Origin of the sequence: Bradyrhizobium agreste, from assembly GCF_016031625.1 — a bacterium.
Classification (GTDB): domain Bacteria; phylum Pseudomonadota; class Alphaproteobacteria; order Rhizobiales; family Xanthobacteraceae; genus Bradyrhizobium; species Bradyrhizobium agreste.
In genome coordinates, this window is record NZ_JACCHP010000025.1 from 110207 (window position 1) to 165019 (window position 54813).

General features: G+C 65.1%; 57 protein-coding genes and 1 pseudogene (2 of these 58 only partly in view). 26 read left to right on the forward strand and 32 right to left on the reverse strand.

Annotation, left to right across the window (positions count from 1 at the left end; translation table 11 throughout):
* Both HZZ13_RS30045 and HZZ13_RS30050 read right to left on the reverse strand, forming a co-directional pair.
* A protein-coding gene (locus tag HZZ13_RS30045; RefSeq protein ID WP_197963118.1) for a CPBP family intramembrane glutamic endopeptidase crosses the window boundary here: on the reverse strand, positions 1–44 show its start. The gene continues 625 nt to the left of window position 1, outside the view; only the first 44 of its 669 coding nucleotides appear in the window; the start codon lies at positions 42–44; its stop codon lies beyond the left edge, outside the window.
* A gap of 97 nt (positions 45–141) precedes the next feature.
* Positions 142–621 (reverse strand): PaaI family thioesterase, encoded by a 480-nt coding sequence (locus HZZ13_RS30050; protein WP_025037294.1) that lies wholly within the window; start codon positions 619–621, stop codon positions 142–144.
* 185 nt (positions 622–806) lie between these two features.
* Here HZZ13_RS30050 and purL point away from each other — a divergent pair, with 185 nt between their 5' ends.
* A complete protein-coding gene (gene purL / locus HZZ13_RS30055) occupies positions 807–3017 on the forward strand; it encodes a phosphoribosylformylglycinamidine synthase subunit PurL (protein ID WP_197963119.1) in 2211 nt (736 codons plus the stop codon).
* Between the two features lie 121 nt (positions 3018–3138).
* Here purL and HZZ13_RS30060 read toward each other — a convergent pair whose 3' ends face one another.
* Positions 3139–4326, reverse strand: a complete 1188-nt coding sequence (locus HZZ13_RS30060) for an acyltransferase family protein (protein ID WP_197963120.1) — start codon at positions 4324–4326, stop codon at positions 3139–3141.
* Positions 4327–4500: 174 nt separating this feature from the next.
* On the opposite strand from HZZ13_RS30060, the gene HZZ13_RS30065 reads away from it, so the two are divergent.
* Positions 4501–4674 carry a DUF1328 domain-containing protein gene (locus HZZ13_RS30065; RefSeq protein ID WP_197951474.1) on the forward strand — a complete coding sequence of 58 codons (174 nt, stop codon included), beginning with the start codon at positions 4501–4503 and terminating at the stop codon, positions 4672–4674.
* A 126-nt stretch (positions 4675–4800) separates the two neighbouring features.
* On the opposite strand, the gene HZZ13_RS30070 is transcribed toward HZZ13_RS30065, so the two are convergent.
* Entirely contained in the window at positions 4801–5160 is a 360-nt protein-coding gene (locus HZZ13_RS30070; RefSeq protein ID WP_197963121.1) for a DUF427 domain-containing protein, read from the reverse strand.
* A 196-nt stretch (positions 5161–5356) separates the two neighbouring features.
* Here HZZ13_RS30070 and HZZ13_RS30075 point away from each other — a divergent pair, with 196 nt between their 5' ends.
* Both HZZ13_RS30075 and HZZ13_RS30080 read left to right on the forward strand, forming a co-directional pair.
* Positions 5357–5611, forward strand: coding sequence for a BolA/IbaG family iron-sulfur metabolism protein (locus tag HZZ13_RS30075; RefSeq protein WP_197963122.1), 255 nt, complete (start codon positions 5357–5359; stop codon positions 5609–5611).
* Positions 5612–5637: 26 nt separating this feature from the next.
* Positions 5638–6831, forward strand: coding sequence for a low temperature requirement protein A (locus HZZ13_RS30080; protein ID WP_197963123.1), 1194 nt, complete (start codon positions 5638–5640; stop codon positions 6829–6831).
* Positions 6832–6842: 11 nt separating this feature from the next.
* Here HZZ13_RS30080 and egtD read toward each other — a convergent pair whose 3' ends face one another.
* Positions 6843–7814, reverse strand: a complete 972-nt coding sequence (gene egtD / locus HZZ13_RS30085; protein ID WP_197963124.1) for an L-histidine N(alpha)-methyltransferase — start codon at positions 7812–7814, stop codon at positions 6843–6845.
* 48 nt (positions 7815–7862) lie between these two features.
* Positions 7863–9161, reverse strand: a complete 1299-nt coding sequence (egtB, locus tag HZZ13_RS30090) for an ergothioneine biosynthesis protein EgtB (RefSeq protein WP_197963125.1) — start codon at positions 9159–9161, stop codon at positions 7863–7865.
* 239 nt (positions 9162–9400) lie between these two features.
* Here egtB and grxD point away from each other — a divergent pair, with 239 nt between their 5' ends.
* The 4 genes from grxD to HZZ13_RS30110 are packed head-to-tail and all read left to right on the forward strand — an operon-like array spanning position 9401 to position 12875.
* On the forward strand, positions 9401–9727 hold the full coding sequence (grxD, locus tag HZZ13_RS30095) for a Grx4 family monothiol glutaredoxin (RefSeq protein ID WP_080140390.1): 327 nt from the start codon (positions 9401–9403) through the stop codon (positions 9725–9727).
* A 3-nt stretch (positions 9728–9730) separates the two neighbouring features.
* Positions 9731–10285 (forward strand): O-acetyl-ADP-ribose deacetylase, encoded by a 555-nt coding sequence (locus tag HZZ13_RS30100; protein ID WP_197963126.1) that lies wholly within the window; start codon positions 9731–9733, stop codon positions 10283–10285.
* Between the two features lie 42 nt (positions 10286–10327).
* Positions 10328–11614: a serine hydrolase domain-containing protein gene (locus HZZ13_RS30105; RefSeq protein WP_197963127.1), complete on the forward strand. Its 1287-nt coding sequence runs from the start codon at positions 10328–10330 to the stop codon at positions 11612–11614.
* Position 11615: 1 nt separating this feature from the next.
* Positions 11616–12875 (forward strand): serine hydrolase domain-containing protein, encoded by a 1260-nt coding sequence (locus tag HZZ13_RS30110; RefSeq protein WP_197963128.1) that lies wholly within the window; start codon positions 11616–11618, stop codon positions 12873–12875.
* A 63-nt stretch (positions 12876–12938) separates the two neighbouring features.
* On the opposite strand, the gene HZZ13_RS30115 is transcribed toward HZZ13_RS30110, so the two are convergent.
* The 5 genes from HZZ13_RS30115 to murI all read right to left on the reverse strand — a co-directional run bounded on the left by HZZ13_RS30115 (position 12939) and on the right by murI (position 17550).
* Positions 12939–14006, reverse strand: a complete 1068-nt coding sequence (locus HZZ13_RS30115; protein WP_197963129.1) for a threonine aldolase family protein — start codon at positions 14004–14006, stop codon at positions 12939–12941.
* Between the two features lie 87 nt (positions 14007–14093).
* Complete coding sequence (gene rpsD, locus HZZ13_RS30120; RefSeq protein ID WP_027576344.1) at positions 14094–14711, reverse strand: 30S ribosomal protein S4; 618 nt, start codon at positions 14709–14711, stop codon at positions 14094–14096.
* 222 nt (positions 14712–14933) lie between these two features.
* Complete coding sequence (locus tag HZZ13_RS30125; RefSeq protein WP_197963130.1) at positions 14934–15701, reverse strand: acyltransferase; 768 nt, start codon at positions 15699–15701, stop codon at positions 14934–14936.
* 218 nt (positions 15702–15919) lie between these two features.
* Positions 15920–16693 (reverse strand): HpcH/HpaI aldolase family protein, encoded by a 774-nt coding sequence (locus HZZ13_RS30130; RefSeq protein ID WP_197963131.1) that lies wholly within the window; start codon positions 16691–16693, stop codon positions 15920–15922.
* A 59-nt stretch (positions 16694–16752) separates the two neighbouring features.
* Positions 16753–17550: a glutamate racemase gene (gene murI / locus HZZ13_RS30135; RefSeq protein ID WP_197963132.1), complete on the reverse strand. Its 798-nt coding sequence runs from the start codon at positions 17548–17550 to the stop codon at positions 16753–16755.
* A 221-nt stretch (positions 17551–17771) separates the two neighbouring features.
* On the opposite strand from murI, the pseudogene HZZ13_RS30140 reads away from it, so the two are divergent.
* Positions 17772–18414: pseudogene (locus HZZ13_RS30140) on the forward strand (glutathione S-transferase family protein).
* Positions 18415–18424: 10 nt separating this feature from the next.
* Here HZZ13_RS30140 and HZZ13_RS30145 read toward each other — a convergent pair.
* Together HZZ13_RS30145 and HZZ13_RS30150 are read right to left on the reverse strand one after the other, a co-directional pair.
* Positions 18425–19231: a Crp/Fnr family transcriptional regulator gene (locus HZZ13_RS30145; protein WP_197963133.1), complete on the reverse strand. Its 807-nt coding sequence runs from the start codon at positions 19229–19231 to the stop codon at positions 18425–18427.
* Positions 19232–19471: 240 nt separating this feature from the next.
* Positions 19472–20551: a SecDF P1 head subdomain-containing protein gene (locus tag HZZ13_RS30150; RefSeq protein WP_197963134.1), complete on the reverse strand. Its 1080-nt coding sequence runs from the start codon at positions 20549–20551 to the stop codon at positions 19472–19474.
* Positions 20552–20777: 226 nt separating this feature from the next.
* Between HZZ13_RS30150 and HZZ13_RS30155 the strand changes: the two genes are divergently transcribed.
* Positions 20778–22685, forward strand: a complete 1908-nt coding sequence (locus HZZ13_RS30155; protein WP_197963135.1) for an acyl-CoA synthetase — start codon at positions 20778–20780, stop codon at positions 22683–22685.
* Between the two features lie 21 nt (positions 22686–22706).
* Here the strand turns inward: HZZ13_RS30155 and HZZ13_RS30160 are convergent, their stop codons facing one another.
* Both HZZ13_RS30160 and purB read right to left on the reverse strand, forming a co-directional pair.
* Positions 22707–23876, reverse strand: coding sequence for a M20 aminoacylase family protein (locus tag HZZ13_RS30160; protein ID WP_197963136.1), 1170 nt, complete (start codon positions 23874–23876; stop codon positions 22707–22709).
* Positions 23877–24043: 167 nt separating this feature from the next.
* The gene (gene purB / locus HZZ13_RS30165; RefSeq protein WP_197963137.1) at positions 24044–25351 is read right to left on the reverse strand and encodes an adenylosuccinate lyase; all 1308 of its coding nucleotides are present in this window, start codon (positions 25349–25351) and stop codon (positions 24044–24046) included.
* Positions 25352–25910: 559 nt separating this feature from the next.
* On the opposite strand from purB, the gene HZZ13_RS30170 reads away from it, so the two are divergent.
* Entirely contained in the window at positions 25911–26495 is a 585-nt protein-coding gene (locus HZZ13_RS30170; RefSeq protein WP_197963138.1) for a TetR/AcrR family transcriptional regulator, read from the forward strand.
* A 287-nt stretch (positions 26496–26782) separates the two neighbouring features.
* Here HZZ13_RS30170 and HZZ13_RS30175 read toward each other — a convergent pair whose 3' ends face one another.
* The 3 genes from HZZ13_RS30175 to HZZ13_RS30185 form a co-directional block, all read right to left on the reverse strand.
* Entirely contained in the window at positions 26783–27088 is a 306-nt protein-coding gene (locus HZZ13_RS30175) for a hypothetical protein (RefSeq protein ID WP_197963139.1), read from the reverse strand.
* 112 nt (positions 27089–27200) lie between these two features.
* Positions 27201–27854 (reverse strand): response regulator, encoded by a 654-nt coding sequence (locus tag HZZ13_RS30180; RefSeq protein ID WP_197963140.1) that lies wholly within the window; start codon positions 27852–27854, stop codon positions 27201–27203.
* A gap of 7 nt (positions 27855–27861) precedes the next feature.
* Positions 27862–29232 carry a sensor histidine kinase gene (locus HZZ13_RS30185; RefSeq protein ID WP_197963141.1) on the reverse strand — a complete coding sequence of 457 codons (1371 nt, stop codon included), beginning with the start codon at positions 29230–29232 and terminating at the stop codon, positions 27862–27864.
* Positions 29233–29430: 198 nt separating this feature from the next.
* On the opposite strand from HZZ13_RS30185, the gene HZZ13_RS30190 reads away from it, so the two are divergent.
* The 5 genes from HZZ13_RS30190 (at position 29431) to HZZ13_RS30210 (ending at position 33796) form a co-directional block, all read left to right on the forward strand.
* Positions 29431–30216 carry a MotA/TolQ/ExbB proton channel family protein gene (locus HZZ13_RS30190; protein ID WP_197963142.1) on the forward strand — a complete coding sequence of 262 codons (786 nt, stop codon included), beginning with the start codon at positions 29431–29433 and terminating at the stop codon, positions 30214–30216.
* Positions 30213–30899 (forward strand): DUF2135 domain-containing protein, encoded by a 687-nt coding sequence (locus HZZ13_RS30195; RefSeq protein ID WP_197963143.1) that lies wholly within the window; start codon positions 30213–30215, stop codon positions 30897–30899. Before HZZ13_RS30190 ends, HZZ13_RS30195 begins: the two co-directional genes overlap by 4 nt.
* Complete coding sequence (locus HZZ13_RS30200) at positions 30892–31497, forward strand: hypothetical protein (RefSeq protein WP_197963144.1); 606 nt, start codon at positions 30892–30894, stop codon at positions 31495–31497. Before HZZ13_RS30195 ends, HZZ13_RS30200 begins: the two co-directional genes overlap by 8 nt.
* Positions 31498–31615: 118 nt before the next feature.
* The gene (locus tag HZZ13_RS30205) at positions 31616–32356 is read left to right on the forward strand and encodes a metallophosphoesterase family protein (RefSeq protein ID WP_197963145.1); all 741 of its coding nucleotides are present in this window, start codon (positions 31616–31618) and stop codon (positions 32354–32356) included.
* 6 nt (positions 32357–32362) lie between these two features.
* On the forward strand, positions 32363–33796 hold the full coding sequence (locus HZZ13_RS30210; protein ID WP_197963146.1) for a serine/threonine protein kinase: 1434 nt from the start codon (positions 32363–32365) through the stop codon (positions 33794–33796).
* Here the strand turns inward: HZZ13_RS30210 and HZZ13_RS30215 are convergent.
* From HZZ13_RS30215 to rpe, 3 genes are all read right to left on the reverse strand, one after another.
* Entirely contained in the window at positions 33793–33981 is a 189-nt protein-coding gene (locus HZZ13_RS30215) for a hypothetical protein (RefSeq protein ID WP_197963147.1), read from the reverse strand. The two genes, HZZ13_RS30210 and HZZ13_RS30215, sit on opposite strands and share 4 nt — an antisense overlap.
* A gap of 208 nt (positions 33982–34189) precedes the next feature.
* Complete coding sequence (locus HZZ13_RS30220; RefSeq protein ID WP_197963148.1) at positions 34190–34330, reverse strand: hypothetical protein; 141 nt, start codon at positions 34328–34330, stop codon at positions 34190–34192.
* Between the two features lie 152 nt (positions 34331–34482).
* Positions 34483–35184: a ribulose-phosphate 3-epimerase gene (rpe, locus tag HZZ13_RS30225; protein ID WP_197963149.1), complete on the reverse strand. Its 702-nt coding sequence runs from the start codon at positions 35182–35184 to the stop codon at positions 34483–34485.
* Between the two features lie 254 nt (positions 35185–35438).
* Between rpe and HZZ13_RS30230 the strand changes: the two genes are divergently transcribed.
* Complete coding sequence (locus tag HZZ13_RS30230) at positions 35439–36176, forward strand: EF-hand domain-containing protein (protein ID WP_197963150.1); 738 nt, start codon at positions 35439–35441, stop codon at positions 36174–36176.
* Between the two features lie 13 nt (positions 36177–36189).
* Here the strand turns inward: HZZ13_RS30230 and HZZ13_RS30235 are convergent, their stop codons facing one another.
* Genes HZZ13_RS30235 through HZZ13_RS30245 form a run of 3 tightly spaced genes read right to left on the reverse strand, consistent with a single transcriptional unit; the run spans position 36190 to position 40326 of the window.
* Positions 36190–36402 carry a KTSC domain-containing protein gene (locus tag HZZ13_RS30235; RefSeq protein ID WP_197963151.1) on the reverse strand — a complete coding sequence of 71 codons (213 nt, stop codon included), beginning with the start codon at positions 36400–36402 and terminating at the stop codon, positions 36190–36192.
* A 53-nt stretch (positions 36403–36455) separates the two neighbouring features.
* Complete coding sequence (locus HZZ13_RS30240; RefSeq protein WP_197963152.1) at positions 36456–37454, reverse strand: P1 family peptidase; 999 nt, start codon at positions 37452–37454, stop codon at positions 36456–36458.
* Between the two features lie 58 nt (positions 37455–37512).
* Positions 37513–40326 carry a PAS domain S-box protein gene (locus HZZ13_RS30245; RefSeq protein ID WP_197963153.1) on the reverse strand — a complete coding sequence of 938 codons (2814 nt, stop codon included), beginning with the start codon at positions 40324–40326 and terminating at the stop codon, positions 37513–37515.
* Positions 40327–40560: 234 nt separating this feature from the next.
* Here HZZ13_RS30245 and HZZ13_RS30250 point away from each other — a divergent pair, with 234 nt between their 5' ends.
* Entirely contained in the window at positions 40561–40947 is a 387-nt protein-coding gene (locus tag HZZ13_RS30250; protein ID WP_197963154.1) for a response regulator, read from the forward strand.
* Positions 40948–41068: 121 nt separating this feature from the next.
* Here the strand turns inward: HZZ13_RS30250 and HZZ13_RS30255 are convergent, their stop codons facing one another.
* From HZZ13_RS30255 to HZZ13_RS30275, 5 genes are all read right to left on the reverse strand, one after another.
* Positions 41069–42187 carry a branched-chain amino acid ABC transporter substrate-binding protein gene (locus HZZ13_RS30255; protein WP_197963155.1) on the reverse strand — a complete coding sequence of 373 codons (1119 nt, stop codon included), beginning with the start codon at positions 42185–42187 and terminating at the stop codon, positions 41069–41071.
* Between the two features lie 151 nt (positions 42188–42338).
* Positions 42339–43076: an ABC transporter ATP-binding protein gene (locus HZZ13_RS30260; protein ID WP_197963156.1), complete on the reverse strand. Its 738-nt coding sequence runs from the start codon at positions 43074–43076 to the stop codon at positions 42339–42341.
* Complete coding sequence (locus HZZ13_RS30265; RefSeq protein ID WP_197963157.1) at positions 43073–43906, reverse strand: ABC transporter ATP-binding protein; 834 nt, start codon at positions 43904–43906, stop codon at positions 43073–43075. The genes HZZ13_RS30260 and HZZ13_RS30265 overlap by 4 nt, the downstream gene beginning before the upstream one ends.
* Positions 43903–45222, reverse strand: a complete 1320-nt coding sequence (livM, locus tag HZZ13_RS30270) for a high-affinity branched-chain amino acid ABC transporter permease LivM (RefSeq protein WP_197963158.1) — start codon at positions 45220–45222, stop codon at positions 43903–43905. The genes HZZ13_RS30265 and livM overlap by 4 nt, the downstream gene beginning before the upstream one ends.
* A gap of 11 nt (positions 45223–45233) precedes the next feature.
* Positions 45234–46151: an ABC transporter permease subunit gene (locus tag HZZ13_RS30275; protein ID WP_197963159.1), complete on the reverse strand. Its 918-nt coding sequence runs from the start codon at positions 46149–46151 to the stop codon at positions 45234–45236.
* A 261-nt stretch (positions 46152–46412) separates the two neighbouring features.
* Between HZZ13_RS30275 and HZZ13_RS30280 the strand changes: the two genes are divergently transcribed.
* Together HZZ13_RS30280 and HZZ13_RS30285 are read left to right on the forward strand one after the other, a co-directional pair.
* Entirely contained in the window at positions 46413–46583 is a 171-nt protein-coding gene (locus HZZ13_RS30280; protein ID WP_197963160.1) for a hypothetical protein, read from the forward strand.
* 272 nt (positions 46584–46855) lie between these two features.
* Complete coding sequence (locus HZZ13_RS30285) at positions 46856–47395, forward strand: hypothetical protein (RefSeq protein WP_197963161.1); 540 nt, start codon at positions 46856–46858, stop codon at positions 47393–47395.
* Here HZZ13_RS30285 and HZZ13_RS30290 read toward each other — a convergent pair.
* From HZZ13_RS30290 to HZZ13_RS30300, 3 genes are all read right to left on the reverse strand, one after another.
* The gene (locus HZZ13_RS30290; protein WP_024340834.1) at positions 47357–47749 is read right to left on the reverse strand and encodes a carboxymuconolactone decarboxylase family protein; all 393 of its coding nucleotides are present in this window, start codon (positions 47747–47749) and stop codon (positions 47357–47359) included. The genes HZZ13_RS30285 and HZZ13_RS30290 overlap by 39 nt on opposite strands.
* Before the next feature lie 108 nt (positions 47750–47857).
* Positions 47858–48640 carry a 3-oxoadipate enol-lactonase gene (gene pcaD / locus HZZ13_RS30295; protein ID WP_197963162.1) on the reverse strand — a complete coding sequence of 261 codons (783 nt, stop codon included), beginning with the start codon at positions 48638–48640 and terminating at the stop codon, positions 47858–47860.
* Between the two features lie 98 nt (positions 48641–48738).
* Complete coding sequence (locus HZZ13_RS30300; protein ID WP_197963163.1) at positions 48739–50094, reverse strand: 3-carboxy-cis,cis-muconate cycloisomerase; 1356 nt, start codon at positions 50092–50094, stop codon at positions 48739–48741.
* Between the two features lie 169 nt (positions 50095–50263).
* On the opposite strand from HZZ13_RS30300, the gene HZZ13_RS30305 reads away from it, so the two are divergent.
* From HZZ13_RS30305 to HZZ13_RS30330, 6 genes are all read left to right on the forward strand, one after another.
* A complete protein-coding gene (locus tag HZZ13_RS30305; protein WP_197963164.1) occupies positions 50264–50710 on the forward strand; it encodes an SRPBCC family protein in 447 nt (148 codons plus the stop codon).
* A gap of 149 nt (positions 50711–50859) precedes the next feature.
* Positions 50860–51345, forward strand: coding sequence for a (2Fe-2S)-binding protein (locus HZZ13_RS30310; RefSeq protein WP_027560187.1), 486 nt, complete (start codon positions 50860–50862; stop codon positions 51343–51345).
* A gap of 27 nt (positions 51346–51372) precedes the next feature.
* Positions 51373–52179: an FAD binding domain-containing protein gene (locus HZZ13_RS30315; RefSeq protein WP_197963165.1), complete on the forward strand. Its 807-nt coding sequence runs from the start codon at positions 51373–51375 to the stop codon at positions 52177–52179.
* 61 nt (positions 52180–52240) lie between these two features.
* A complete protein-coding gene (locus tag HZZ13_RS30320) occupies positions 52241–53182 on the forward strand; it encodes an AAA family ATPase (RefSeq protein ID WP_197963166.1) in 942 nt (313 codons plus the stop codon).
* Between the two features lie 150 nt (positions 53183–53332).
* Positions 53333–54535 carry a vWA domain-containing protein gene (locus tag HZZ13_RS30325; RefSeq protein ID WP_197963167.1) on the forward strand — a complete coding sequence of 401 codons (1203 nt, stop codon included), beginning with the start codon at positions 53333–53335 and terminating at the stop codon, positions 54533–54535.
* A 10-nt stretch (positions 54536–54545) separates the two neighbouring features.
* On the forward strand, positions 54546–54813 hold the 5' portion of the coding sequence (locus tag HZZ13_RS30330) for an XdhC family protein (RefSeq protein ID WP_025037240.1). 56 nt of this gene lie beyond the right edge of the window; the window shows 268 of its 324 coding nt (coding positions 1–268); it begins with the start codon at positions 54546–54548; its stop codon lies off the right edge, out of view.

Consider the following 54813-nt stretch of genomic DNA (forward strand, 5'->3'; position numbering starts at 1 on the left):
TCGGCTTTTGAATCGCCAATGGCGTGCGGTGAACGACTTTCCATGCTGGGCCTTGAGGGAGGGATGTGTCGCGACAGGCTTGCGCGCGACTACCTCATATTGGTCCAACGGGCGAGGTGCGCGAAAAGGGAAGGCGTCGAGCTATGCGTTTGGCTGCGGGAGCGCCTTCCGCTTCATCCGCTTGATCGTGCCGGAAAAGGTCAGCAGCAGCCGCTCGCCGGACATCATCTTGCCGCGCAGGAAGATCAGCGAGCCGCCGGCGCGGGTGACCTCGCCGGTGCATTCGATCAGCTCGCCCTCGCGTGCCGCGTCGAGGAATTCACAGGCGAAATTGGTCGTCACCGCCCGGCTGTCCAGGACATGGGTGGCGATCGCAAACAGCGAATAGTCGGCGAAGGCCATGTAGCAGCCGCCATGGACGTTGCCGGAGCCGTTGAGGTGCTTCTTCTCGACCCGGAAGGCGCTACGGACGCTGCCGTCCGCCTCGATCCGGTGCCAGAACGGGCCGACATGGGATTCAAAACTGTCGCGGATCCAGGTCCGCCAGCCGACAAATTCACCCTCTGTCGCGACATGGAGGTCGGGGCGGCGCGGCGGGGGCGCTTTGGTCAATTCGTGCAAGGAAATAGGCCTTCAATTGCGGGTCTTCAGCCCTTAAATCCGATCCGACCGCGCCGTGCAATTCCCGTTCCCGCCGGGCCCCGGGCGCAAAACGTGGGACAGCGGGAAAATGCGCCATAAAGGGCTTTTCGAAGCCGTCCGATGTTCCTAAGAACGGCCAAACCGCCGCCGAAAGCCTCGAATCCATGAAGAATGAACCCAAGATCACCCCCGAACTGGTTGCCGCCCACGGGCTCAAGCCCGACGAGTATGAGCGCATCCTGAAGCTGATCGGGCGGGAGCCGACCTTCACCGAGCTCGGCATCTTCTCGGCGATGTGGAACGAGCATTGCTCGTACAAATCCTCGCGCATCCATCTGCGCGGCCTGCCGACCAAGGCGCCCTGGGTGATCCAGGGCCCCGGCGAGAATGCCGGCGTGATCGACATCGGCGACGGCCAAGCCGTGGTCTTCAAGATGGAGAGCCACAACCACCCGAGCTACATCGAGCCCTACCAGGGCGCGACCACCGGCGTCGGCGGCATCCTGCGCGACGTCTTCACCATGGGCGCGCGCCCGATCGCCTGCCTGAATGCGCTGAGCTTCGGCGCGCCCGAGCACCCGAAGACGCGGCATCTCGTCTCCGGCGTGGTGGCGGGCGTCGGCGGCTACGGCAATTCCTTCGGCGTGCCGACGGTGGGCGGCCAGGTGAGATTCCACACCCGCTACGACGGCAACATCCTCGTCAATGCCATGGCGGTGGGCCTCGCCGATGCCGACAAGATCTTCTATGCGGCGGCCTCCGGCGTGAACATGCCGATCGTCTATCTCGGCTCCAAGACCGGCCGCGACGGCATACACGGCGCCTCGATGGCCTCGGCCGAGTTCGACGACAAGTCCGAGGAGAAGCGCCCGACCGTGCAGGTCGGCGATCCCTTCGCCGAGAAGCTGCTGCTCGAAGCCTGCCTCGAGATCATGGAGAAGGGCTGCGTCATCGCGATCCAGGATATGGGCGCGGCGGGCCTGACCTGCTCGGCGGTGGAGATGGGCGCCAAGGGCGACCTCGGCGTCGACCTCGACCTCGACGCGGTGCCGACCCGCGAGACCGGCATGAGCGCCTACGAGATGATGCTCTCGGAGAGCCAGGAGCGCATGCTCATGGTGCTCAAGCCCGAGAAGGAGAAGGAAGCCGAGACGATCTTCAAGAAGTGGGGCCTCGATTTCGCGGTGGTCGGCTATACCACGCCGAGCAAGCGCTTCGTGGTCAAGCATGGCGGCGACGTCATGGCCGATTTGCCGATCAAGGAGCTCGGCGACGAGGCGCCGGTCTATGATCGCCCGCATGTCGCCTCCACCCCGCTGCCGATCGTGCATGCGCGCGACGTGCCGGCGCCGATGGGCCTCGGCGCTGCCTTGGAGAAGCTGGTCGGCACGCCGGACATGTGCTCGAAGCGCTGGGTCTGGGAGCAGTACGATCACCTCATTCTCGGCAACACCATGCAGCGTCCGGGCGGCGACGCCGCCGTCGTGCGCGTGCAGGACGGGCCGAAGGGCCTGGCGCTGACCGTCGACGTCACGCCGCGCTATTGCGAGGCCGATCCGTTTGAGGGTGGCAAGCAGGCGGTCGCCGAAGCCTGGCGCAACATCACCGCGGTCGGCGGCAAGCCGCTCGCGATCACCGACAATCTCAACTTCGGCAACCCTGAACGGCCGGAGATCATGGGCCAGTTCGTCGGCTGCCTGAAGGGCATTTCGGAAGCCTGCCGCACGCTCGACTTCCCGGTCGTGTCCGGCAACGTCTCGCTCTACAACGAGACCAACGGCCGCGCGATCCTCCCGACGCCCTCGATCGGCGGTGTCGGCCTGCTCGACGATTTCACCAAGTCGGCGTCGCTCGCCTTCAAGGCCGAGGGCGAGGCGATCCTCTTGATCGGCGAGACCCATGGCTGGCTCGGCCAGTCCGTCTATCTGCGCGACATCTGCGGCCGCGAGGAGGGGGCGCCGCCGCCGGTCGATCTTGCCGCCGAGAAGCGCAACGGCGATTGCGTGCGCGGCATGATCCATGCGGGCACCGCCACTGCCGTGCACGACCTCTCCGACGGCGGACTCCTGATCGCGCTCGCCGAGATGGCGATGGCGGGTGGCATCGGCGCCAAGCTGCTGGCCGCGCCGACCGCGCTGGTGCCGCAGGGCTATTGGTTCGGCGAGGACCAGGCGCGCTATCTCGTCACCGTGCCGGAAACCGAAGCCGGCCGCGTGCTCGCCAAGATGCGCGGCTGCGAGGTGCCCTGCGTGCGGATCGGCACCACCGGCGGCGACGCCATCGCGATCGCGGGCGAGGCGCCGGTGACGATCGACAGCTTGCGGGCCTCGTTCGAGCGCTGGCTGCCGGACTATATGAGCGGCAAGGCGGCGTAAGGCGCTGCGACACACGCTGTCATTGCGAGCGCAGCGAAGCAATCCAGACTATCGCCGCTGAAGGATTCTGGATTGCTTCGTCGCAAGGGCTCCTCGCAATGACGAGTGAGGAGGTCTGGCCTCAAAGCACCTTCGACGCACCCGGGATCTGCCGCAACGCGCGCGTCAGCGCCCAGCTCGCCGCGACAGTCAGTACAAACCCGATCGTGGCCTTGACGATCGCCGGCAGGTCATAGTCGAACAGCCAGTATTGCAGCCACAATGCGATCGGATAGTGCACCAGGAACATGCCGAACGCGTCGCCCTGCATTGGATCGAGCAGCCTGGCTGAGCCTGATTGCTTGAATCTCTGGAAAATGGCCAGGATCAGAAACATGATGGCCACGCTGAAGACAGTGAAGCAGATGGCATAGAGCGCTTCATACCAGTCCGGCAAAGGCGACGGGTTGCCCAGTATTTCGCGCTTGATGAAGATCAGCGCCCACAACAGGCAGTACGGAACGATCGCCAGGACCATCCAGTCCCAGCTCACCTTTGCCATGCGGCCGTCGACAGCGAGCAGCCCGCGATCCATTTGCGCAACGCCGACGCCGGCACCGAAAAAGAAGTAGGTCGCGTACAGCATCACGCGCCCGTGCTGGACCGAGAACGGCCCGAACTCGAACCAATTGCTCGCTCCGAAGTGAATCCGCCCGGGAATGTAGAACGCCGCGGTGACGGCCAGCATGACCGCGAAGAACACCGCGGGCCGACGCCGACCGTGCAGCGAGAGGCGATTGATCGGATCGAGCAGATTGGGTGACAGCCGGTACAGCAGGCAGGCAACCAGGTCGAAGGCGAACAAAACCCAAAGGAACCAGATCGGCCCGCTCGGCCACGGCCCCTTCGTGACCATATTCCACCAGAATTCCGAAAAGCCGATCTCCGGATGCTCCCGCAGCGAGATCGCGTAATAGGCGAGCGGAATGACTGTCAGGGCGCAGATCGCGAAGGGTAGGCCAAGCCGAAGCAGGCGATCTGCCACATAGCTCCGGACTCCCTTCCGGGCGATGCCAGACCAGGCGAACAGCCCCGACAGGAAGAAGAACATCGCCATGAAGAAACTGTCGGTGGCGAGCACGATCATGTCGAAGCCGAAGAAATAACTCGGATCGGTATGACCGAAATAAGTGTAGGGGATCACCGCGTGATGCAGCAGCACCACCAAAGTGAGGAAGGTGCGGGCGCGATCAATCGCCAAATTGCGCACCTTGCTCTGCGGCGCGGCATGCACCTCTGCGCCGATCGTCGCTGAATGTGACATCGTCATCGTGGCCGCCCCGGTCCTGGTCCCGGCCGGACTGTGCCGCCGGGAACTCGATTCAGCAAGGGCCGTTTGTCTCGGAGGTCGCCCCCGACCACCTCTAGGAACTAGTTCCTCGCAGCGATGTTAGCGTTCGTCGAAACAGCGTAGGCCGTGAGACGCGGCAGTTCGGAGCTGGCGATGACGATCCTGAAATGGGCGCTGATCTTCCTCCTGGTCTCGATCGTCGCCGGCGTGCTCGGCTTCACCGGCATCTCGGCCGCCTCCGCCGACATCGCGCGCTTCCTGTTCTACGTCTTCGTCGTGATCTTCCTGGTGCTGCTGATATTGGGACTTACGATCTTCAGGACGTAGTCGTTACCCTTTGGTCATTCCGGGATGGTGCGCAGCACCAGACCCGGAATCTCGAGATTCCCCGGTGCGCAATTGCGCACCTGAGGTTCGGTCCTGCGGACCGCCCCGGAATGACAGCATCAAGAACTACCCCACTTCCTCGATCTTCACCCTGTCCGGATAGAACGCCAGATGACCCGAGATCTCCGCCATGGCGGGGAAGGGTGTCTCGTAGGTCCAGATCGCGTTGTCGAGCGTCTTGCCGTCGGCCTTCACGCTGTAATAGTTCGCGTCCCCCTTGTAAGGGCAATGGGTGACACGGTCGGTACGCTCCAACAGGGCCATGTTGGTGTCCTCCCGCGGCACATATTGCACTGCCGGATATCTGGCCTCCTTCAAAGTCAGCGCCTTGCTGGTCTCGGCGATCACGATGTCGCCCGCCGTGACGCGGACGCGCCTCGGGTTTGGGGTGATGGTGATCGGGTGGTCGGGCCCTGGAAGCTTCATGATTTCACGCCTTTTCGATCAATCTGCCGCGCGCGGCACTTTGTCGTGCCTTTGCGCTGATGGGATCAGGGATATAGTGCCGGAAAGCGTGACGTAGAAGGCCGTTCACGCTAAGTTTGGCCTTGCCGGCGAGGGGACCCCGGCAGCGATTCGATGATGAGGCTGCTTTGCAGCCGAGATAAGGAGCAAGACCCGAATGCCCATGGACGCCCACGAGATCGAGGCGATGATCAAGGCAGCGATCCCCGATGCCGAGGTGACCATCCGTGACCTCGCCGGCGACGGCGATCACTATGCCGCGACCGTGATCTCGGAATCCTTCCGCGGCAAGTCGCGCGTCCAGCAGCACCAGATCGTCTACCAGTCCCTGCGCGGCCAGATGGGCGGCGTGCTGCATGCGCTGGCGCTGCAAACCGGCGTACCCGGCGGCCCCGGAGTGCCCGGCACCTGACCTGACCAGCGCCACGGGGGACGATGATGGCCGCGGACAATCCGCGCGGCGCGATGTTTCGCGTCATCAGGCCGAACCAGCACAGCCGCGTCACCAATGCCGAGCTGTTCTTTGACCTCGTCTTCGTCTTTGCGGTCACCCAGGTCTCGCACACGCTGCTGCACCATTTCACGCCGCTCGGCGCGGTGCACGTGGCGGTGCTGTTTTTGGCGGTGTGGTGGGTGTGGGTCTTCACGGCCTGGGTCACCAACTGGCTCAATCCCGAGCTGACGCCGGTCCGCCTGCTGCTGTTTGCGATGATGCTGGGCGGCCTCGTGCTGTCGACCTCGATCCCGACCGCGTTCGAGGGGCGTGGCCTGTGGTTTGCCATTGCCTACGCGGCCATGCAGGTCGGACGCACCGCGTTCTGGCTGTTCGCAACGCCGGCGCACCGGACGGCGGTGCAACATAACGCGATCCGCATCCTGGTCTGGCTCTCCGTCTCCGCGGCCTTCTGGATCCTCGGCGGCCTCGCCGATGACGAGGCGCGGCTGTGGTTCTGGATCGCTGCGCTCGCGATCGAATACATCGCACCCGCGGTCCGCTTCTGGGTGCCGAAGCTCGGCTTCTCGTCGGTCGAGGCCTGGGCCGTCGAGGGCGGCCACATGGCCGAGCGCTGCTCCCTCTTCGTCATCATTGCGCTCGGCGAAGCCGTCATCGTCAACGGCGCGACCTTCGCCGAGCTGGAATGGACCGCGGCCAACATCACGGCCTTCGTCTCGGCACTGGTCGGCGCCATCGCGATGTGGTGGGTCTATTTCCACAAGGGCGCGGAAGCCGGCTCAGAGTGGATCTCGAAGTCCTCCGAATCCGGCCGTCTGGCGCGGCTCGCCTACACCTATCTGCACCTGCCGATCGTTGCCGGCATCATCCTGACGGCGGTGTCCGACGAATTGGTGCTGAAGCATCCGACCGGCCATTCCGACATCCGGACCGTTCTGAGCACGATCGGCGGGCCGCTGGTGTTTCTGGTCGGCACCATCCTGTTCAAGCACGCGGTCCGCGGCTTCCTCCAGCTCTCGCACGGCGTCGGCATCATCCTGCTATTGGTGCTGTGGTGGCTCGCGTCGGAACTGTCGCCGCTGTGGCTGTCAATGGCAACGAGCGCCATTTTGATCGTGGTGGCGGTGTGGGAGTCGGTGTCGCTGGGCTCGAATGTGGAGGAGGCCGGGGAGCATTGAAGCTGCGGCTCTTACTCCGCGACCTCCAGCGCGTGTACCGAGAACATCTTCGCCGCATCCGTCCAGCTCTCGCGCACGCGCCAGCCCGCGCCCTGGGCCAGCGCGGCAAAGCGCGCGAGGCTGTATTTGTAGCTGTTCTCGGTGTGGATGCTCTCGCCCGGGCGGAACGAGAAGCTGGTGCCGAGCAGGCGCACGGTCTGGCTCTTCCTGCTGATCAGGTGCATCTCGATGCGGTGCCGCTCGCGGTTGTAGATCGCGCGATGAGTGAAGGCGGAGAGATCGAAATTGCCGCCGAGCTCGCGGTTGATGCGCACCAGCACATTGAGGTTGAAGCGCGCGGTGACGCCGGCCGCATCGTTATAGGCGTCGAACAGGATCCGCTCGTCCTTCTCGAGGTCGGCGCCGATGATCATCTGCGCGCCTTTGCCGAGGATCTTGCGTGCGCTCTTCAGGAAGGCCTGCGCTTCGTCCGGCTCGAAATTGCCGATGGTCGAACCGGGGAAGAAGCCGACCTTCGGCATGGATGCCACCGCCGTCGGCAGCTCGAACGGCGTGGTGAAATCGGCGGCCACGGGATAGATGCCGAGCGCCGGGAAATCCCGCTTCAGGCCGCTTGCCTGTGCCTTCAGGAAGTCGCCGGAGATGTCGACGGGCACATAGGCTGCGAATTTGCAATGATCGAGCAGCAGGCGCACCTTCGTGGTCGCGCCGGCGCCGAACTCGACCAGCGCGGCGTGCTCCGGGATGATCTTTGCGATCTCGCTGCTGCGCTCCTTCAGGATCGAGAGCTCGGTGCGCGTCGGATAATATTCCGGCAGCTTCGTGATCGCCTCAAACAGCTCCGAGCCGGTCGCGTCATAGAAATATTTCGGCGACAGCTTTTTCGGCTGCCGCGAGAGGTCCTCAATGGCCTCGCGGGCAAAGGCGGTGGTCTGCTCGTCGGGAAGATGGGCTTCGGCCAAGGCGCTGGCGTGCACATTCATGATACTCTCCTGAACGCGCTGTCCGGCGCGCATCTGTCGTCGGAATGTCTAGTTGTAATCGGCAAGCCGCAGGCCGGTGAACTGCCAGCGGTGGTGCGGATAGAAGAAGTTGCGATACGTGATACGGCTGTGGCCTTGCGGAGTTGCAAGCGAGGACCCGCGCAGCACCAGCTGGTTGACCATGAACTTGCCGTTGTACTCGCCGAGCGCGCCCTCGACGGCGCGATAGCCGGGGTAGGGCGCGTAGGAGCTGCGGGTCCATTGCCAGACGAGGCCGAAGGCGTCGTTGAGCTGGCCGGTGCGGGCCGCGACCTCCCATTCCATCTCGGCCGGCAAGTGCTTGCCGGCCCAGCGCGCGAACGCATCCGCCTCGTAATAGCTGACGTGGCAGACCGGCGCGTCCGGATCGACCGGCTTGAGGCCGGCCAACGTCATGACCTGCCATGCGCCATCGACCTCGTGCCAGTAGCCGGGGGCTTGCCAGTCTTCCTTGCTGGCCGCGGCAAAGCCGTCCATCAGCCACAGGGTTGCGGTCCGGTAGCCGCCATCCTGCATGAAGGCGAGCCACTCGGCATTGGTGACCAGATTGCGGGCGATCCTGACCGGACCCACGAGTGCACGGTGCGCCGGCTTCTCGTTGTCGAAATGGAAGCCGTCGTCGACATGGCCGACGGTGTGGATGCCTTCGTTCAGCGTCAGCCAGTCATCGCCGCCGCGCGCTGCGGCCGGGAAGCGCCAGTCCGGGTCATACGCCGGATAGATCGGGTTCTGCGCAAAGGCATGCAGAATGTCGGTGAACATCAGCTCCTGATGCTGCTGCTCGTGATTGAGCCCGACCTCGACCAGCGGCACCAGGGCCCGGAGCTTGTCCGCGTCGGTCCCGCGGAAGAACTGGACGACGGCCGCATCGACGTATTTGCGATAGGCGCCGACCTCGTCGGCGCTGGGTCGGGTGATGTCGCCGCGATGATTGCGGGCATGTCGCGGGCCGGCGCTGACGTAGTAGGAATTGAACAGGAACGCGAAATCGGGGTGGAAGGGCCGGTAGCCAGGGGCGTGCTCGCCGAGCAGGAATTGCTCCCAGAACCAGGTCGTATGGGCCCGGTGCCATTTGGTCGGGCTGGCATCGGGCATCGACTGGATCTGCTGGTCCTCGGGAGACAGCGGCGCGGCCCGACGTTCGGTCTCGTTGCGGACGCTGAGAAACGCCACTTCCAGCCGGCGGGCGAGGTCGTCCTGGTGGGAGGACGGTGACGAAAGCTGGGAGGCGGCCGTGGCTGAGGCTTGTTTCGTCACGTTTTTCTCCAGACAGGCCAAGAGAACGTTGTTCGCACGACCCGGTTCCATGAACAGGGTTCGTCCTAGATAGGGGCTCCGTTACGGTATGAAAGTCCTCTGCGGCGATGATATTGATGTCATCAGCCTATGGACCCGTTGGGCTCGGCACGGCCGCCAAGGGGCCCGCCGCCGCCATTTTACTTTGGATGCACAACGGTTTGCGCTACATATATGGGCAGGTATCGGGTTAAATCGGCTGAGCCGGCCCGAAGCAATTGGTGAGGGCTCTGCCCCAGAAGGACACGGATATGAGCATCGCGGAATTCATCGACAATGAAGTGAAGTCGAACGACGTGGTTCTGTTTATGAAGGGGACGCCGCAATTTCCGCAGTGCGGTTTCTCCGGCCAGGTGGTCCAGATCCTCGACCATATCGGTGTCGGCTATAAGGGCCTCAACGTTCTCGAATCCGCCGAGCTGCGCAACGGCATCAAGGAATATTCGAACTGGCCGACCATCCCGCAGCTCTACGTGAAGGGCGAGTTCGTCGGCGGCTGCGACATCGTCCGCGAGATGTTCCAGGCGGGCGAATTGCAGCAGCTCTTCTCCGAGAAGGGCGTCGTCGTCGCGGCCTGACACGTGACCGTGCTGACGCGCCGGATTGGCGGCGCGGAGCTCGAGGTCATCGTCGCCGATATCACCACACTGGGCGTTGACGCCATCGTCAACGCCGCGAACACGTCGCTCCTTGGCGGGGGCGGCGTGGATGGCGCGATCCACCGGGCAGCCGGGCCCGAGCTCGTCGCCGAATGCAGCATGCTCCACGGTTGCAAGACGGGTGATGCGAAGATCACCAGGGGCTATCGGCTCAAGGCCGCGCATGTGATCCACACCGTCGGTCCGGTGTGGAATGGCGGCACGCGCGGCGAGGACGATCTGCTCGCCTCCTGCTATCGGCGGTCCCTGGAGCTTTGCGGGAAGCACAAGCTGATCTCGGTGGCATTTCCCGCGATTTCGACCGGCATTTATCGCTTTCCTGCCGCCCGGGCGGCCGATATCGCCGTGCGCACGACGATCGAAGGACTGGCCTTGGCGCCGACCCTCGCTCGCGTCGTGTTCTGCTGCTTCTCCGAGCCGAGTGCCAGGCTCCATGCCGAGGCGCTTTCGCGACACGGCGGCCCTTGTGCCGATTGAGCTGGTCGGTACACTCCGACGCGCCATGTTGGGGGAGGGGATATGATTTCACGATTTGGGCTGCGTGTGCTCGCCTGCGGCGCACTTGTGTCGCTTGCCGCGATGTCGCTGGCGCGCGCGGGGGGCACCTACGAGATTCCGGCCGGCGCGCATTTCAATCAGGACAAGCTCGGCAGGATCACCGAGTTCTTCAAGAACGAGGTCGCGACCGGCAAGATCGCCGGTGCAAACGTGCTGATCCAGCAGCATGGCAAGCCGGTCTATCACGAAGTCTTCGGCGTTCAGGACGTGGTCAGCAAGGCCCCGATCACGGACAAGACCATCTTCCGCCTGTTCTCGATGACCAAGGCGATCACTGCGGTGGTCGCGATGCAATTGGTCGAGGAGGGCAAGATCAAGCTGGACGATCCCGTCTCGAAATACATTCCGTCCTTCGCCAATGTGAAGGTCGGCGTCGAGAAGAAGGCCGAGGACGGTACGAAGTCGCTCGAGTTGGTGCCGCCGAAGCGGGCGATGACCGTGCACGATCTGATGACGCACACCTCGGGCATCACCTACGGCTTCTACGGCGACAGCCTGGTCCGCAAGGCCTATCGCGAGGCCAACATCTATGCCGGCGACTTCGATCTGGCCGAGTTCGCCGAACGCATCGCCAAGCTGCCGTTGCACAACCAGCCGGGCGCGCTCTGGCAATACGGCCATTCGACCGACGTGCTGGCGCGTGTGATGGAGGTCGCCGCTGGCAAGCCGCTGATCGACATCATGCGCGAGAAGCTGCTCGATCCTCTCGGCATGGTCGATACCGGCTTTTTCGTTGCGGACCCCGAGAAGCAGAAGCTTCTGGCCCAGCCGGTGCCGAACGATTCCGATTTCCGCGTCGGCCGCATCAACGATCCGACGGTGAAGAAGAAGATCCAGTTCGCCAGCGGCGGCATGGTCACGACCATGGCGGATTACAAGAGCTTTTCGCAGATGCTGCTCAATGGCGGCAGTCTCGATGGCAAGACCATCCTCAAGCCGGAGACGTTCAAGCTGATGACGACCGATCAGGTCGGCCCGGGCTCCGGCGTCGAGCGCGACTTTTTCTATTTCCCCGGCGACGGTTTCGGCTTCGGCCTCGGGCTTGCGGTCCGTACCGATCCCGGCAACGCCAAGCCGCCGCCGCCCGGCAACCTCGGCGAACTCAAATGGGACGGCGCCTCCGGCTGCTATTTCGTGATCGATCCCAAGCAGGACATGTTCTTCGTGCTGCTGGAGCAGACCCCGAGCGAGCGCCAGCGCGTGCAGCGAACATTGAAGCAGCTGGTTTATGAAGCCATGGAGAAGTGACATGAACGGGCGCCGCGCGCTCTTCGCGGCGCTCGTCCTTTTGTTCGGCACCGTAGGTGCGCGGGCGGGGTCAGAAGGCCGCGCGCACAGCTTCACGCCCGAAGGCCTGGCAAAAGTCTCCGACTACATCAGGAACGAGATCGCGACCGGCAAATTTCCGGGGGCGATATTGCTGCTCCAGCAACACGGCAAGCCGGTCTACTACGAGAATTTTGGCGTCCGCGATGTCGCGACCGAACTTTCGATGAGCGCGGATACGATCTTCCGACTCTATTCGATGTCCAAGCCGATCACCTCGGTCCTGGCGATGATGCTGGTCGAGGAGGATAAGCTTGCGATCGGCGATCCCGTCTCGAAATACATTCCGGCCTTTGCCGCCATGAAGGTCGGCGTCGAGAAGAGGGCCGAGGACAACAAGGTCTCGCTGGAGCTGGAGCCGCTCAAACGCCCGGTGACGATCGAGGATTTGATGCGGCATACCGCCGGGATCCCTTACGGCTATTATGGCGGGGACCTGGTGAACAAGCTTTATGCCGACGCCGGAATGTTCGACAAGAATTCGACCAATGCCGAACTCGTCGCGAAGATTACCGCGCTGCCGCTCGCCGAACAGCCCGGCACGATCTGGGACTACGGCCACTCCACCGACGTGCTCGGGCGCGTCATCGAGGTGATCTCGGGGACATCGTTGTTCGAGTTCGCGAAGAAGCGGCTGCTCGATCCACTCGGGATGAAGGATACGGCGTTTTACGTCGCCGATCCCGCCAAATGGTCGCGCGTCGCCGAACCGATGCCGCAGGATCGGGCGATCAGCCCGATCACGCAGGTTCGCGATATCAGGAAGCCGCTGCGGTGGGAGTCGGGCGGCGGCGGCCTCGTCGGCACAGTCGGCGATTATGCGCGCTTCTCGCAAATGCTGCTCAACGGCGGCACGCTTGAAGGTCGACGCTACCTGAAGCCGGAAACCATCGCCTTGATGGCGTCGGATCATATCGGTCCCGAAACCCACGTCGAGCACGACAAGCACTACTATCCGGGTGAGACCAGCGGCTACGGCCTCGGCTTCGCCGTGCGTATCTCGGTGCCGCCGGGCACGAAATGGCCGCTTGGCGAATATCGCTGGGACGGCGTCGGCGGCACCTTCTTCTTCATCGATCCCGAAGATGACCTGTTTGGAATCTTCATGGTGCAGACCCCGTCGCAGCGCGGCCGGATCCAGCTCGCGCTGAAGACGCTGATCTATCAGGCGATGGGGCGGTAGACTCTCGTTTTGACGCGTTTGCTTTACGCGAACCGGTATCCACTTCGCTCGAAAACGCTCTGATTACGCCCCGCGCACGATCTCGCGCACGTATCCGATCGTCTCCTCGATCTGGCTCGCATTGACGTCCAGATGCGTGCAGGCGCGGATGCGGCCGTCCATCATCGCGAGCGTCACGCCGCGCTGGCGGAGGGCTGCGACCATCTTGTCGCCGGGAATGCCGGCGCCGTCGGGCTTGAAAAACACGAGATTGGTCTCGGGCTCCTGCACCTCGATGCCTGAGATCTGCGACAATCCGCGCGCGAGCGCGCGCGCATTGGCGTGGTCGTCAGCCAGGCGCTCGACGTGATGATCGAGCGCGTAGATGCAGGCCGCGGCGCAAATGCCGGCCTGGCGCATCGAGCCGCCGAGCCGCTGCTTCCACTGCCAGACCGCGTCGATGAAGGCGCGCGAGCCCGCAAGCACGCCGCCGATCGGCGCGCCTAGCCCCTTGGAGAAGTCGATCCAGGCCGAGTCCCAGCCCGCGGTCATGTCGCGCGGCGAGATGCCGCTCGCAACGGTGGCGTTGAGCAGGCGCGCGCCGTCCATATGGGTGACGAGGCCGTGCTGCCTGGCGATCGCGACGATCTCGTCGAGCACCGGCTTCTTCCAGATCGTGCCGCCGCCGATATTGGCGGTCTGCTCGACGCTGACGACGGTCTGCGGCGGCTGGTAGCGCGTGCGCGGATGCAGCGCCTTGCGAAGAGTCTCCGGCGTGAACTGGCCATCGGGGCCCTTGAGCTGGGTGACCTGGAAGCCGCCGATCGCCGCATGCGCGCCGCCTTCGCGTGCGATGATATGCGCGGTCTCATGGGCGAGGATTTCGTCACCGGGGCGGCAATGCACCAGCGTGGCGGTGACGTTGCACATCGTGCCCGAGGGCATGTAGACCGCCGCTTCCTTGCCGAGCAGATCGGCCACGCGCTCGCACAGCGCGTTCACGGTCGGATCGTCGCCGACCTGCTCGTCGCCGACCTCCGCCCGCGCCATCGCCTCGCGCATCCCCGCCGTCGGCTTGGTCTGCGTGTCCGAGAGCAGATTGATGCGCACCGGCGGCGCCTTGGGATCGATCGGGGGAGGGGTGTAGAGCATGCGACGGCTCCTAAGTAGTGCGGCCACTGAAGGGTGGCTCTTAAGCAAAAAGGCCCCGGCGAACCGGGGCCTTTCGATATTCAGATCTTAGCGCGAATAGAATTCGACGACCAGATGCGGCTCCATCTGCACCGGGAACGGCACGTCGGAGAGGCCGGGGATGCGGGTGTACTTCGCGGTCATCTTGCCGTGGTCGACTTCGAGATAGTCGGGGACCTCGCGCTCGGGCAGCTGGCTGGCTTCGAGCACGTGGGCGAGCTGCTTGGAGGCTTCCTTGACCTCGACCACGTCGCCGACCTTGAGCTGATAGCTCGAGATGTTGACCTTGCGGCCGTTCACCTTGACGTGGCCGTGGTTGATGAACTGGCGTGCGGCGAAGATCGTGGAGACGAACTTGGCGCGGTACACGACCGCGTCGAGACGACGCTCCAGGAGACCGATCAGGTTCTCGCCGGTGTCACCCTTGAGGCGGCTCGCCTCGACATAGATGCCGTGGAACTGGCGCTCGCTGATGTTGGCGTAGTAGCCCTTCAGCTTCTGCTTGGCGCGCAGCTGCACGCCGAAGTCGGAGAGCTTGCCCTTGCGGCGCTGGCCATGCTGGCCGGGGCCGTACTCCCTACGGTTCACGGGGCTCTTCGGGCGGCCCCAGATGTTCTGGCCCATACGGCGATCGATCTTGTACTTCGCCTCACTGCGCTTAGTCATCGCGTCCTCTTCAGGTCATGGTTTGAGGAAACGCGCCCTCCTGTGTGACGGGATGATCCCGGCACCGACAGGTCCGATCCCCAAAGCTGAAGGGAGAGGACCACGGGTCGCGAAACGCTTCGCGGGCCGAAACCGGCCCGCGAGCAGGCGGCTTTTAGGGGAGTTTAGGGTTGGCTGTCAATTCCTTAGCCTGTCATTCCGGGGCGTGCGGCGACGGTATTCTCATGTCCTGACCGCCCGGACCGGCTTTGACCCCGCCGCCCGCAATTCGGCGGCAATTTCAGTGTTCAGGACCTGTTCCAACCGGGTCAGGACCCGTGCGATCGGTGCGGCGTCGGTGACACGGTGGTCCCAGCGGATTACGACATGAATGGTCTGGTCCGGCTCCACCAGCCCATAGCTCACGACATAGGGGCCCGGCGTGATCGGGTGGAGCTCGCCGCCGCCGTAGGCAGCCACCGAGCTCACCGCGAAGCTGCCGAACCAGTTGCCACGCTGACGGCCGAAATTCAGACCGACGGCCCAGGACAGGCGTCGCAATGGCAGCGGCAGGCGCGTCGCCCGCATGATCTTGCGGAACATCGGGACGTCCGCGATCGGGGCCGTCTTGCCGCGTCGGATCTCCGCATCGACGGCGGCCAGCGAAAGGGCCTCAGGACCGGCAATCCGCTGCGGCAGAACGCATTCCTCGCCATCATCGACCCGCGCGATCGCGACCGTCGCCACGCTCTTCGGCAGCTCATAAAGGGCCGGCCAGGGCCATTTGGTGTAAACCGTGCGCAGGATCGGCTCGTCCTTTGCAACCAGGGCGAAAGCCTTGACGAACATCGCGGCCCAGCCGGCGGGTGCGGCTGCGTCCGCGCGGGCCTCCAGCAGGGGGCGGATATTGAGCGAACGGGCCAGCGAAACGAAAGGTACGCCCATCGAGGCGTGCATGAGGTCGCAGATCAGACGGCGCCGCAGCGAAATGGTCTTGGGCGTCCCGCGCATAGGCCTCCGGTTCCAAATCAAAGATCAAAATATGTGCAGCGAGCCGGGGCCCGCCCGCTCGCTCTAGCATGAACCAACCCGCTTGGGGCCGGTCGGTTCGCCGCAGGAGGCATCGCCAAGGCGAACCTCCTCTAGACCAAAAATCATATGTTTCCAATTATTTATATCTGAGTGCGCGGTCCCGGCAGCGCCGGTCCGGCAATGCGTCGTCGGCCTGTTCAGCGCTTGATCCCGTCGAATGCCGACATGATGCCGCGCTGGAATAGGGACCAGTCGAAGCCCAGCGCGATCGCGCGGTAGCCGCGGTCGATCAGTGCGTTGGCCTGGTCGGCGGTTCGGGCGACGCCGCCAATCGGCACGCCGCTTTTGAGGATGCCGGCCTCGGCGCGCGCGATCAGCTCGAGCAGCTCCGGATCGTCCATCTGACCGCGCTTGTTGATGGAAGTGGCGAGATCGCCGGGGCCGATGACCGCGACGTCGATGCCGGGGGTCGCCATGATCTCGTCGATGCGGTTGACCGCCTCGACATGCTCAATCGTGATCATGCAGATCATCTCGTCGTCGGCAGAGGCCATGTAATCAGGCATCGACTGGCCCCAGCGGAACGGCGCGTGGAAGGGACCCCAGAGCCGATCGCCGCGCGGCGGATAGCGCACGCTGCGCACCGCTTTTTCGGCATCCGCGCGGCTCGTGATCATGGGAAAGTTGATGCCGAAGGCACCGATGTCCATCGGGGCTTTCGCAAGCCACGGCTCGTTGGCGGCGATCCGCACCAGGGGCGTGCACGGCGTGCCCGTGGTCGCGGCGATCATCGCGTGTGCTTCGGTGAGCCCGATCGGTCCGTGCTCGAGATCGACGATGATCCAGTCGAGCGAGCGCGCCATGATCTGCACCATCTGCACGCTCGGGATGGTCGCGATCGCACCGAAGGCGGGGCGGCCCTCGCGCCAGAGCTGGCGGAGACGGTTGAGTGGCGTGGACGGTACCGACATGGGGGCCTGCGGCTGGGTGATGACGGCAAAACCTAGCAGCGCGCCGCCGGGGCGCAAGCTCAGGCGACTGCGCGCCCCCCGAAGAACGGCATCAGCGTGGCCGAAAGGCCATGCGCGCGGTTTGAGGTGAAGATCATCTCGGCGCCGGACTGCGCGATGCCGCCGATCCGCTGGCCGAGCAGGTCGGAGACGCGGCGGGCGATCGCTGGCGCCGGATCGATCCAGTCGACCGGCCAGGGCGCGAGCTTCTTCATCCGGTCGAGCAGCAGCGGATAATGCGTGCAGGCGAGCACAACGGTGTCGGTGCGCGCGCCCGCATCCGAGGCGTCACCGACGAAGCAGGGAGCGAGCTCGGCGAGGATGTCTTCGTCGCTGATCGGGCTGCCGCCGAGGGCGGCTTCGGCCAGCGAAGCGAGCTCGGGCGATCCGACCAGCGTCACCTCGCATCCTTGCGCGAAATCGCGGATCAGCGCCTTGGTGTACTCGCGCTTCACCGTGCCCTTGGTGCCGAGCACCGAGACGCGGCGGGTCTTGGACTGCGCGCAGGCCGGCTTGATCGCCGGCACCGTGCCGACGAAGGCGACGGAATAGGCGGCGCGCAAGTGAGACAGGACCAGGGTGGACGCCGTGTTGCAGGCGATGACGACGAGGTCTGGATGGTGCCGGCCGATCAGCTCCCCCATGAGCGGCACGACGCGGGCGATGATCTCGTCCTCGCTGTGGTGGCCATAGGGGAAGAAGGCGTCGTCGGCGACGTAGACGTAATGCGCGTCGGGCCGCGCCCCCACGACCTCGCGAAGCACCGTGAGCCCGCCAAGGCCGGAATCGAACACCAGGATCGTCGGAGAATTGGTCACGTCGCCACCCTAGCCCGGCATGGTTACCATTCGGTTTTTAGGGCTATTTTGCGACGGAGGGCTGGGACCGCAGGTCGGAAGGCCGAATTTCCGGCTTATGCGATGTTCGCCATCGGGTCGGCCGAAGCGGCAAGGGGGCATGCGCTCGCAGGTTGACAGCTCACACAAGCCGCGGAACAAGACGGCGTTTCGCCGGTAGGCGATCTCGCAGAGAAAGCAACATGCTCACAGTCCACCATCTCGGCAAATCGCAATCCGAACGCATTGTCTGGCTCTGCGAGGAGCTCGAAATTCCTTATGAGATGAAGCGCTACACGCGCGATGCCATGACCATGTTGGCGCCGGCCGAGTACAAGGCGCTGCATCCGGCCGGCACGGCGCCGGTCATCACCGACGGCGAGCTGGTGCTCGCGGAATCGGGCGCGGTCGTCGACTACATCGTTGCAAAAATACGGCAACGGCCGGCTCGTGCTCGGTCCCAATGATCCCGCTTTCGCGCAATTTCTGTATTGGCTTCATTTCGCCAACGGCACCTTGCAGCCCGGCATGGGGCGGATGATGATCCTAAGCCGGCTCGATCTCGCCAGGGACAACCCGACCCTGCTCGCAATGAAGGGACGCCTCGACCGCGCCTACGATCTTCTCGACGCACGGCTTCGCGAGTCCGAATATCTGGCGGGCAACGCCTTCACCACGGCCGACATTATGACGGTGTTCTCGCTTACCACGATGCGCTATTTCCAGCCCTATGATCTCGCGCGCTGTCAGAACGTGGTCAAATATCTCAGCCGCATCGGTGCCCGCCCGGCATACCGTCGCGCGATGGAGAAGGGCGATCCCGGCATGGCGCTGCTCTTGAGCTGAGCGGCGGCGCTCACGCGATCCTGTTCGTGCTGGCCGCGCGCTCCGATGCCAGCTGCTTTTGCAGGCGATCGATGTTTTGCAACAGGCGCTGGCTGGTCAGCACCAGGAAGTAATAGCCGAACTGCGGATCCTGGAAGTAGATCTCGAGCAGCCGGTCATAGGTGATCGTCAGCACGTGACCGTCTTCGATGCACTCGACCGTTCCCGTGCGCCGGTTGTCCGGCGTGAGGAAGCCGAGCTCGCCCATCAGCGCTCCGGGCAGGATCTCGACGTTGATTTCCTTGACCAGGAACTTGCCGGTGACCGTGAGGAACATCTCCTGCGCCGGATCTCGCAGCTTGAAGAGGATGTCGCCGCGGCGATATCTGCGCTCGGTCATGAACGGCTTGAGCCATTCGATCGACATGTCGCCTTCGGTCGCATGCCGCGCCTTCTTGACCAGCTTGAGCATCTGCCGCAGCCGAAGAGCGTTGATCGGAAGAAGCAAGAGATAGAGCAGGAACGTCGAGACGTTGGCCGAGAGCGCGCCGAAAGCGGCGAAGAACGCGCAGCCGATCATGTTGGCGACGCGCAGGGGAACCATCGTCCGCATCAAGAGCGTGGCAACGAAGAAGCCGGCGCCCACCGCGGCGAACAGATTGGCAAACGTGATGTTGTGGACGAAGATCTCCAGGAGCCGGTTGAAGATCGCCTCGTAGGTGACGTTGTCGGGATCGAGGCCCATCTGGACCAGGATTTTCGCGATCCTGAGGTTGTCCGTGGCCGCCTCGAGGATGCGGTCGAGGATCGACGAAATGTCTGCGCTGCCGGACGGCATGGTACTAACCCCACGTAAGGCATTCAGTCCTGGTCGGCACCCGTATAGCCGAAATCGAATGACGACCGCTTGAATGACGCTTCCGGCCATCGTGCCGCAAGGGGCAAATTTTAGCCTGATCGGGCGTTTCGGCAATTGCCCGTTGGTTGCGCGTCTGGCCGCGGGCGGCCGTGATTCGGGCCCTGCGGGCCTCGGCGTCGCGGACGGGGCTGGGCGACAGCCGGCGAGGGCGACCTTCGCTTACGGCTTGGTGGCGGGTTGCACGACCTGCTGCTCGACGAGGCCAAGGCGCCCCGGCAGCGAGCCGGCGCGCAGCAGCATGGCGACGCTGTTGGCCTCTTCCAGGGTCAAGTTGCCGGAAATCTGGCCGGAGCCGCCGGTGATGGGCTCGCGGATCTCGGGAGCGGAAATCACCTTGTCGTCGAGCACGATGGCAAAGGGCTTTCCGACGTTCTCTGCCGTGATATGGGCAAAGCGCCGCGTGCCGCGGCCGTTGAAGCGGAACGAGGCGATCGGCTCCTTGCTGTCGCCGGTCAAGCCCGGGCCGGCATAGCTGATATCGCCGCCCTCGATCGCGCTGTCCTTGGCGACGAGATAAGGACGCTGGTCCTTGAAGCCGAGCAGGACTTCCGTACCCGGCGGCGGCGTGCCCGATTGTGCCTGCTCCGCGGACATCGAGAGGTCGATCAGGCGGAAGCCGACCTTGACCTTTCTGGCGAAGATCGCGGTGATTTGCTCGGGCCCCATCACGCCGGGCAGGAAGATGCGGATGCGGTCCGTCCCCTCAGGCTGGACGCTGGCGAACTTGACGCCGGCGTCCTTGAGGCGCTGCTCGATCATGGCGACGGAATCTTCGACGAGATCGTGCAGCCGCGCGGCCGATGCGGTATCGGTCGGCGCGAGCCTGAGCTGCCCGTCGCCGGCGTCGGTGACGTTGAGCGCGTGGGTGGGCAACCCCTCCGCCGCAGCGGCGAGCTTGCGCGTGAGCTGTTCGCGGCCCTTGGCGTCCGCGATCCTCACGTCGATGCCGCCGTCGCGGATCGCAAGTCCGGAGAACGCGATCCGGCCCTCGCGCAGGATCTTGTAGACGTCATCGCGCAAATCCGTGACGACCGCCTCCCGCATGGCGTCGATGTCCACCCTGTAGACGATGCGCGATCCGCCCAGCTTCGCCATCTTATCGGCGATGAAGGCCGCGACCTTGACACGCACCTTGTCGAGCTGGCTATCGGCAAGCGCGACACCGGGCAGGGCGATTGCAGATAACGTCGCGAACGCAGCGATCAGCCGTGTCATCCGGTTCCGCAGGGGCGTCGTCATGATGACCTCGTGTCTTGCGGCAGGGCGCTGGCGAGCGAATCCAGTGCCAGTTCTTGGTCCCCGGATCAGGCGCAGAGGTTCAAGCGCCACTGCCCTAGGCGATGGACGAAAGCGAAATCATCCATCATTCTGGTCCGGGTCGGCCGGTCATCGGCCGAGGCCCCTCGCCGAACCAAATCTCAAAAGACAGCGGGCGAGGACATGATCTGAGGGAGGACGGAATTTCATGGCGGGCATCCACGCGCTCGATCGGTTGATCGGCAACGACTATCCGGAACTGTTGACGGACCAGGAGGTCCGGGCCTTCGAGCAGGTCCCCTACGCCGACCGCGTCGCGGCGGAGAGCACCTATGACGCCATCAGGCTCGGTGCCGAGCGCAATCCCGGCGGGGCGGCGATCCAGTTCCTGCAAAATGCCGATCCCGCCGACGCGCCTTTGGTCGTCACGCACCGCGATTTCATCGCGCGCGTCACGCAGGCCGCCAACATGTTTCACGCGCTCGGCGCCGAGAAGGAAGACGTCATCAGCTTCATGCTGCCCTTGGTGCCGGATGCGTTCGTCACCCTGTTCGGCGCCGAGGCCGCCGGCATCGCCAATCCCGTCAATCCGCTGCTCGAGCCGCACCAGATCGCCGAAATCCTGGAAGCCGCGAACACCAAGATCCTGGTGGCGCTCGGGCCGATGCCGGGCGCCGACATCTGGCAGAAGGTCGAGCAGATCCGCCCGCAGCTGAAGCATCTCAAAGCCATCGTGCAGGTGTTCGGCGGCGGCGATCCGGCCCATGGCATCTTCGCCTTCGGCGACCTGATCAAGCAACAGCCGTCGGACCGGCTCGTCAGCGGACGCCAGATTCGCGGCAGCGACATCGCCGCTTATTTCCACACCGGCGGCACCACGGGCACGCCGAAGCTGGTTCGGCACACCCATGCCAACCAGGTCTATCAGGCCTGGGCACTCAATCTGCTGCTGAAGGGGAAGCCCGGCACCAACCTGCTGTTCGGCATGCCGCTGTTTCATGTCGGTGGATCGCTGACACAGGTGCTGACGACGCTGTCGGGCGGGGGCTCGCTGGTCGTGCTGTCGCCGAGCGGCTGGCGCAACCCGAATGCGGTGAAGAACATCTGGCAGCTCGTCGAGCGCTTCAAACCAGAGGCGCTGTCGAGCGTGCCGACCGTGCTCGCCGCGACGCTCGCGGTGCCGCCGGGGACTGCGGATATATCGAGCCTGAAATATGCTGCCGGCGGCGGCTCGGCGATTCCGGTTGCCGTCGGTTCAGCGATTCAGGAGAAGCTGAAGCTGCCGGTGGTCGAGGTCTACGGCATGACCGAGACCTCGAGCGTGCATACGCTCGCTTATCCGGGCCGGCCGATCCGGCTCGGCTCAGTCGGCCTTCCCATGCCCTATTCGCGGGTGCGCATCGTGCAGCTCGACGCCGACGGCCGCCTGATCCGCGATTGCAAGCCGGACGAGATCGGTGTCGTCATCATGGCCGGGCCCGGCGTGTTCGGCGGCTATCTCAACGACGAGCACAACAGGGGCGCCTTCATCGACGGGGTCTGGGTCAATTCCGGCGATCTCGGCCGGCTCGATGCCGACGGCTATCTCTGGATCACCGGCCGGGCCAAGGATCTCGTGATCCGCGGCGGCCACAACATCGATCCGGCACCGATCGAGGAGATCATGTTCCGCCATTCCGCCGTCGGCTTCGCCGCGGTGGTCGGCCAGCCCGACGCCTATGCCGGCGAATTGCCGGTGGGGTACGTTCAGTTGAAGCCCGGCGCAAAGGTCGAGCCGGGCGAGCTGGAAGCGTGGGTTCGCGAGCGTACGCCGGAACGCGCCGCCGTTCCGGTGCAGGTCATCCCGATCGATCCGATGCCGGTGACGGGCGTCGGCAAGGTGTTCAAGCCGCAACTGCGCTGGGACGCGGCCGAGCGCGTGTTCACCAAGGTGCTGGCGCCGCTGGTCGAGCGCGGCATCGACTGCAAGGTGAAGGTCGGTCCGCACGGCAGCCACGGCTCGATCGCGACCGTGACGCTGAGGGGCCTGCCGGCAGGGCAGCGCGAAGCGGTGGAGACAGAGGTGCACGCGCTGCTCGCTCCGTTCGTGATGCGCCACGAGGTGGTGCAGCTGTAGGTATGGGGAGCTAAGTGTTTTCTACGCCGGCATCCGCGTCTCGACGAGGCGCGCCCAGAACGAGGCGCCGTGGCCGAGGATGTTGTCGTTGAAGACGTAGGCCGGGTGGTGGCACTCGTTGCCGTCGCCCATGCCGACCAGCACCATCGCGCCGGGGCGTGCTTCCAGCATGAACGAAAAGTCCTCGGCGCCCATCATCGGAACGAACTTGTCGTTGACGCGATCGGCGCCGACGATGTCGCGGGCGACGTCGGCGGCAAGGCCGGCCTCGCGGGCATGGTTCATCGTCACCGGATACATTCGCGTGTATTTCGTCTCGGCCGAGCCGCCATAGGCGCGGGCGATACTGTCAGCGACTTCGCCGATGCGGCGTTCCACGAGATCGCGCACGTCGGGATCGAGCGTGCGCACGGTGCCGGCGAGCTCGGCGACCTCCGGGATGATGTTGAAGGCGGTGCCGGAGTGGAATTGCGTGATCGAGATGACGGCCGATTTCAGCGGATCGACGTTGCGCGCGACGATCGATTGCAGCGCGTTCACGATCTGCGAGCCGATCAGCACGCTGTCGACCGATTTGTGCGGGCCGGCGCCGGCGTGGCCACCCTTGCCGCGAACAATAATCTGGATGTTGTCGGAGGAGGCGAGCATCGGACCGGGCGTGGTGGCGAAATGGCCCTCGGGCAGGTTCGGCATGTTGTGCATGCCGTAGACCTCCTGGATGTTCCAGCGCGTCATCAGCCCGTCCTCGACCATGGCCTTGCCGCCGCCGCCGCCTTCCTCGGCAGGCTGGAAGATCATCACGGCCGTTCCGTCGAAATTGCGCGTCTCGGCGAGATATTTGGCCGCACCCAGCAGCATCGCGGTATGGCCGTCATGGCCGCAGGCGTGCATCTTGCCGGGGACCTTTGAGGCATAAGGCACGCCCGACGTCTCCATGATCGGCAGCGCGTCCATGTCGGCGCGCAGGCCGATGGTCTTGCCGGAGGCCGACTTGCGGCCGCGGATCACGCCGACGACGCCGGTGCGGCCGATGCCCGTCACCACCTCGTCGCAGCCGAACTCGCGCAAGCGATCGGCGACGATGCCGGCGGTGCGGTGGACTTCGTAGAGCAGCTCGGGGTTCTCGTGGAAGTCATGGCGCCAGGCGGCCATTTCGTCGGAGAGGGCGGCGACACGGTTGACGATGGGCATGAGGGATTCCGTTTCTTGGGGTCTCTTGTCATTCCGGGACGATGCGCAGCATCGGACTATGGTGCGCACTTGCGCACCAGAGAATCTGGAGATTGTAGCGCGAGATTCTCAGGTGCGCGATTGCGCACCCTAGGTCACGCTTCGCGTGCCCCGGAATGACGGGAAGTTCAGCTTTCCCCGAACACGCGCTTGAAGATCGTGTCGACGTGCTTGAGGTGATAACCGAGGTCGAACTGCTCCTCGATCTCGGCGTCGGTGAGATATTTCTTCACTTCAGTGTCCTTCTTCAGCAGCTGGAGGAAGTCGCCTTCGCCGCGCCAGACCGGCATGGCGTTGCGCTGCACGAGCTTGTAGGCATCCTCGCGGCTGGCGCCCTTCTGCGTCAACGCCAGCAGCACGCGCTGGGAGTGCACGAGGCCGCCGAGGCGGTCGAGGTTCTTCTGCATGTTGGCGGGATAGACCAGCAGCTTGTCGATCAGGCCGGCGAGGCGCACCAGCGCGAAGTCGAGCGTCACGGTCGCATCGGGGCCCATCATCCGCTCGGCCGAGGAGTGCGAGATGTCGCGCTCGTGCCAAAGCACGACGTTCTCCAGCGCCGGCGTCACATAGGCGCGCACCATGCGGGAGAGGCCGGTGAGATTCTCCGACAGCACCGGATTGCGCTTGTGCGGCATGGCGGAGGAGCCCTTCTGCCCCTCGGAGAAGAATTCCTCGGCCTCGAGCACCTCGGTGCGCTGCATGTGGCGGATTTCCACGGCGATCCGCTCGATCGAGGACGCGATCACGCCGAGGGTCGAGAAATACATCGCGTGGCGGTCGCGCGGGATGACCTGGGTCGAGATCGGCTCGGGCACGAGGCCCATGGCTTTCGCGACATGCTCTTCGACGCGCGGGTCGATCTGCGCAAAGGTGCCGACGGCGCCGGAGATCGCGCAGGTCGCGACCTCCTTGCGTGCCGCGATCAGGCGCTCCTTGGCGCGGGTGAATTCGGCATAGGCATAAGCGAGCTTGAGGCCGAAGGTCACGGGCTCGGCATGGATGCCGTGGCTGCGGCCGATGGTCGGCGTCATCTTGTGCTCGAAGGCGCGCTTCTTGAGCGCGGCCAGCACCTTGTCGAGGTCGGCGAGCAGGAGGTCGGCGGCGCGGGTGAGCTGGACGTTGAGGCAGGTATCGAGCACGTCGGAGGAGGTCATGCCCTGGTGCACGAAGCGCGCCTCGGGGCCGACGATCTCGGCGAGATGGGTGAGGAACGCGATGACGTCGTGCTTGGTCTCGCGCTCGATCTCGTCGATGCGGGCGACGTCGAAGATGGCGTCCTTGGCCTTGGCCCAGACCGTCCGGGCCGCCTCCTTGGGGATGGTTCCGAGCTCGGCGAGCGCGTCCGCCGCATGCGCCTCGATCTCGAACCAGATCTTGAACCGGGTCTGCGGCTCCCAGATCGAGGCCATTTCCGGGCGGGTGTAGCGGGGAATCATCTGACGGCTCCAGAAGGTGGGCGGGCGGCCTTCAACGGCAGCGCCGGCCAAAATGCTTTTTACGCCGTGATGTAACAGAGCAGACAGGGCGAAACAAACGGTCTGGACCCCGGGAGAGGGGCATCGCGGAGCTATCCACCGGCCCGGCCCGCCGAATTGGCGGCGCCCAGCCGCTAACAATATCGACTGTCAATCACGGATCATTGAATGACAGATATTGAAATCTGTCAGCGGGACGTGTATATCCCCTCCCGGACGCCCCGATTGGGTGTCCCGCGACAGCCCCGGGGAGCCTGACATCCGACGAAGGGTCGGATTGGAGGGCGGATTGAAGAACGGGGACTGCGGACGAATGGAGACTTGGACAATGACGACCGAAATCCTCAATTTTACTGGCGTGATTGGGCATTGGCTCAATTTGCTGGTGGCGCGCCAGATCGCGGCGCAGGCTGCAAAACTGCCTCATTAAGGCATAGGCTTTCCGAACGACCGGCGAGGGCGCTTCGGAAGCAGCCCTACTGCCGGGTAACTGAGCCCCGAACGGGAACATGGTGCTGGCATGAATGAAGCCGTTGTCTTGACGCCGGAGCGGATCCTCGAAGTTACCGAGGACGTGCTCAGGCGCTACGGACTTGCCAAGGCCACCGTGGTCGACGTTGCCCGTGCGCTCGATGTGAGCCACGGCAGCGTCTACCGCCACTTCCCCAGCAAGGCCTCGCTGCGCGAGGCCGTTGCCAAGCGCTGGCTGGACCGCATCGACGCCCCGCTGCTGGCGATCGCCAAGGAGCAGGGACCGGCGCCCGACCGGCTCGACCGCTGGCTGCGCACGCTGTTCACGGCCAAGCGTTCGCGCGTGCTCGACGACCCCGAGATGTTCCAGACCTATCTGACCCTGGCACGCGAGGCCTGCGCCGCGGTCAAGTGTCACAAGGACGCGATGATCGACCAGATCGCGGCGATCCTGACCGACGGCGTGAAGCAGGGCGAGTTCGCCGCGGGCGACGTCAAGGCGACCGCGCGCGCGATTTTCGATGCGACCGTCCGCTTCCACCATCCGGCCCATGCCGACGAATGGAAGGACGCCGACCTCTCCGCGCGCGTCGATGCGACGCTGGCGCTGCTGCTGCGTGGGTTGAAGGCTTGATGCTCTTACCCTCCCCTGGAGCGGGAGCGTCGATCGCGCAAAGCGCGAGCGGGGAGGGGTGATCTCTCCACGCGGGCACCGCATCGTCGAGAGACTGTCACCCCACCCCGTCTCGCATCGCTTGCGCGCTGCGAGCCGACCCTGCCCCTCCAGGGCAGGGTGAGCGCACTCCCTCATGCTGAGGGGTGGAAGTATGCGATCTTCCCGAGCGCGCCGCTGGCGCGGCTGCTGCGTGGGTTGAAGGCGGCCGAAGGCCGCAGAACCCGTTGCGCCCTGGGTGCTTTCAATCAACCTCGCGTCTTTTGGAGAGCGGCGCCGTCGCGGAACGAGGGCGCGGATGCCGAATGTCTTCGGGTGTGGAAGGCCGGATCGGACGACGGCACAACCGGCGGGCTTTCCGGATAGGCGTTGACCGCGATTTCGACGGCGTCCTTCGACCGCCTTCGAAGCCGGTAGAATGTCAGCTCCTGATCGAACATCGGGCAGCGAAAGTGGACGATGGCCGTGTCCGGCAGGCGGCAAAGTTCGTCGATGAGCTCGCCTACTGTGATGATCGGGGGATGGTCGACTGCCTTGGGGTGACCCTTACTCATGACCCTTTACTCCTTCTCTGCCGTACTAACCGGAGCCGGATCGGAACCGTTCCAATTTCGTCCGGCAGATTGAGGGACCCTCAAGGGATGAGGCCGTGCGGCAGCTTTGCTGCTAGATCCTCGTCAGCCCGCAGGTCGCGGCGAGCCGCACCAGCTGGGCATCGGTGCGCGCGCCGGTCTTCGACTTGATCAGGTAGTGATAGTTCTGCACGGTCTTGACGCTGAGATTGAGCTGCGCCGCGATCTCTTCGGTGGTGGCGCCGCCGGCGAACTGGCGCAGGATCTCGATCTCGCGTTCACCCAATTGGTCCAGCACCGAGCCGGTCGGTGACAGGCTGTCCTCCGCCAGTACGTGCGCGATGTCGTCGCTCATGGCGCGCTCGCCGCGCGCCACGCTGCGGATGGCGTTCACGACCGCGGAGGGCTCGCTGCTCTTGGTGACGAAGCCGGAGGCGCCGGCGGCGAAGGCTGACTTCACCAGCACGGCCTCGTTGTGCATGGTGAAGACGAGAATGCGCGCCCGCGGGCTGCGGGCGCGGATGTTGCGGATCGCCTCCAGCCCGCTCGCGCCGGGCATCGAAATGTCGAGCACCACCACGTCGGGGTCATGCGCCTTGAACGCGCCGTAGGCGTCCGCGGCGTTGTCGGCTTCCGCCACGACATGCAGATCGCCCTGGCTCTCCAGCACGCGCCGATAGCCTTGCCGGACGATCGGATGGTCGTCGACCAGCAGCACGGAGATGCCTGTTGCCGCAACCTCACTCATTCCCGCCTCACGCCGCGAGCGGGATGGTGGCGGCAACGCTGAGGCCGCCACGGGCGGGCAGGATCGACAGCGATCCGCCGACTGCCGTGACGCGCTCGCGGATACCGGTGAGGCCGAAGCCGGCCGATTGCGCGACACGCTCCGCATCGCCGCCGCCGTCGTCCTCGACGCGGATCAGCAGCGCATCGTCCTCGCCGGCGCGCCGCTCGACGCGGAGCGAGATCTCGCGCGCTGCACTGTGGCGCAGCGCGTTGGTCAGGCATTCCTGTGCCACCCGATAGGCCGTGGTCGCGGCCGGTCCGCTGATGTCGGTGAGGTCACCCTTGAGATCGAGCTGGATCGCCGGCCGCGCCGCACTGTGCGAGCGCCAGCTGTCGACGAGATTGACGAGGCTCGCCTCGAGCCCGAGCTCCTCCGGCAGCGGATTGCGCAGCCGGTTCAGCGCGTCGCGCAGCGAGGCCATGAGATGGTGCGTCGCCTGCGAGATCATGCGCGCGTCCTGCGCGATCCCATCATCCTTGTTCTGCTTCGTGCTCGCCGTCTCGATCGTGTTGGCGAAGGCGAGAATGGCGGACAGATTCTGCCCGAACTCGTCGTGCAGCTCGCGGGCGAGCGCGCGGCGCTCGTCGTCCCGGATCTCGATCAGGCGGCGCGTCAGCGCGGCGCGCTGCTCGGTGGCTTCCTCCAGCCGGCCGCCGAGCTCGCCGACGGCACTGCCGATCATCGCCAGCTCCATGGAGCGGAAGCGCGGCAGCCTGGTGCGATAATGACCGCGCGCCATGCGCTGAAGCGCGGTGACGATCGCGCGTGCCGGTGCCAGCGCGTGCGCGATGGCGAGCGAAGCGAGCAGGGCGATCGCCGCTGCCATCAGCAGCGCGACGTCGATGACGTTGAGGATGTAGTCCCAGGCGAGCGAGATCGCGGCCGCCGCATCGGGCGTCGCAACGACGGTGCCGGCGGCTGCGGCGCGCGGACTGACGGGCCGCACCACCTCGGCGTGGCTGCCGAGGAAGGTCGGCACGACGGCCGCGAACCAGCGCGGCGGCGTCTTGCCCAGCCCCTCGCTCTGGCCGCAGAGCGGCTTCTCGAATGCCGCGGCCGGCTGGAACTCGACGCAGACGCCGGGCGAGATCAGCTTCATCGCCTCCAGCGTGCGCCAGTCCGGAACCGGCAGGAGATGCTCGCGCGCCCTGCTGCTGCGCAACAAGAGCTCGCGCCAATACAGCGCCTGAAGCGCCTGTGCGACCCGCTGCGCCGAGGCCGCCGTCGCCCGATCGACGCTGCGATAGGCATCGAAGGTGGCCCATATGGTGGCGGCTCCCAGGCACAGCGCCACGATCAGAAGCAGGCGGGCTACAAGCTGAAGCACGAGGCGCATGCGATCACCCCCGACGTTTGATAAGGTCAGCCTAACAACGCCGCCGTGCCTTGCCAATCGCAGGGAACGCTAAGGATTGCAGCTCGGGCAAATTTCCCAAGCCGGATTGGGCATGGGTCTTTGGACCTGAAACGGCGGCTTTGATCTAATCGGTGAGGACGTTGCAGGCCGGTGCTTGCAAGCCAGGAGCGGTGCGGCATGAGTTCGACGACGATTGGACCAATCGCGAGCCAGGCTGCCGATCCATCGGAGCGCAGCGCGCTGTTGTTCTGGATGATCTTCACCGGGCTGTCGATCTTCGCCGTCGTGCTGCTGTGGCGCTTCGGCCTGATCCATCTGATGCTGACCTCGGACCGCACCTACATCTCGAGCGTCATCGCGGCGCTTTATGTCGTCACCTGCGGCCACTGCTTCCTGCGGACGCGGGCGATCGCGCGGGAAGGGGCGGCGGCGCGGCGTTGCCGCGCGGTGCTGTCGGCAGCCGGCGGCAGCAAGGCGCTCGATGCGAGCGCCGCGGCGCTGCCGCGCGGCCTGGTGCGCGATCACATCGAAAGCCTGGTGACCAAGGCCGCGGCGCAGGACTATCGCCCCGTCGATCAGACGCTGCTGCTGCGGACGCTCGCCGACCGCCTGCGCGGCTCCAACGGGTTCGGGGCGTTCGTGTCGGATACGCTGATGAAGCTCGGCCTGCTCGGCACCATCATCGGCTTCATCATCATGCTGGCGCCGATCGCGGGGCTGGATGCCGCCGACAAGGTCGCGATGCGGTCCTCGATGGGCTTGATGAGCGACGGCATGGCGGTCGCGATGTACACGACGCTGGCTGGCCTCGTCGGCTCGATCCTGATCCGCATCCAGTACTACATGCTGGATGCGGCGACCCAGCGGGTGTTCTCGGATGCGGTGGTGCTGACGGAGACCCATGTGACGCCGGTGCTGGAGCGCAAAGGCGCTGGAATTAAAGGCGCTGGAACGCCGTCATGATGGATGATTTCGGCCTCTATCCGCGCGAGGAGCCGTTCGACCCGCTGGGCGTGATGCTGTTCAAGGCGCTCCAGGTGATCGCCTTCCTGTTCTTCCTGGCGCTGCTGGCGGTCTCCCCCGACACCAAGGACGGCAAGATCGACTCCAAGGCGGAGTTCATGATCACGCTGGACTGGCCGGACAACCATCCCGACGATCTCGACCTGTTCGTGCAGGATCCCGCCGGCAACATCGCCTGGTATCGCCACCGCGAGGCCGGCTTTCTGACGCTCGACCGCGACGACCGCGGCGGGGCCAACGATTTCATCATGGTCGCCGGAAAGAAGATCGCCTCGCCCATCCGCGAGGAGATCGTCACCGTGCGTGGCATCCTCGCCGGCGAGTACACCGTCAACGTCTCGCATTTCGTCGCCACCACCGGCGAGCCTGTGACGGCCAACGTGAAGGTGCAGAAGCTCAATCCGACCGCGCAGGTGATCTTCGACAACAAGTTCACGCTCGACCACACCGGCGACGAGAAGACCGCGGTCCGCTTCCGGATCGATGCCGAAGGCAAGGTCGTCAATGTCGATCAGCGGCCGAAATCGCTGCTGGAGACGTTCCGCAGCAGCTGGCGCAACGGCGGCGATCTCGATCCCAGGACCGGCGTGAGCAGGAACGTTACGAGGATACGCCGTGACTAGCCTGCAGACGGTCATCGTGACGCTATCGGTCGCCTACGCGGTCATCGGCGCGCTGCTGCTGGTCGTTCTGGTCTATGCGCGCCTGCACTGGTCGCTGAAGGCGTTCGCCGTGGTCGTGACCAGCACCTTCTACATCGTCAGCTTCACCGAAATGCGCGGCCTGCTCGGTTGGGCCAGCACGGACCGGCTGCCGGCCACCTTCAAGCTTCTGAAGGCTCGCATCGTCGAGCCACATTCGCTTCAGGGCGATCCCGGCTCGATCTACCTCTGGGTCGAGGCGCTGGACGAGGACAATCGCCCGAGCGGCATCCCGCGCGCCTTTCGTGTGCCCTACAATGACCGGCTGGCCGACAAGACCCACGCCGCGGAGAACGAGATCGCGGCCGGTCATCCGCAAGGAGGGCGCGCGGCGGATTTCGGCGGCGGCGACGGCAGCCTGATCGACCTGGTTCGGGAATATGTGACGCCGAAGACCATCCTGGAGACCAGCGGCGGCGATTCCTCGACCGGCGAGTTCAATGCCCCGCCCGCCGGCGCGGAAGGCGCGGTGTTCACCCCGATTCCACCGCCCCGAATGCCGCCGAAGGACGAGCAATAGGCCCTTCACCATCACCGCAGAGCAGTGCTGGCCAATCGCCCAATGCTGGCGCATCTTGTTGACCTCCCTCAATTTGGCCTCATCGGCCTCGAATAAGAATTTGAGGGGTGGAGGGTGCGTGCTTCTCGCTGTCTTCTCGGATATCCATGGTAACCGACAGGCGTTCGAGACCTGCCTGAAGATCGCGCGTGCGAAGGGCGCGAAGCGCTTCGTCCTGCTCGGCGATTTCGTCGGCTATGGCGCCGATCCGGAATGGGTGGTGGACACCGCGATGGAGCTGGTCGCACAAGGCGCCGTCGCGGTGCGGGGCAATCACGACCAGGCGATCAATTCCACGGCCGAGACCATGAACGCCGAGGCGCAGATCGCGATCGAATGGACCCGCGGTCGCCTCGACACCGCGCAGCGGCGTTTCCTGGCTGAACTGCCGATGCAGGTGGAGGAGGATGGCCGCCTGTTCGTGCATGCGGAAGCCTCGCATCCTCAGCGCTGGCACTATGTCCGCTCGACCTTGGACGCCGCCAAGAGCCTGATTGCGACACGGGCCCACGTCACCTTTTGCGGCCACATCCACAGGCCGGCGCTCTATTCGATGTCGGTGACGGCGAAGATGACGAGCTTCGTGCCGAAGACCGACGTCCCCGTGCAGCTGCTGCGCGGACGGCAATGGCTCGCCGTGCTCGGCTCGGTCGGCCAGCCCCGCGACGGCGATCCGTCGGCGGCCTTCGCACTGTTCGACACCGAATCGTGCCAGATCACCTATTGCCGTGCGCCCTATGACGTTGCGACCGCGGCAGGCAGAATTCGCGACAACGGGCTGCCGTCCTGGCTGGCCGAGCGGCTTTCGCAGGGGTGCTAGAGGCCGATGCCCAAACCCCTGGTGAAATCAGGCGCGGAGATCGACGGTTACACGATCGGCGAATGCGTTCATGCCGGCGGCATGGCGACGCTGTGGACCGTCACCCATCCCGGCATCGACGTGCCCTTGCTGATGAAGATCCCGCGGGTTTCGGAGGGTGAGGACCCCGCCGCGATCGTCTCCTTCGAGATGGAGATGATGATCCTGCCGCGGCTCGCGGGGCCGCATGTGCCGGCCTGCTTCGGCACCGGCGATTTCGCCCGCCAAGCCTATGTCGTGATCGAGCGCATTCCGGGTGCCACGCTGTACAAGCGGCTCCCCGAGCTGCCGCTGCCTTATGACGAGGCGCGGCAGCTCGTCGCCAGGATTGCAACGGCGCTTGCCGATCTGCATCGCCAGAACGTGATCCACCACGACATCAAGCCGAGCAGCATCATGGCCCGCGAGAGCGGCGAGGTGGTGCTGATCGACTACGGACTGTCGCATCACAACCACCTGCCGGACCTCTTGCAGGAGGAATTCCGCCTGCCTTACGGCACCGCGCCCTATATGGCACCCGAGCGGTTGCTCGGGGTGCGCGACGATGCGCGCAGCGATCTGTTTTCGCTCGGCGTGCTGCTCTATTTCTTCACCACCGGCGAGCGGCCGTTCGGCGAGGGCGAGACGCTGCGGGCGATGCGGCGCCGGCTGTGGCGCGATCCGCATCCGCCGCGGAAGCTTCGCCCGGATTATCCGCCCTGGCTTCAGGAGGTGGTGTTGCGGTGTCTGGAGATCGAGCCGGTGTGGCGCTATCCGACCGCGTCCCAGCTCGCCTTCGACCTCGCTCATCCGGACCAGGTCAGGCTCACCGCGCGCTCGGAGCGGCTGAAACGCGATTCGCTCGGCGTGGTCTGGCGCCGGCGCTTCAACCAGGGCGCCATGGCGCCGCGCGCGAAATCGGATGTGGCAGTCCAGATCGCATCGAGCCCCATCCTCGCCGTTGCGCTCGACACGGCGGAGGGCGCTCCGGAGCTGAACGAGGCGCTGCGCGTGACCACCGAGCGCATCCTCGCCACCTTGCCGTCGGCACGGCTTGCCTGTGTCAACGTGCTCAAGCTGAACCGGATCGCGATCGACCGGACACTGGACGAGCAGGGCTCCAACAAGCATATCGATCGCCTGGTCGCGCTCAGGCATTGGGCAACGCCGCTCAAGCTGGACGAGAGCAGGCTGTCGGCTCACGTGCTGGAGGCGGTCGATCCCGCCGCCGCGATCCTGGAATTTGCCGAGGCCAACCAGGTCGACCACGTCATCATCGGCGCGCGGCAGAACTCGTTCCGGCGCACGCTGCTCGGCAGCGTGTCGGCCAAGGTCGCCTCGGAGGCGACCTGCACCGTCACCGTGGTGCGGCCGCCGCGGATGGCTGGGGATGCCGGCGGGCCGGAGGCCGGCGAAGGTTAGGCCGCGTGGACGGCGATGGCGCGCTTGCGGCGGATCGGCCAGGCGAATTGCGGGCCCGGCTCGCCGTGATCCGCGCTGCCGCCAAAATACTGGATGATTTCGCGGCAGGGCTCGCAATTGAACAGGTTACGCGACGCGGACGCCTTGGTCATTTCCTTCAGGCAGTTCGGGCAATGTGGTTTCATGGGGCGGTCCGGGAAAAGAAGCCTCAGTGTCGGCGCGGCGTGCCAAGCGAACGGTCTAGGTCCGAATTGTTGAGCCTGCCATCATCGTCCAGCGAGCCATCGGCGCGCTCGAGGCGGCCGAAGAAATGATCGAGGCTCGGATGCGGACGCCGTGGAATCCGGCACCTGCGCTTCGGCTGACGCTTCACGAGGGCGATCTGCATTGACGTCAGCCCCTGTCGCGGTCGCGGCGGATGTTGCGGGCCGAACGTGCCGGAGCCTCGACCGGGCCGGCCGACGGACCGAACACGACAAACGAACTGAACCCAATCCACAACGCCACGCCAGTCCAAAACAGGGTCGTCGTCATGATGTGCTCCCGCGAAAACAGGCAGCAATCACTTGCAATGATTTGCGCGAATCAGTGAAGTCCGGATGAGTACGGATCGAGGTTGCAATTTTATGCAATTGCGCGCTGCAACCCCGTAACAACCGCACAGCTGCGAAGCGCCGAGGCAGCCGTCAGATCGCCTCGCCGCGTGCCCCAAGTGCCGCGTTGCGGATCGCGGCGATGTTGGCCTTGTAGGCGTCCTGCGTGCCGCCCTTGAACACCGAGGTGCCGGCGACGAAGGCGTTGGCGCCGGCCGCGGCGAGCGCCCCTGCAACATCGGGACCGACGCCGCCGTCGACCTCGATGTCGATCGAGCGGCCCGCGACCATTGCGCGGATGTCGCGGATCTTGTTGATCGCGGAGGGGATGAAGGCCTGGCCGCCGAAGCCCGGATTGACGGACATCACCAGCACGAGGTCGACGAGGTCGAGGACGTATTCGAGCGCGCTGATCGGCGTCGCCGGATTGAGCGAGACGCCGGCCTTCTTGCCGAGCGCGCGGATCGCCTGGAGCGAGCGGTGCAGGTGGGGACCTGCCTCCGCGTGCACGGTAATGTGGTCGCAGCCGGCTTTCGCGAAGGCCTCGAGGTAGGGATCGCAGGGCGAGATCATCAGATGCGCGTCGAAGATCTTCTTGGTGTGCGGGCGCATCGCCCTGATGACGTCAGGGCCGTACGAGATGTTCGGAACGAAGTGCCCGTCCATCACGTCGAGATGGATCCAGTCGGCGCCGGCGGCGTCCACACTGCGCACCTCCTCGCCAAGCTTCGAGAAGTCCGAGGCCAGGATCGAGGGCGCGATGGCCAGGGGGCGGGGTGCGAAAGCTTGGGTCATGGCGCGTTTTCCCGTGGCGGACGGACGACGAATGGCCTCGCCTAACATGGGCCCTTGTGGGGGGCAATGCAGGAGGCGTGCGCTTCCTGTGGGCGGAAATTTCTGCCGCCGGCGGCATGAATTGCCGATGTTCCCGCGGCCTGCACGACCTGGCGGGTGCGGATTTCATTGAGCTTTTCGCGGTGGCACGGCGCTTGCTGACTTCAGCCGCAGAACATTGGTCGCGGCCTGCCGCATCCTGTTGGAGTTGTGCAATGTTGTTCGCCCTTGGTGCGGTGTCGAGCGCGCTCGATGTGATCCAGTCGCTGACGAACGCGAAATCGTCATCGGGGGCGCACAAGACCGGCGCCTGGCAGAGCGCGCCGGTCAATCCGTTCGCAATCGACAGCGACAGCAGCAGCACGACCGGCGCGACCTCGTCGGTCAATGCAGGCAGATATCTGCAGATCTCGCCGGAGACGATGAATACGTTGTTTGCGGCGCAGAGCCAGTCGGCCGACGGCGCGGCCTCGTCGAGCTCGACATCCTCGACGTCGAAGGACCGTGAGGCTGCGCTGAAGGACCTGTTCTCGCAGATCGACGCGGACGGCGACGGCAAGATCACCAAGTCCGAGTTCGAGGACGCGCTCGGTGCGGGCGGCACCAACCTGGCCCAGGCCGACAACGTGTTCGCGAAGATGGATGCGAATGCGGATGGGAGCATCAATCTTGGCGAGATGACGAAGGCGCTGAGGGGCGGTCACGGCGCTCATCACGCGCAAGGCGCGGGCGATGGCTCGGAGTCCTCGTCGCAATCCAGCCGCGGCTCGACGTCGACCACGACGACCAATGCCGACGGGTTCAAGATGTCGACGACGGTGCCGGGCGCCTCCAGCTCGTCGAATGCGAAAGGTGGCGGCAATTCGCCTTATGACTGGTTCGGGCAGATGATGCGGCGCCAGGCGCAGGCCACCGCGGAATCAGCAGCTTCATCGATGTCGATCAGCGTGTGAGCACAGCCCGAAGCTAGCCGGCAGGTTCGTGCGTGATGTCACGACAGGCATAGCGGTCGCGGATCTCGCGATTGAAGAAAATTCCTTTTGCGCGCGAATCCCTGAACGCGGCAGCGACCTCGGGCGGAACACCCTCGTAAACATAGCGGCGCCCGCTGACGAACGTCACCTTCAGCTCGCGTGTATCGGGCGCATAGCGAAAGAACCGGATCACGGAAGAGGGCATGGCCGCGCACCTTGTCCGCCGGGTAACGCTTTGGGGTCCGTTTCGTTTCTCGTCTAGCCGAACCGGTCCTTCCAGGCCGGCTGCGCGCCCGGAAACGGCAAGGCCGTCGCGCAGTAGACGCCGCGGGCGATCGCGCGGGCGACCACGTTGGCGGCGATCGTGCCGAGCTCGGTGAGGCCAACCAGCGGCTCGATCGGCTTTTCGCACGTGGCGGCGGCAAACAGCACGTCGCCGTCGGTCGGCGCGTGCACCGGATAGATCGCGCGGGCGAAGCCGGTATGCGCGATCATCGCCAGCCGCTTGGCCTGGGGCTTGGTCAGCACCGCGTTGGTCACGACGGCGCCGATGGTGGTGTTTTCCCGCGCGCTCGCGGCGGGACCGCCCTTGATGCGCATGCGGAGCATGTCCTCGGTGAACCTGTCTGGCAGGCCGCGTCCGCCGAATTCGCCGTCCACCTCGAACGGCGCCGCCCAGAACCACGGGCCATCGCCGACGGTGACGCTGCCCACGGCGTTGACGGCGACGATCGCGGCGACCTGGATTCCGCTCGGCGTCACCGCCGATGCCGAGCCGAGGCCGCCCTTGAACGTCGCGGTGGTGGCGCCGAAGCCGGCGCCGACGCTGCCAAGCGCAAAGTCCGCGCTGGCGGCGGCGGCCGCTGCGGCGTAGCCGAGGTCGCGATAGGGCGAGAAGCGTCCCCAGGCCTTGTCGCCGCCATTGAGCAGGTCGAACAGGATCGCTCCCGGCACGATCGGGATCAGCGCTTCGCGAACCCTAAAGCCGCGGCCCTGCTCGGCGAGCCAGGCCTGTACGCCGCCGCCGGTGTCGAGGCCGAAGGCCGAGCCGCCCGACAGCGCGATGGCGTCGACGCGCTCGACCGTGTTGGCGAGATCGAGCAGGGCATCCTCGCGCGTGCCGGGCCCGCCGCCGCGCACGTCGATCGCGGCGATCGCTGGAGAATCGAAGATGATCGCAGTCGCGCCGGAACCGACTTTCGGGTCCTCGGCGTGGCCGACCCGGACGCCGGCGATATCGGTGAGAAGGTTCTTCACGGCGGCCTCGTCGTCGAGAGCAATTCACGATCTGCGATAGCGCAGCAATGCCGCAGGCTCAACCGGCGAGCGCGGTCCTCAGCATCTTGGCGAGCTCGGACTTGCGGTAGGGCTTGGCCAGCAGCAGCACGCCGGAATCGAGCCGACCGTGATGGACGATGGCGTTCTCGGTGTAGCCCGAGGTGAACAGCGTCTTCAGATCGGGGCGGCGCTTGTGCGCTTCGTCAGCCAACTGGCGGCCGTTCATGTTGCCGGGCATGATGATGTCGGTGAAGAGCAGGTCGATGGTCTCGTCGCTGTCGATGATGTTGAGCGCTTCGGCACCGTTGGCGGCCTCGAGCGCGGTATAGCCGAGGCTCTTGACCTGAGTCACGACATACTGCCGCACCAGCGCATCGTCCTCGACGATCAGGATCTTCTCGTTACCGCCGGTGATTGGCGCGTTCTGGAGCGATTCGAACTCGGTCTCCTGCACCCCGGTCGAGCGTGGCAGGTAGATCTTCACGCTCGTGCCGTGGCCTTCCTCGCTGTAGATCTTGATGTGCCCGCCCGACTGCTTGACGAAGCCGAACACCATGCTGAGGCCAAGGCCAGTGCCCTTGCCGACCTCCTTGGTCGTGAAGAACGGATCGAACACCCGGTCGATCAGCTCGGCAGGAATTCCGCTGCCGGTGTCGCTGACCGCGATCATCACGTAATTGCCGGCAACGACGTCGGGGTTCATGCTGGCATAGCCGTCGTCGAGGAAGATGTTGCGGGTCTCCAGCACCAGGGTGCCGCCCTCGGGCATAGCGTCGCGCGCGTTCAGCGCGAGATTGAGGATCGCGGTGGAGAGCTGGCCCGGGTCGACCAGCGTCGGCCAGGCATCCTCGGTGAGCTGCGGCATGATGGTGATCTGCTCGCCGAGTGTCGGATGCAGCAGCTTGGCGGCTTCGAGCACCAGTGCGTTGACGTCGATCTCGCGCGGCTGGAGCGGCTGCTTGCGGGCGAAGGCGAGCAGATGCTTGGTCAGCTGCGCGCCGCGCTCGGCGGCGTCGTCGATCAGCTTGGTGATCGCGGCAAGCTCGGGCCGGTCGGCGACCGCGTCGCTGAGAATGCCGATCGTGCCCGTGATCACGGTCAGCACGTTGTTGAAGTCGTGGGCGACGCCGCCGGTCAATTGGCCGATCGAGTCCATTTTCTGGACCTGCCGGAGCTGGGCTTCGGCGGCCTGCTTGTCGGTGAGGTCGCGGCCGATGAAGAAGTGGCGTTTCACCGGCTCCGACCACGTGCCCATCCAGTTCAGCGTGACCTCGTGACCGTCGTAATGGTAGTAGCGCGCCTCGAAGCTGCGCTTCACCGCGCCGCGGCGGGCTGCGCGCATCTCGTTTCGCGTGTTCTCGAGATCGTCGGGATGGATGAACTCGATCGCGCTGTGCCCGACCATGTCCTCGGGGCTGTAGCCGAGAATGTTCCGCACGCTCGGGCTGACCTGGATGAAATTGCCATAGCCGTCAGTGACCAGGATCAGGTCCTGCGATGTCTCGAAGATGCGCTGGCGTTCCTCGGTCTCGCGGCGCAGCTTCTCTCTGGCCTGCTTTTCTTCCGTGATGTCATGGGCGATCTTGGAGACGCCAATGATCTCTCCGTCGTCGGTCCGCAGCGGTGAAATGTTCAGGACGACGTTGAGCGGGCGGCCGTCTTTCCGGATTCGGACCGTCTCGTGCTGGGCGATCGACTGGTTGCTGGCGATCTGGTTGAGGATGCTCCTGACTTCGCCCTTGCGATCCGGCGGCACGATGATGTCGATCGGCTTGCCGACGGCCTCCGCGGCGGAGTAGCCGAACAGATTTTCGGCGGCCTTGTTCCAGCCGGTGATGATGCCGTCGAGCGACTGGGTGATGATTGCGTCATTGGAGGATTCGACGACTGCGCCGTACAGCGCGAGGCGCTTGCCGAAATAGTCGCGTTCCCAGGCCGATTGCTGGCGCAGCTTTCCGACGAGGCCCACTGTACGCGCCTGGAGGCGGACATTCTCGATCAGAAGCACCGCGAGCACGAAGGTCGCGGCGGCGAGACCGTAGAGCCGGCCGGCATAGAATCCGAGATCGAAGCGCGCGACGTTGACGATCGCCGACAGGGCGATGTCGAACAGCCAGGCGCACATGACCACCATCAGCCAGATGTCGATCACCGTATGCGGCCTGCGGAACCAGAGCGAGACCAGCGCGGCAAAGCTCAGCGACCACACGAAGGACACGACACCGATCATGGTCGCGGTGTAGCGGCCCTCGCTCAACAGGACCGGCAACAGATCGTGCTGCGCGGTGACGATCCAGGCGAAGACCGCCATCGCGGCGACGACGCTGAGCCCGCAGGCATAAATCGCATTGCGTGCCGCGCCGCGGATCCGGGGCCCACCGTCCTTTTCCTTCAGCCATGCATATGCCATCACGCAGAGCGGAAAGCCGGCGTGCCAGATCATGTAGAGCCACACCGTGGTCTGCCGGCCTGCGCCCAGGAGTCCGGTCGGAGCGAACAGCCCCGGGAAGGTGAGGGCATGAACCAGCGCCGCTGCGGCGGTGAAGAGATAGCCGCCCGCGAGGCATAGCAGCGCGCGGGTCCGCAGAATCGCAAATTGCGACAGCAGCAGCACTGCCGTGACGATGTCGCTCACGGCCAGCGCGGATTGATAGCTGGCGACGAAGGCTGGCACCGGCAGCAACGGGGTACCAGCAAAGGGCACGGCTGCGGCGAACAGGAGCGAGGACACACCGACAATCGTCAATGCTGCAGTGCGGTCGGTCGAGGTGGCCGGCAGAGTCGACAGAAATGTGTTTCGGTCGATTGGCGCGGGCACGTCTATTTCGCGCGAGTCGGTGGGCTTAAGCATCTCCGCTGGTCTCATTCGCCGGCAATCCGTGCATGGTAGCGGGTTCTTGGCGCGGGTGTGAACGGAAGCGATTTACGACTCAACCGAGGGTTACAGCTTACCTAATTTCGGTGAGAGCACGGAACAGGGATCGGTAAGGGGCGCTTTACTGGGCGGTGTCATAATGCCCTGCCGCCGCGGCCGGTTCCAGGGTTGAAACAGGCGATTTTGATTTCGAGATCGGGAGTTGCCCCCATGCCCCGCGTTCTCATCATCGACGACCAGAAGGATGTCCGTGCGATGGTGGCGATCGTGCTTCGGGTCAATCATTTCGAGGTCGTGGAGGCCGAAAGCGGCGCGGCGGGGCTGAAGGCCTTTGCGGAAAGTCCCTTTGACGCGGCGATCGTGGACATCTTCCTCGGCGATTCCAGCGGCGTCGATGTCATCGCCACCTTGCGCGAACGCGCGCCGGCGCTGCCCGTGATTGCGGTATCCGGGATGACGGCACTCGATTTCATGGACCAATCGCCCCACTTCGCCAACGTTGTCGGCCTGCAAAAGCCGTTTCGGCCGAACGATCTGCTGCATGCCCTGCGCAAGGCCCAGGCCGCAGCCGGCGGCGAGATGTCGGCCGCGGTCTGACCGGGCAAAAGAACGCCCCGGCAAGCCGGGGCGTGGTCGCGATGGCAGAGCCTTCGGGGATCGCTGATCGGCATCCCCGACGAGCATCCTTGATCAGGAACCCTTGATCAGGAGCGCTTGATCAGGAGCCCTTGGCGCCGAGCTCGGCGTAATTGCCCTTGGCGTCCCACTTGTAGACGACATAGTCGATCTGCTTGAGGTCGCCCTTGGCGTCGATTTCGATCGGGCCGAGCACCGTGTCCCACTTGCCGGCCTTGATGGTCTCCATGACCTTCTTGGCGTCGGTGGTGCCGGCCTTCTTGACCGCCTGCGTCCAGACCTGCAGCGCAGCGTAGGTATAGAGCGTATAGCCTTCCGGATCGATGCCCTTGGCCTTGAAGGCCTCGACGATCTTCTTCGCGGTCGGCTTGTTGCGCGGATCGGGACCGAAGGTGAACAGCGTGCCTTCGCCGGCGGGACCGGTGATGGAGGCGTACTCCTTGTCGGCGAGCGCGTCGCCCGACATCAGCACCGTCTTCATGCCCTGATCGCGCATCTGGCGCAGGATGAGGCCGGCTTCCTGATGGTAACCGCCGACATAGACGAGGTCGACATTCTCCTTCTTCAGGCGCGAGACGATCGCGTTGAAGTCCTTGTCGCCCTTGTTGTAGGATTCATACATCTTCTCGGTGATGCCGGCCTTGTTGAGCGCCTTCTTGGTCTCGTCGGCAAGACCCTTGCCGTAGGTGGTCTTGTCGTTGAGGATCGCGATGTTCTTGCCCTTGTAGTTCTTGGCGATGTACTGCGCCGCGATCAGGCCCTGCTGGTCGTCGCGGCCGCAAACCCGCGCCACGTTCCACAGCTTGCGCTCGGTGAAGAGCGGGTTGGTCGAAGCCGGGGTGATTTGCAGGACGTTGCCGTCCGCATAGGCTTCAGAGGCCGGGATCGAAGACGACGAGCAGAAATGGCCGGCGACGAACGGGATCTTGGCGCCGGCGATCTTTTCCGCCACCGAGCGGGCCTGTTTCGGATCGCAGGCGTCGTCCTCGGCGTTGAGCGCGAGCTTCTTGCCGTTGACGCCGCCGGCGGCGTTGATGTCGGCGATGGCCATCTCGGCGCCGTTCTTCATCTGGCGGCCGAAGGCGGACTCGCCGCCGGTCATCGGGCCTGCGACTGCGACGGTGACATCCTGCGCGAATGCCGCGCTCGACAGCGCGAGCGATGCGCCAAATGCCAGACCGATGAGCTTCAGTGATTTCATGAGATACCTCGCGGGTGGTCGCCTGTGGAAGTTGCCGGGTACGCCCCGGTTCAAACCGGCGCCATTCTTGAATGAATTCGAGGAGAAGTCACCGGCAAAATACGGGCACAGGTCAGATATCTAGCCGCATTCTCGCGCAGGGCGGGGCCGGTCAGTGCCGGCCGCCTTCCAGATAAGCGGCGCGGATTTCGGGGCGCTGCAGCAATTCGGCGCCGCTGCCGGCCAGCGTGATCAGGCCGTTGACCATGACATAGCCGCGATGGGCGAGCTTGAGGGCATGGTTGGCGTTCTGCTCGACGATCAGCACGGTCAGGCCGTCCTGCCGGTTCAGTGTGCGGATGGCGTCGAAAATCTGCCGCGCGATGAGCGGGGCGAGCCCCAGCGAGGGCTCATCGAGCAGGAGCAGGCGGGGGCGGCTCATCAAGGCGCGGCCGATTGCCAGCATCTGCTGCTCGCCGCCGGACAGGGTTCCGCCGCGCTGGGCGAAACGTTCCTTCAGACGGGGAAACAGGGCGAACACGCGCTCGAGCGTGCTCTCCCGTTCCGCCGGCGTGCTCTCGGTGACGTCGGCCCCCATCTGGAGGTTCTCGGCGACGCTCATGCGCGGGAAGATGCGGCGGCCTTCGGGCGATTGCGCGATGCGCAAATGGGCGATCTCGTGGGTCGGAACGGCCGTGATGTCCTTGCCTTCGTACAGGATCTGCCCGGCGCGGGCGCGCGGCTTGCCGAAGATCGTCATCATCAGCGTCGACTTGCCGGCGCCGTTGGCGCCGATCAGCGCGACGATCTCGCCGGAATTGATCTCGACGTCGACGCCCTTCAAGGCCTCGATCTTGCCGTAGGCCGCGTGCAGGCCCCGGATCGCGAGCAGGGGGGATGCCGCCGTCACGATCCGCTCTCCATGACGGCCATGGCCTCTTCCTCGTCGGCGCCGAGATAGGCGGCGATCACCTTGGGATCGTCGCGCACCTCGCGCGGCGTGCCTTGTGCGATCTTCACGCCGTGATCCATCACCACGATGTGGTCGGAGATCTCCATCACGACCGACATGTCATGCTCGATCAGGAGGATCGACGTTCCCAGCTCGTTGCGGATCGAAAGCAGGAGCTCGCTCAACGCGGCGCTCTCTCGCGCGTTGAGGCCGGCAGCCGGCTCGTCAAGGCACAGGAGTGCAGGTTCGGTGCACATCGCGCGCGCGATCTCGAGGCGGCGCTGATCGCCATAGGCGAGATTGCCGGCCGCATCGTCGGCGCGATCCAGCAGGCTGACCCGCTTCAGCCAATCGGTGGCGAGATCGATCGCGCGCTTTTCGGCGTCGCGATAAGCGGGCACGCCGACAAGGCCGAGCAAGGTGAATCCGGAGGCGCGCATCAGCATGTTGTGCTGCGCCACCATCAGGTTTTCGAGCACGGTCATTCCGGGAAACAGGCGGATATTCTGGAAGGTGCGCGCGACCTTGGCCTGCTTGGCGATACGGAAGTCGTTGAGCCGCTCCAACGCGATTTCCCTGCCGTCATCGTGGGTGAGGCGGATGGCGCCGCCGGTCGGCTTGTAGAAGCCGGTGATGCAGTTGAAGACGGTGGTCTTGCCGGCACCGTTCGGCCCGATCAGCGCGGTGATCTTGCGCCGCTCCGCCGCGAACGACAGGTCCTGCACGGCAACGATGCCGCCAAAGCGCATGGTGAGCTGATCGACGTCGAGGATACGTTCGCCGCTCATCCGTGGCCTTCCTTGACGAGGTCGGAGGAGATGGCCTGCGCCTTCTTCAGATAGACGGTCGGCGCGCGATGGCCGACCAGGCCGCGTGGCCGCCAGATCATGATCAGCACCATGGCCCAGCCGAACACCAGCATGCGATAGGTCTCGAGGCCGCGGAACAGCTCGAATCCGCCGATCATGCTCAGCGCCGCGAGCGCGACGCCGAGCTGCGAGCCCATGCCGCCGAGCACGACGATGGCGAGCACCAGCGCCGATTCCTGGAAGGTGAAGGATTCCGGGCTGATGAAGCCCTGGCGGGTGGCGAAGAAGGCGCCGGCGAAGCCGCCGAACATCGCGCCGGTCGCGAACGCCGTGAGCTTGGTCGTCGTGGTGTTGATGCCGAGCGCGCGACAGGCGACCTCGTCCTCGCGCAAGGCTTCCCAGGCGCGCCCGATCGGCAGCCGGCGCAGGCGGATCGTCACCCAATTGGTGAGCAGCGCCAGCGCCAGGATCAGATAGAACAGGAAGACGATACGGTGGGTCGGCGAATACTCGATGCCGAGCTTGGCGGCCAGTCCTTCGTCGCTGTTGTTGAGCGGAATGCCGAACAGGGTCGGACGCGGAATACCGGATACGCCGTTCGGCCCGCCGGTCAGAGTCTGCCAGTTGATCAGGACGAGGCGGATGATCTCGCCGAAGGCGAGCGTCACGATGGCGAGATAGTCGCCGCGCAGGCGCAGCACGGGAAAGCCGAGCAGCACGCCCCAGAATGCGGCGAGGATGCCGGCGAGCGGCAGGCAGATCCAGAACGACCAACCGAAATTGGTAGCGAGCAGCGCGTAGGAATAGGCGCCGACCGCATAGAACGCGACGTAGCCGAGATCGAGCAGGCCGGCGAGCCCGACCACGACGTTGAGGCCCCAGCCCAGCATCACATAGGTGAGCACGAGAATGGCGAGGTCGAGGATATAGCGCTGGTTATAGAAAATCACGGGCACCAGCAGCGTGAAGATCAGCAGCGCGGGCGCAAGATAGCGGCCGACGAAGGACATGCCGCTCTGAACGGCTGGCGGCACCAATTTCTCGGCGCCCGTCGGACCGATCCATTGCCGCAGCAGCTCGATCACGATCGAGCCGCCGAACACGGCGGCGACGAGGGAGGCGAGCTCGCCGAAACGTGTCCAGTAGGTGAGCTGGCCCTCGGAACCCGCCTCGGTGCGGATGCCGACCATCAGCGAGAACAGCACCAACGCGATCACTGCGTTGATGAAGCCGGTCTTGAGGAGAGCGGGGATGCCCGTTGCAGGTTTGGTCGTGTGGGTCGAGGGAGCTGTCACGCGCGCGTCCGTCAGACTTTTTCGACTTCGGGACGGCCGAGCAGGCCGGTCGGCATGAAGATCAGCACGACGATCAGGATCGAGAACGCCGCAACGTCCTTGTACTCGACCGAGAAATAGGCCGACCAGAACGTCTCGATCAGGCCGATCGCGAGCCCGCCGAGCATGGCGCCGGGCAGGGAGCCGATGCCGCCGAGCACGGCGGCGGTGAAGGCCTTGATCCCGGCGACGAAGCCCATGAAGAAGTCGACCAGGCCGTAATAGAGCAGGTACATCAGGCCCGCGACGGCGGCGAGCGCGGCGCCGATCACGAAAGTCATGGAGATGGTACGGTCGACGTCGACGCCGAGCAGCGCCGCCATGGTCTGATCCTGCTCGCAGGCGCGCATGTCGCGCCCGAGCCGGGTGCGCGACACGAGCCAGGTGAAGATCGCGAGCAGCACGATGGTGGTGATGACCACCATGATCTGGATGTTGGAGAGCTGGATCACGAAGCCGTCCTGGCTCTCATGCAGGGTGTAGCCGCCGGTGATGAAGGGCGGGATCGGCTTGACGCGGGCGCCTTGCGCCACTTGCGAATAATTCGTCAGCACGAACGACATGCCGATGGCCGACAGCATCGGGGCGAGGCGGAAGGAATGGCGCAGCGGCCGATAGGCGATGCGCTCGATGGTCCAGCCATAGAGCGCGGTGATTGCCATCGACACCAGCAGCACCACGAGCAGGATCACCGGAACAGCCGTGAGGCCGAGCGAGATCAGGATCAGGAAGGTGATGAGGGCGATGAAGCCGCCGATCATGAAGATGTCGCCATGGGCGAAGTTGATCATGCCGACGATGCCGTAGACCATCGTGTAGCCGATCGCGATCAGGCCGTAGATGGAGCCGAGCACGAGGCCGTTGATGAGCTGCTGGGCGAAATAATCCATAAGCTGCCGTACCCAAACTTGACGCGGCTCAAAGGGAGCTCTTGCAGAGAGTTCTTGGGCCCCGGCAGCCCTTGAGCGTTCACCTGGTTTTGTAACAGGAGGGAACTGGCGGCCGCAACTGGCCTTGTCTCCGCCTTAAGGCTTGTACAGAGATCATTTTGCCGCCGGGTTCCTCGGCTGCGAGGAACCCGGTTCCCGAGGCAACCAAAGCGAATGCCAGCCGTTACCTTGGTTCTGACGTCCAACGAGGGAGTTTCCCGAATGACGAAGCAGCAGAACCAGCAGCCCGGTCAGCAGAGCCAGAACCCCGGCCAGCAGCGCCCCGGGCAGCAGCAGGGCGGCGGTCAGAAGCCCGGACAGCAGCAGCAGGATCCGCGCCAGGGCGATCGGCCCGGCCAGCAGCAGGGTGGCCAGCGCAGCCAGGACGAATAGTTTGGGAGCTCGAGTAGAGGCCCCGCCGCAAGGCGGGGCCTTTTTCTGTGCTTGGCGTCATTCCGGGGCGATGCGAAGCATCGAACAATTGCGCACCTGAGAATCTCGAGATTCCGGGTTCGGCTCTCCGAGCCGCCCCGGAATGACAGAGCTAGGTCCGGGCGAGTTAAGGTAAACAAAGGGTTTAAATTGCCGCCACAGTCTGATGCGAGTTAGCTCCGGCATGGCCGTCGCCTTCCATCGAGGGCTCGGCAAACCAGGCGGGAAGCGGCATGTTCAGGAATTGGCGGATCGGCTCGGTCAACGGCGCGCTGCTGGCGGCCTATTTTATTCCCGTATGGAGCCTCGTCGCCTTCAACATCATTGTCGCGCCCGTGCACGGCCTCTACGAGCGGCCGAGCGTCGCGGTGGCGCTGTACCTGAGCGATCATTTGCAGATGGCGGGCATGGACACGGTGCGTGCCGCCTGGCTGCTGGCGCTCGGACGGCTGACCGTGGTGGCGTTCTTCGCGATCTACCTCGTGCTGCTCTGCATTCCCCGCACCCGCAAGAGCGGCGGCAGTGACGAGGCGCTCGGTATTGCGCTGGCGATCGGCAGCCTGATCTCCTTTGCCAGCATGGTGATGGCCTCCAAGGTCGGCGAGCTGGCCGCGCTTCGGCTGCATGCCACCGAGCTCCTGCTCCTGCTCGGTGCCGCGGTCGTGCTCGTGATCGAGAAGCCGGCGGCTGGGCCGAAGACGGCCGAGGCCGCCGCGCCGCCGAATCTTCAGCCTCTAGGTCTTGAGCAGGCCGAGCTCCTGCACAATCGCTGAGGCTTCCTTGACGGCGTGGTTCGCCGCCGGCACGCCGCAATAGATCGCCTGCTGCAGCAGGATCTCCTTGATGTCGTCGGGCGTGAACCCGCCCTCGGCGAGCGCCGCGCGCACGTGCAGGCGGAATTCGTCCCATTGCCCGAGTGCGACCATGGTGCCGATCACGAGCACGCGCCGCGTGCGCTCGTCGAAATGCGGCCGCGTCCAGATCTCGCCCCAGGCGTAGCGGGTGATCAGGTCCTGGAAATCGGTGTTGAAGGCATTGCGGTTCGCGATCGACTTGTCGACCCAGGCATTGCCCAGCACCTTGCGGCGCACGTTCATGCCGGCATCGCGGCGCTTCTGGTCGTCCATGGTGTCCTCCTCTCCGTCATTGCGAGGAGCGAAGCGACGAAGCAATCCAGACTGTCTCCACGGAGGGATTTCTGGATTGCTTCGCTGCGCTCGCAATGACGGTTGTTGCTAGCGCTGCGTCAGGAACCCCACCACCGCATCGGTGAATGCATGCGGCTGCTCAACGTTCGAAATGTGCGCGGCGTCGATGATGGTCATGCTGGCGCCGGGAATGTTGGAGCGGATCAATTCGGCCGCCGAGATCGGCGTCGCCACATCGTGGCGGCCGGCGATCACCAGCGTCGGGCTCTTGATCTTCGGCAGCAGCGCGCGCTGGTCGAGCGTCGACAGCGCCTCGCAACAGGCGAGATAACCCTCGACAGGCGAGGCGAGCAGCATCGACTTCATCTTCGCGGTGATCGCAGGCTCGCGCTCGCGAAAATCCTGGGTGAGCCAGCCCGCGATCACGGCGTCCGCGACCGCCGCGATGCCGCCTTTCTTCACCGCCTCGATACGTTCCAGCCATCGGGTCGGCTCGGCATAATAGCAGGAGGTGTTGGCGAGGATGAGCTTGCCGAACCTTTCGGGCGCATTGGCGCCGAGCCATTGCCCGACCATGCCGCCCATCGACAAGCCGCACCAATGCACCTTCTCGATGTTGAGATCGTCGAGGATCGCGAGCACGTCGCGTCCGAAGCGCTCCATCGTGTAGGGGCCGGGCGGTACGTTGGACTTGCCATGGCCGCGGCGGTCGTAACGGATGACGCGGAACACCTGCGTCAGCGACTTCATCTGCGGCTCCCACATCTGCAGCGTGCAGCCGAGCGAGTTCGACAGCATCAAGGTCGGCCCGCCGTCGCGGCCTTCGACGGAGACGTTGATGAGGCATCCGTCGGCATCGATCATGGGCATGGCATGTTCCTCGTCATGCGCGGGCTTGACCCGCGCATCCATCTAGAAAAAGAATCTTTCCCAGATGATGGATTGCCGGGTCAAGCCCGGCAATGACATCAGGAGAGATCCAATGAATCGAGCAAGCGATCGATCAGCGCCTGTGACGCGCCTTGATAGGCCATCGGCTCGAACAATGCCGCAATTTTTTCCGGCGAAAGGTGCGCGGTGACTTGCGAATCGGCCGACAGCACCTCGCGCAGATGCTTCTTCTCGGCCACCGCGCGCTTGCTCGCGGCCTCGACGAGATGATGTGCATCGCTCTTGCCGATGGCTTCGGCGAGCGCGAAGGTGACGGCCTCCGCCATGATCAGCCCGTGCGTCGCATCGAGATTGCTGCGCATGCGCCCCGCATCGACCTCGAGACCCTCGGCGATGTCGACGACGGCAGCCAGCGCGCCTGATGTGACCAGCATCAATTGCGGCAGCGTCGGCCATTCCGCGTGCCAGGGACCGGCACTGCGTTCGTGGTCCTGCACTTGGGCGGCGAAGATCGTCGCGGCGAGCTGCGGGGCCATGGCCGCAGCGCCCAGCGCGCTCGCGGCGGCGACCGGGTTGCGCTTGTGCGGCATGGTCGAGGAGCCGCCGCGGCCTTCGCCGGCCGGCTCGAACGCTTCGGCGACGTCGGTCTGCATCAAGAGCGAGACGTCGCGCGCGATCTTGCCGCAGCTGCCGGCGAGAATGGCGAAGCAGGATGCGGCCTCGGCGATGCGGTCGCGATGGGTATGCCAGGGCGCCTCGGGCAGCGGCAGATCGAGCTCTCGCGCCAGCCGTTCGGCCACCGCGAGCCCCTTGTCGCCGAGCGCAGCGAGCGTGCCTGCGGCGCCGCCGAATTGCAGCACCAGGCCCTCGCGGGAGAGCCGCCGCAGGCGGCAGCGGGCGCGGGCAAGGCTCGAGGCGTATTCGGCTGCCTTCAGCCCGAACGGCATCGGCAGCGCGTGCTGAAGCCAGGTCCGCGCCACCATCGCGGTGTTGCGATGGCTGCGCGCCAGCGCGGCAAAGCCTTTGATGGCGCGGCTGAGGTCGGCATCCAGCGCCGCGATGCCGGCGCGCAGCGTCAGCATGGTCGCGGTGTCGATGACGTCCTGGCTGGTCGCGCCCCAATGCACGTAGCGCGCGGCCTCCGCGTCACTCTTGCCGACATTGGCGGTCAGCATCTTGACCAGGGGAATCGCGAGATTGCCCGATCGCGTCGCGGCGTCGGCCAGTGCGGCCGGGTCGAAGCCATCGGCCTTGCACGCGGCCTCGATCGGGCTCACGGCGGATGCCGGAATCACGGCGCTGGCCGCTTCGGCACGTGCCAAGGCTGCCTCGAAATCGAGCATGTTCTGCAGGGTGGACCGGTCGTCGCAGACCGCGCGCATGGCGGCGCTCGACAGCATCGGTGCGAGCAGGGGGGAGATGGATGTGCTCATGTTGTGCGCGACCTAATCACCATGGCCCGGCCATGCCAATCCCCCACCGCCCGCACACGTCATTTTGCAGTTGCGAATATGCATTGCACGTGACCGGCCGCCGGCCTTTTCTTTGCCGCGTCGCTGCGTTACTTGATCAGCACTATAGTGCGATCCGGGAGGCACCCTCATGGCCATGACGATGAACGGCGAAGTCCAGCTTGCGGCGCCGCGCGAGGCCGTGTGGGCCAAGCTCAACGATCCCGAGGTGCTGAAGGCCTGCATCCCCGGCTGCGAGGAGCTGGAGAAGACCGACGACGGCGGCTTCCGCGCGACGGCGAAGATGAAGGTCGGCCCGGTGTCGGCGCGCTTCAAGGGCAAGGTGATGCTGTCCGACCTCGACCCGCCGAACGGCTACAAGATTTCCGGTGAGGGCGAGGGCGGGGTGGCCGGATTCGCCAAGGGCGGCGCGGCGGTCAAGCTCGCCGAGAAGGACGGCGGCACGCTGCTCTCCTACGACGTCGAGGCGCAGATCGGCGGCAAGTTGGCGCAGCTCGGTCAGCGCCTCATCAACGGCGCCGCCAAGAAGCTGGCCGACGAGTTTTTCGCGAACTTCGCCAAGGCGGTACAGAGCTGAAGGTCCAATACCTTTAGAGTAGCGCCTTCGGCATGGCGCCTTGCGCCCCGGGCGATGTTGCCCCGGGGCATAATGGCCCATATGATGGGTTGGAAGAATTATAAGAACCGCTTCGACGGGACCCGTCGGGGCGCTGACAGAGAGTCCTTATGGCCAAAATCTCCCTCATCGTGAACGGCAATCCTGTGACGGCCAACGTCGATCCCCGCACGCTCCTGGTGCAATTCCTGCGCGAGAATCTGCGGCTGACGGGCACCCATGTCGGCTGCGACACCTCGCAGTGCGGCGCCTGCGTCGTGCATCTCGACGGCAAGGCCGTGAAGTCCTGCACCACGCTTGCGGTGATGGCCGATGGCCACGAGGTCAAGACGATCGAGGGGCTGGCCGCCGACGGCGCGCCGCTGCATCCGATGCAGGAGGCCTTCCGCGAGCACCATGGCCTGCAGTGCGGCTTCTGCACGCCGGGCATGATCATGACCGCAATCGACATCGTGCACCGCAAGGGCCACGAGGTCGACGACCACACCATTCGCGAGGAGCTCGAAGGCAATCTCTGCCGCTGCACGGGTTACCAGAACATCGTCGCCTCGATCTCCGCCGGTGCCAAGGCGATGGCCAAATCCGACCTCGCGTAACGCGCACCCTGCGATCAGGACATACAGATGTACGAATTCAAATATCATCGCCCTGGGACCGTTCGCCAGGCGGCCAACCTCCTGGTGAAGAACGAGGACGCCAAGGTGATCGCCGGCGGCCATACGCTGATTCCCGTCATGAAGCAGCGCCTCGCGAGCCCGCCGCATCTGGTCGACCTCTCCCACATCGAGGGGCTCAACACGATCGAGATGAAGGGCCGCTCACTGGTGATCGGCGCCACCGCCAAGCACGCCGAGGTCGCCACCTCCGCCATCGTCGGTGAGACGATCCCGGCGCTGGCGAATCTCGCCGGCGGAATCGGCGATCCCGCCGTGCGCCACAAGGGCACGATCGGCGGCTCGCTCGCCAACAACGATCCGACTGCCGACTATCCGGCCGCGGTGCTCGCGTTAGGGGCCACCATCGTCACCAACAAGCGCCGCCTCAAGGCGGAAGAGTTCTTCCAGGGCCTGTTCACGACTGCGCTCGAAGCGGATGAGATCATCACCAAGGTGATGTTCCCGCTGCCGAAGAAGGCTGCCTACATCAAGTTCCGCAACCAGGCCTCGCGCTACGCGCTGGTCGGCGTGTTCGTGGCGCGGCGTCCTTCGGACGTGCGCGTTGCCGTAACCGGTGCGGGCTCCGAAGGCGTGTTCCGCGTCACCGCATTCGAGGAGGCCCTGAAGAAGCGCTTTGCCTCGAAGGCGCTGGAGGGCATCTCGGTGCCGGCGGAAGGCCTCAACAGCGACATTCACGGCAGCGCCGAATACCGCGCGCATCTCATCGGCGTGCTGACGCGGCGCGCCGTCGATGCCGCCAATGCCAAGGAATGACGGGCCTCACGCCTTGGCCCAAATACTTGCCCGGTGAGGGCGCAAACGAGACTGGCCTTTCATGACTTCAGCGGCCACACCTTCCGGTGCCAATACTTTAGTTGGATTGCCGGCATCGGTCGATGCGATGCTCGAACTCCTGACGGCGCGCGGCTATCTGGCCGAGCGCTCGCTGGCGACGGTGACATATCTGTCGCTGCGGATGGGCCGGCCGCTGTTCCTGGAAGGCGAGGCCGGCGTCGGCAAGACCGAGATCGCCAAGGTGCTCTCGGCGGCGCTGGGGCGGAAATTGATCCGCCTGCAATGCTACGAAGGCCTCGACGTCTCCTCGGCCGTCTACGAGTGGAACAGCGCGGCGCAGATGATCGCGATCCGCATGGCGGAAGCCGTCGGCGACACCGATCGCGATCAGCTTTCGAGCGACATCTTCGCGGATCGCTACATGATCAAGCGGCCGCTGCTCCAGGCGCTGGAGCCTGATGTTGCCGGCCCGCCGGTGCTGCTGATCGACGAGCTCGACCGCGCCGACGAGGCGTTCGAGGCCTACCTGCTCGAGATCCTCAGCGACTTCCAGGTGACCATCCCCGAATTCGGCACCGTGAAGGCGCCGCATCCGCCGATCGTCATCATCACCTCCAACCGCACGCGCGAGATCCACGACGCGCTGAAGCGGCGCTGCCTCTATCACTGGGTCGATTATCCCGCCGCCGAGCGCGAGCTTGCGATCGTCAAGACGCGCGTGCCCGGCATCTCCGCCAAGCTGTCGCAGCAGGTCGTGCGCTTCGTGCAGGCGCTGCGCAACCAGGACTTCTACAAGTCGCCGGGCGTCGCCGAAACCATCGACTGGGCCACGGCGCTGTCGGAGCTCGATGCCCGCTCGCTGACCCCGCAAGTGGTCGGCGACACGCTGGGCGCGCTGCTCAAGTACCAGGACGACATCACCCGCATGCAGGGCGAGGCGCTGCAGAAGGTGCTGAAGGACGCGACGAGCGAGGTCGATTGAGTTCGTCATTCCGGGGCGCGCGTTAGCGCGAACTACGGTGCGCAATTGCGCACCTGAGAATCCATCGGGCCGCAGAGTTGGTGGAAGAATGGATTCCGGGTTCGCGCCAAGCGGCGCGCCCCGGAATGACAAGCGGATGGATACGAGACCATGGCCATCAACCACCTCGCCCCCGAAAAGACCGAGCAATTCGCCGACAACATCATCGGCTTCGCCCGCGCGCTGCGTGCCGCCGGCCTGCCGGTCGGGCCGGGCGCGGTCATCGATGCCATGAGCGCGCTGCAGGTGATCGACATCGGCAGCCGATCCGACGTCTTCACCACGCTGGAGGCGATCTTCGTCAAGCGCCATGAGCATGCGCTGATCTTCAGCCAAGCCTTCAACCTGTTCTTCCGCGCTTCGGAAGAATGGAAGCACATGCTGGATTCGGTGCCGCTGCCGGACGAGGCCAAGAAGAAGCCGCAGGCCGGCGCCCGCCGCGTCCAGGAGGCGATGGCGCAGCCCCGCATGACCGAGACGCCGCAGCACCAGGAGCAGGATTTGCGCCTGTCGGTCTCCGACAAGGAGATCCTGCAGAAGAAGGACTTTGCGCAGATGAGCGCGGCGGAGATCGCCGAGGCGCTCCGCGCCATCGAGCGGATGCATCTGCCGCAGGCTGAGCTCTTGACGCGCCGGCGCCGGCCCGATGCGCGGGGCCTGCGCCTCGACCTCCGCCGCACCCTGCGCACCTCCTTGCGCACCGGCGGCGACATCATCGACATCCATCGCCTCGGGCGGATCGAGAAGCCGGCGCCGATCGTGGCGCTGCTCGACATCTCGGGCTCGATGAGCGAGTACACCCGCCTGTTCCTGCATTTCCTGCATGCGATCACGGATGCCCGCAAGCGCGTCTCGGTGTTCCTGTTCGGCACGCGCCTCACCAATGTCAGCCGCGCGCTGCGCCAGCGCGACCCGGACGAGGCGCTGGCGAGCTGCTCGGCCTCGGTCGAGGACTGGGCCGGCGGCACCCGCATCTCGGCCTCACTGCACAACTTCAACAAATTGTGGGCGCGCCGGGTGCTGAGCCAGGGCGCCATCGTGCTCCTGATCTCCGACGGGCTGGAACGGGAGGCCGATTCCAGGCTCGCCTTCGAGATGGACCGGCTGCACCGGTCATGCCGGCGGCTGATCTGGCTGAACCCGCTACTGCGGTTTGGCGGCTTCGAGGCCAAGGCGCAGGGCATCAAAATGATGCTGCCCCACGTTGACGAATTCCGGCCCGTGCATAATTTGAGTTCGATCCAGGAGCTGATCACGACGCTCTCCCAGCCGCTGCCGCCGCATCACCGCAGCCTGATCCGCTCCGCAGCTTGAGAGGCCAGCCATGCTCGATCGCGACGAGGACATCCTGAAGGCGGCGGAGGACTGGCAGAAGGCCGGCCGTGGCGTCGCGTTGGCGACGGTCGTCGAGACCTGGGGCTCGGCGCCGCGTCCGGCGGGCTCCAGCCTCGTCATCAACGACGAAGGCACGTTCCTGGGGTCCGTCTCCGGCGGCTGCGTCGAGGGCGCCGTTGTCACGGAGGCCATGGACGTGATCCAGAGCGGCAAGCCGAAGATGCTGGAGTTCGGCGTCGCCGACGAGACCGCCTGGA

Coding starts and splice junctions, on each gene's coding strand:
- HZZ13_RS30060 (WP_197963120.1), bottom strand. CDS start 4,326: ATGACGATGTCACATTCAGCGACGATCGGCGCAGAGGTGCATGCCGCG.
- HZZ13_RS30185 (WP_197963141.1), bottom strand. CDS start 29,232: ATGCGCCTCGTGCTTCAGCTTGTAGCCCGCCTGCTTCTGATCGTGGCG.
- HZZ13_RS30125 (WP_197963130.1), bottom strand. CDS start 15,701: ATGCGCGGGACGCCCAAGACCATTTCGCTGCGGCGCCGTCTGATCTGC.
- HZZ13_RS30130 (WP_197963131.1), bottom strand. CDS start 16,693: ATGTCGGTACCGTCCACGCCACTCAACCGTCTCCGCCAGCTCTGGCGC.
- HZZ13_RS30285 (WP_197963161.1), top strand. CDS start 46,856: ATGTTCAGGAATTGGCGGATCGGCTCGGTCAACGGCGCGCTGCTGGCG.
- HZZ13_RS30080 (WP_197963123.1), top strand. CDS start 5,638: ATGGCCGCGGACAATCCGCGCGGCGCGATGTTTCGCGTCATCAGGCCG.
- HZZ13_RS30320 (WP_197963166.1), top strand. CDS start 52,241: ATGACTTCAGCGGCCACACCTTCCGGTGCCAATACTTTAGTTGGATTG.
- HZZ13_RS30180 (WP_197963140.1), bottom strand. CDS start 27,854: ATGAGTGAGGTTGCGGCAACAGGCATCTCCGTGCTGCTGGTCGACGAC.
- HZZ13_RS30115 (WP_197963129.1), bottom strand. CDS start 14,006: ATGCTCTACACCCCTCCCCCGATCGATCCCAAGGCGCCGCCGGTGCGC.
- HZZ13_RS30195 (WP_197963143.1), top strand. CDS start 30,213: ATGATGGATGATTTCGGCCTCTATCCGCGCGAGGAGCCGTTCGACCCG.
- purL (WP_197963119.1), top strand. CDS start 807: ATGAAGAATGAACCCAAGATCACCCCCGAACTGGTTGCCGCCCACGGG.
- HZZ13_RS30275 (WP_197963159.1), bottom strand. CDS start 46,151: ATGGATTATTTCGCCCAGCAGCTCATCAACGGCCTCGTGCTCGGCTCC.
- HZZ13_RS30105 (WP_197963127.1), top strand. CDS start 10,328: ATGATTTCACGATTTGGGCTGCGTGTGCTCGCCTGCGGCGCACTTGTG.
- HZZ13_RS30145 (WP_197963133.1), bottom strand. CDS start 19,231: ATGCCGTCCGGCAGCGCAGACATTTCGTCGATCCTCGACCGCATCCTC.
- HZZ13_RS30305 (WP_197963164.1), top strand. CDS start 50,264: ATGGCCATGACGATGAACGGCGAAGTCCAGCTTGCGGCGCCGCGCGAG.
- HZZ13_RS30280 (WP_197963160.1), top strand. CDS start 46,413: ATGACGAAGCAGCAGAACCAGCAGCCCGGTCAGCAGAGCCAGAACCCC.
- HZZ13_RS30170 (WP_197963138.1), top strand. CDS start 25,911: ATGAATGAAGCCGTTGTCTTGACGCCGGAGCGGATCCTCGAAGTTACC.
- HZZ13_RS30070 (WP_197963121.1), bottom strand. CDS start 5,160: ATGAAGCTTCCAGGGCCCGACCACCCGATCACCATCACCCCAAACCCG.
- egtD (WP_197963124.1), bottom strand. CDS start 7,814: ATGAATGTGCACGCCAGCGCCTTGGCCGAAGCCCATCTTCCCGACGAG.
- purB (WP_197963137.1), bottom strand. CDS start 25,351: ATGATTCCCCGCTACACCCGCCCGGAAATGGCCTCGATCTGGGAGCCG.
- HZZ13_RS30220 (WP_197963148.1), bottom strand. CDS start 34,330: ATGACGACGACCCTGTTTTGGACTGGCGTGGCGTTGTGGATTGGGTTC.
- rpe (WP_197963149.1), bottom strand. CDS start 35,184: ATGACCCAAGCTTTCGCACCCCGCCCCCTGGCCATCGCGCCCTCGATC.
- HZZ13_RS30065 (WP_197951474.1), top strand. CDS start 4,501: ATGACGATCCTGAAATGGGCGCTGATCTTCCTCCTGGTCTCGATCGTC.
- HZZ13_RS30230 (WP_197963150.1), top strand. CDS start 35,439: ATGTTGTTCGCCCTTGGTGCGGTGTCGAGCGCGCTCGATGTGATCCAG.
- HZZ13_RS30190 (WP_197963142.1), top strand. CDS start 29,431: ATGAGTTCGACGACGATTGGACCAATCGCGAGCCAGGCTGCCGATCCA.
- rpsD (WP_027576344.1), bottom strand. CDS start 14,711: ATGACTAAGCGCAGTGAGGCGAAGTACAAGATCGATCGCCGTATGGGC.
- HZZ13_RS30325 (WP_197963167.1), top strand. CDS start 53,333: ATGGCCATCAACCACCTCGCCCCCGAAAAGACCGAGCAATTCGCCGAC.
- grxD (WP_080140390.1), top strand. CDS start 9,401: ATGAGCATCGCGGAATTCATCGACAATGAAGTGAAGTCGAACGACGTG.
- egtB (WP_197963125.1), bottom strand. CDS start 9,161: ATGGAACCGGGTCGTGCGAACAACGTTCTCTTGGCCTGTCTGGAGAAA.
- HZZ13_RS30255 (WP_197963155.1), bottom strand. CDS start 42,187: ATGAAATCACTGAAGCTCATCGGTCTGGCATTTGGCGCATCGCTCGCG.
- HZZ13_RS30175 (WP_197963139.1), bottom strand. CDS start 27,088: ATGAGTAAGGGTCACCCCAAGGCAGTCGACCATCCCCCGATCATCACA.
- pcaD (WP_197963162.1), bottom strand. CDS start 48,640: ATGCCCATGATCGATGCCGACGGATGCCTCATCAACGTCTCCGTCGAA.
- HZZ13_RS30250 (WP_197963154.1), top strand. CDS start 40,561: ATGCCCCGCGTTCTCATCATCGACGACCAGAAGGATGTCCGTGCGATG.
- HZZ13_RS30315 (WP_197963165.1), top strand. CDS start 51,373: ATGTACGAATTCAAATATCATCGCCCTGGGACCGTTCGCCAGGCGGCC.
- HZZ13_RS30310 (WP_027560187.1), top strand. CDS start 50,860: ATGGCCAAAATCTCCCTCATCGTGAACGGCAATCCTGTGACGGCCAAC.
- HZZ13_RS30300 (WP_197963163.1), bottom strand. CDS start 50,094: ATGAGCACATCCATCTCCCCCCTGCTCGCACCGATGCTGTCGAGCGCC.
- HZZ13_RS30150 (WP_197963134.1), bottom strand. CDS start 20,551: ATGACGACGCCCCTGCGGAACCGGATGACACGGCTGATCGCTGCGTTC.
- HZZ13_RS30215 (WP_197963147.1), bottom strand. CDS start 33,981: ATGAAACCACATTGCCCGAACTGCCTGAAGGAAATGACCAAGGCGTCC.
- HZZ13_RS30235 (WP_197963151.1), bottom strand. CDS start 36,402: ATGCCCTCTTCCGTGATCCGGTTCTTTCGCTATGCGCCCGATACACGC.
- HZZ13_RS30245 (WP_197963153.1), bottom strand. CDS start 40,326: ATGCTTAAGCCCACCGACTCGCGCGAAATAGACGTGCCCGCGCCAATC.
- HZZ13_RS30160 (WP_197963136.1), bottom strand. CDS start 23,876: ATGCCCATCGTCAACCGTGTCGCCGCCCTCTCCGACGAAATGGCCGCC.
- HZZ13_RS30210 (WP_197963146.1), top strand. CDS start 32,363: ATGCCCAAACCCCTGGTGAAATCAGGCGCGGAGATCGACGGTTACACG.
- HZZ13_RS30290 (WP_024340834.1), bottom strand. CDS start 47,749: ATGGACGACCAGAAGCGCCGCGATGCCGGCATGAACGTGCGCCGCAAG.
- HZZ13_RS30265 (WP_197963157.1), bottom strand. CDS start 43,906: ATGAGCGGCGAACGTATCCTCGACGTCGATCAGCTCACCATGCGCTTT.
- HZZ13_RS30155 (WP_197963135.1), top strand. CDS start 20,778: ATGGCGGGCATCCACGCGCTCGATCGGTTGATCGGCAACGACTATCCG.
- HZZ13_RS30110 (WP_197963128.1), top strand. CDS start 11,616: ATGAACGGGCGCCGCGCGCTCTTCGCGGCGCTCGTCCTTTTGTTCGGC.
- HZZ13_RS30075 (WP_197963122.1), top strand. CDS start 5,357: ATGCCCATGGACGCCCACGAGATCGAGGCGATGATCAAGGCAGCGATC.